Origin of the sequence: Vibrio sp. J502 (assembly GCF_025397955.1) — a bacterium.
In the GTDB taxonomy this organism is placed as follows: Bacteria; Pseudomonadota; Gammaproteobacteria; order Enterobacterales; family Vibrionaceae; genus Vibrio; species Vibrio anguillarum.
In genome coordinates, this window is record NZ_CP104554.1 from 1 (window position 1) to 57,671 (window position 57,671).

The 57,671-nt window shown below is 45.8% G+C and carries 38 protein-coding genes, 4 tRNA genes, 4 rRNA genes and 24 pseudogenes (1 of these 70 running past the window's edge); 29 read left to right on the forward strand and 41 right to left on the reverse strand.

From position 1 onward, the window contains the following. Positions 1-87 precede the first annotated feature (87 nt). Entirely contained in the window at positions 88-792 is a 705-nt protein-coding gene (gene thiQ / locus N5E84_RS00005) for a thiamine ABC transporter ATP-binding protein (protein ID WP_017046452.1), read from the forward strand. A gap of 55 nt (positions 793-847) precedes the next feature. On the opposite strand, the gene yjgA is transcribed toward thiQ, so the two are convergent. Further along, on the reverse strand, positions 848-1,375 hold the full coding sequence (gene yjgA / locus N5E84_RS00010; protein ID WP_010318810.1) for a ribosome biogenesis factor YjgA: 528 nt from the start codon (positions 1,373-1,375) through the stop codon (positions 848-850). Positions 1,376-1,483: 108 nt separating this feature from the next. Between yjgA and pmbA the strand changes: the two are divergent. Further along, positions 1,484-2,833: pseudogene (pmbA, locus tag N5E84_RS00015) on the forward strand (metalloprotease PmbA). Positions 2,834-2,931: 98 nt separating this feature from the next. Here the strand turns inward: pmbA and mgtE are convergent. The 20 genes and pseudogenes from mgtE to N5E84_RS00095 form a co-directional block, all read right to left on the reverse strand. Beyond that, complete coding sequence (gene mgtE, locus N5E84_RS00020; RefSeq protein ID WP_019282524.1) at positions 2,932-4,287, reverse strand: magnesium transporter; 1,356 nt, start codon at positions 4,285-4,287, stop codon at positions 2,932-2,934. 151 nt (positions 4,288-4,438) lie between these two features. Continuing rightward, positions 4,439-4,715, reverse strand: a pseudogene (locus N5E84_RS00025) (HPr family phosphocarrier protein). After that, positions 4,703-5,065: pseudogene (locus N5E84_RS21295) on the reverse strand (hypothetical protein). Before N5E84_RS21295 ends, N5E84_RS00025 begins: the two co-directional pseudogenes overlap by 13 nt. Positions 5,066-5,143: 78 nt before the next feature. Beyond that, positions 5,144-5,326: a hypothetical protein gene (locus N5E84_RS21300; protein WP_410001426.1), complete on the reverse strand. Its 183-nt coding sequence runs from the start codon at positions 5,324-5,326 to the stop codon at positions 5,144-5,146. Between the two features lie 113 nt (positions 5,327-5,439). Next, on the reverse strand, positions 5,440-5,580 hold the full coding sequence (locus N5E84_RS21305; RefSeq protein ID WP_410001427.1) for an RNase adapter RapZ: 141 nt from the start codon (positions 5,578-5,580) through the stop codon (positions 5,440-5,442). Between the two features lie 86 nt (positions 5,581-5,666). Further along, positions 5,667-6,041 (reverse strand): PTS sugar transporter subunit IIA, encoded by a 375-nt coding sequence (locus tag N5E84_RS00035; protein ID WP_261676506.1) that lies wholly within the window; start codon positions 6,039-6,041, stop codon positions 5,667-5,669. A 65-nt stretch (positions 6,042-6,106) separates the two neighbouring features. Further along, positions 6,107-6,330: pseudogene (gene hpf / locus N5E84_RS00040) on the reverse strand (ribosome hibernation-promoting factor, HPF/YfiA family); the annotation flags it as partial. Beyond that, positions 6,294-6,827, reverse strand: a complete 534-nt coding sequence (locus tag N5E84_RS00045) for a hypothetical protein (RefSeq protein ID WP_261676507.1) — start codon at positions 6,825-6,827, stop codon at positions 6,294-6,296. The gene N5E84_RS00045 and the pseudogene hpf, both read right to left, overlap by 37 nt. Next, a complete protein-coding gene (locus N5E84_RS00050) occupies positions 6,794-7,087 on the reverse strand; it encodes a hypothetical protein (RefSeq protein WP_261676508.1) in 294 nt (97 codons plus the stop codon). The genes N5E84_RS00045 and N5E84_RS00050 overlap by 34 nt, the downstream gene beginning before the upstream one ends. A gap of 48 nt (positions 7,088-7,135) precedes the next feature. Beyond that, a complete protein-coding gene (locus N5E84_RS21310) occupies positions 7,136-7,219 on the reverse strand; it encodes a hypothetical protein (protein ID WP_410001442.1) in 84 nt (27 codons plus the stop codon). A 5-nt stretch (positions 7,220-7,224) separates the two neighbouring features. Continuing rightward, positions 7,225-7,470: pseudogene (locus N5E84_RS21315) on the reverse strand (RNA polymerase factor sigma-54); the annotation flags it as partial. 63 nt (positions 7,471-7,533) lie between these two features. Beyond that, complete coding sequence (locus N5E84_RS00060; protein ID WP_261676533.1) at positions 7,534-7,665, reverse strand: hypothetical protein; 132 nt, start codon at positions 7,663-7,665, stop codon at positions 7,534-7,536. Further along, a pseudogene (locus tag N5E84_RS21320) lies at positions 7,663-7,820 on the reverse strand (RNA polymerase factor sigma-54); the annotation flags it as partial. The gene N5E84_RS00060 and the pseudogene N5E84_RS21320, both read right to left, overlap by 3 nt. Positions 7,821-7,871: 51 nt before the next feature. Continuing rightward, positions 7,872-8,114: a hypothetical protein gene (locus N5E84_RS21195; protein WP_315903790.1), complete on the reverse strand. Its 243-nt coding sequence runs from the start codon at positions 8,112-8,114 to the stop codon at positions 7,872-7,874. Further along, a pseudogene (locus N5E84_RS00070) lies at positions 8,068-8,598 on the reverse strand (ABC transporter ATP-binding protein). Before N5E84_RS00070 ends, N5E84_RS21195 begins: the two are co-directional and overlap by 47 nt. A gap of 2 nt (positions 8,599-8,600) precedes the next feature. Next, positions 8,601-9,101: a lipopolysaccharide transport periplasmic protein LptA gene (gene lptA, locus N5E84_RS00075; protein WP_017047032.1), complete on the reverse strand. Its 501-nt coding sequence runs from the start codon at positions 9,099-9,101 to the stop codon at positions 8,601-8,603. Continuing rightward, entirely contained in the window at positions 9,082-9,645 is a 564-nt protein-coding gene (gene lptC, locus N5E84_RS00080; protein WP_019282521.1) for an LPS export ABC transporter periplasmic protein LptC, read from the reverse strand. The genes lptA and lptC overlap by 20 nt, the downstream gene beginning before the upstream one ends. Then, entirely contained in the window at positions 9,642-10,196 is a 555-nt protein-coding gene (kdsC, locus tag N5E84_RS00085; protein ID WP_202599046.1) for a 3-deoxy-manno-octulosonate-8-phosphatase KdsC, read from the reverse strand. Before kdsC ends, lptC begins: the two co-directional genes overlap by 4 nt. Next, the gene (gene kdsD / locus N5E84_RS00090; protein WP_019282520.1) at positions 10,196-11,170 is read right to left on the reverse strand and encodes an arabinose-5-phosphate isomerase KdsD; all 975 of its coding nucleotides are present in this window, start codon (positions 11,168-11,170) and stop codon (positions 10,196-10,198) included. The genes kdsC and kdsD overlap by 1 nt, the downstream gene beginning before the upstream one ends. 19 nt (positions 11,171-11,189) lie before the next feature. Beyond that, the gene (locus N5E84_RS00095) at positions 11,190-12,155 is read right to left on the reverse strand and encodes a calcium/sodium antiporter (protein WP_019282519.1); all 966 of its coding nucleotides are present in this window, start codon (positions 12,153-12,155) and stop codon (positions 11,190-11,192) included. Between the two features lie 271 nt (positions 12,156-12,426). On the opposite strand from N5E84_RS00095, the gene mlaF reads away from it, so the two are divergent. From mlaF to N5E84_RS00135, 8 genes and pseudogenes are all read left to right on the forward strand, one after another. After that, positions 12,427-13,224, forward strand: coding sequence for a phospholipid ABC transporter ATP-binding protein MlaF (gene mlaF / locus N5E84_RS00100; protein WP_026029128.1), 798 nt, complete (start codon positions 12,427-12,429; stop codon positions 13,222-13,224). Next, positions 13,221-14,012 carry a lipid asymmetry maintenance ABC transporter permease subunit MlaE gene (gene mlaE / locus N5E84_RS00105; protein WP_013855979.1) on the forward strand — a complete coding sequence of 264 codons (792 nt, stop codon included), beginning with the start codon at positions 13,221-13,223 and terminating at the stop codon, positions 14,010-14,012. The genes mlaF and mlaE overlap by 4 nt, the downstream gene beginning before the upstream one ends. Positions 14,013-14,014: 2 nt before the next feature. Continuing rightward, positions 14,015-14,506, forward strand: a complete 492-nt coding sequence (mlaD, locus tag N5E84_RS00110) for an outer membrane lipid asymmetry maintenance protein MlaD (protein WP_019282518.1) — start codon at positions 14,015-14,017, stop codon at positions 14,504-14,506. Positions 14,507-14,541: 35 nt separating this feature from the next. After that, positions 14,542-15,179: pseudogene (gene mlaC / locus N5E84_RS00115) on the forward strand (phospholipid-binding protein MlaC). Then, a pseudogene (locus N5E84_RS00120) lies at positions 15,176-15,483 on the forward strand (lipid asymmetry maintenance protein MlaB). The pseudogenes mlaC and N5E84_RS00120 overlap by 4 nt, the downstream one beginning before the upstream one ends. Before the next feature lie 13 nt (positions 15,484-15,496). Further along, a pseudogene (gene ibaG, locus N5E84_RS00125) lies at positions 15,497-15,739 on the forward strand (BolA family iron metabolism protein IbaG). Between the two features lie 20 nt (positions 15,740-15,759). Further along, positions 15,760-17,028: pseudogene (gene murA, locus N5E84_RS00130) on the forward strand (UDP-N-acetylglucosamine 1-carboxyvinyltransferase). An 89-nt stretch (positions 17,029-17,117) separates the two neighbouring features. Further along, positions 17,118-17,862, forward strand: a pseudogene (locus tag N5E84_RS00135) (1-acylglycerol-3-phosphate O-acyltransferase). Here N5E84_RS00135 and N5E84_RS00140 read toward each other — a convergent pair. From N5E84_RS00140 to N5E84_RS00170, 7 genes and pseudogenes are all read right to left on the reverse strand, one after another. Continuing rightward, positions 17,843-18,825: pseudogene (locus N5E84_RS00140) on the reverse strand (sensor histidine kinase). The pseudogenes N5E84_RS00135 and N5E84_RS00140 sit on opposite strands and share 20 nt — an antisense overlap. Next, positions 18,818-19,370 (reverse strand): annotated as a pseudogene (locus tag N5E84_RS00145) (heme NO-binding domain-containing protein). Before N5E84_RS00145 ends, N5E84_RS00140 begins: the two co-directional pseudogenes overlap by 8 nt. A gap of 189 nt (positions 19,371-19,559) precedes the next feature. Then, entirely contained in the window at positions 19,560-19,949 is a 390-nt protein-coding gene (locus N5E84_RS00150) for a RidA family protein (protein ID WP_013855986.1), read from the reverse strand. A gap of 119 nt (positions 19,950-20,068) precedes the next feature. Then, the gene (gene pyrI / locus N5E84_RS00155) at positions 20,069-20,536 is read right to left on the reverse strand and encodes an aspartate carbamoyltransferase regulatory subunit (protein ID WP_010318833.1); all 468 of its coding nucleotides are present in this window, start codon (positions 20,534-20,536) and stop codon (positions 20,069-20,071) included. Positions 20,537-20,552: 16 nt separating this feature from the next. Then, positions 20,553-21,481 (reverse strand): annotated as a pseudogene (pyrB, locus tag N5E84_RS00160) (aspartate carbamoyltransferase). A gap of 460 nt (positions 21,482-21,941) precedes the next feature. Further along, positions 21,942-22,946 (reverse strand): ornithine carbamoyltransferase, encoded by a 1,005-nt coding sequence (gene argF, locus N5E84_RS00165; protein WP_069212113.1) that lies wholly within the window; start codon positions 22,944-22,946, stop codon positions 21,942-21,944. 116 nt (positions 22,947-23,062) lie between these two features. After that, positions 23,063-24,439, reverse strand: a complete 1,377-nt coding sequence (locus tag N5E84_RS00170; protein WP_010318836.1) for a PhoH family protein — start codon at positions 24,437-24,439, stop codon at positions 23,063-23,065. 79 nt (positions 24,440-24,518) lie between these two features. Between N5E84_RS00170 and N5E84_RS00175 the strand changes: the two genes are divergently transcribed. Next, positions 24,519-24,644, forward strand: coding sequence for a hypothetical protein (locus N5E84_RS00175; RefSeq protein WP_261676510.1), 126 nt, complete (start codon positions 24,519-24,521; stop codon positions 24,642-24,644). 230 nt (positions 24,645-24,874) lie between these two features. Continuing rightward, positions 24,875-27,784: an RNA polymerase-associated protein RapA gene (gene rapA / locus N5E84_RS00180; protein ID WP_019282510.1), complete on the forward strand. Its 2,910-nt coding sequence runs from the start codon at positions 24,875-24,877 to the stop codon at positions 27,782-27,784. Between the two features lie 77 nt (positions 27,785-27,861). Here rapA and N5E84_RS00185 read toward each other — a convergent pair whose 3' ends face one another. Further along, complete coding sequence (locus N5E84_RS00185) at positions 27,862-29,133, reverse strand: NRAMP family divalent metal transporter (protein ID WP_019282509.1); 1,272 nt, start codon at positions 29,131-29,133, stop codon at positions 27,862-27,864. Between the two features lie 248 nt (positions 29,134-29,381). Here N5E84_RS00185 and N5E84_RS00190 point away from each other — a divergent pair. Together N5E84_RS00190 and N5E84_RS00195 are read left to right on the forward strand one after the other, a co-directional pair. Next, positions 29,382-30,114: pseudogene (locus N5E84_RS00190) on the forward strand (pseudouridine synthase). A gap of 29 nt (positions 30,115-30,143) precedes the next feature. After that, a pseudogene (locus N5E84_RS00195) lies at positions 30,144-31,104 on the forward strand (D-2-hydroxyacid dehydrogenase). Between the two features lie 66 nt (positions 31,105-31,170). Here the strand turns inward: N5E84_RS00195 and N5E84_RS00200 are convergent. The 3 genes and pseudogenes from N5E84_RS00200 to pepA form a co-directional block, all read right to left on the reverse strand. Beyond that, on the reverse strand, positions 31,171-34,032 hold the full coding sequence (locus N5E84_RS00200; protein ID WP_069212114.1) for a valine--tRNA ligase: 2,862 nt from the start codon (positions 34,030-34,032) through the stop codon (positions 31,171-31,173). A gap of 94 nt (positions 34,033-34,126) precedes the next feature. Then, complete coding sequence (locus N5E84_RS00205) at positions 34,127-34,576, reverse strand: DNA polymerase III subunit chi (protein WP_017043380.1); 450 nt, start codon at positions 34,574-34,576, stop codon at positions 34,127-34,129. Positions 34,577-34,643: 67 nt separating this feature from the next. Continuing rightward, a pseudogene (gene pepA, locus N5E84_RS00210) lies at positions 34,644-36,153 on the reverse strand (leucyl aminopeptidase). Positions 36,154-36,479: 326 nt separating this feature from the next. Between pepA and N5E84_RS21325 the strand changes: the two are divergent. The 3 genes and pseudogenes from N5E84_RS21325 to lptG all read left to right on the forward strand — a co-directional run bounded on the left by N5E84_RS21325 (position 36,480) and on the right by lptG (position 38,516). After that, positions 36,480-37,160: pseudogene (locus N5E84_RS21325) on the forward strand (LptF/LptG family permease). A 73-nt stretch (positions 37,161-37,233) separates the two neighbouring features. Further along, complete coding sequence (locus tag N5E84_RS21330) at positions 37,234-37,452, forward strand: hypothetical protein (protein ID WP_410001428.1); 219 nt, start codon at positions 37,234-37,236, stop codon at positions 37,450-37,452. Beyond that, positions 37,445-38,516 (forward strand): annotated as a pseudogene (lptG, locus tag N5E84_RS00220) (LPS export ABC transporter permease LptG). The gene N5E84_RS21330 and the pseudogene lptG overlap by 8 nt, the downstream one beginning before the upstream one ends. A 62-nt stretch (positions 38,517-38,578) precedes the next feature. Here the strand turns inward: lptG and N5E84_RS00225 are convergent. Further along, positions 38,579-39,099 (reverse strand): annotated as a pseudogene (locus N5E84_RS00225) (RDD family protein). 153 nt (positions 39,100-39,252) lie between these two features. On the opposite strand from N5E84_RS00225, the gene N5E84_RS00230 reads away from it, so the two are divergent. Together N5E84_RS00230 and N5E84_RS00235 are read left to right on the forward strand one after the other, a co-directional pair. Beyond that, a tRNA-Leu gene (locus N5E84_RS00230) sits at positions 39,253-39,337 on the forward strand. Between the two features lie 249 nt (positions 39,338-39,586). Beyond that, positions 39,587-40,429: pseudogene (locus tag N5E84_RS00235) on the forward strand (HD-GYP domain-containing protein); the annotation flags it as partial. A 39-nt stretch (positions 40,430-40,468) separates the two neighbouring features. Here N5E84_RS00235 and N5E84_RS00240 read toward each other — a convergent pair. Beyond that, entirely contained in the window at positions 40,469-41,671 is a 1,203-nt protein-coding gene (locus N5E84_RS00240) for an IS256 family transposase (protein ID WP_095661319.1), read from the reverse strand. A 57-nt stretch (positions 41,672-41,728) separates the two neighbouring features. On the opposite strand from N5E84_RS00240, the pseudogene N5E84_RS00245 reads away from it, so the two are divergent. The 8 genes and pseudogenes from N5E84_RS00245 to rrf (N5E84_RS00280) form a co-directional block, all read left to right on the forward strand. Then, positions 41,729-42,139, forward strand: a pseudogene (locus tag N5E84_RS00245) (HD family phosphohydrolase); the annotation flags it as partial. A 626-nt stretch (positions 42,140-42,765) separates the two neighbouring features. After that, a 16S ribosomal RNA gene (locus N5E84_RS00250) occupies positions 42,766-44,309 on the forward strand. A 65-nt stretch (positions 44,310-44,374) separates the two neighbouring features. After that, positions 44,375-44,451 (forward strand) — tRNA-Ile (locus N5E84_RS00255). 44 nt (positions 44,452-44,495) lie between these two features. Continuing rightward, positions 44,496-44,571: transfer RNA gene (locus N5E84_RS00260), tRNA-Ala, on the forward strand. A 298-nt stretch (positions 44,572-44,869) separates the two neighbouring features. Continuing rightward, positions 44,870-47,760 (forward strand): 23S ribosomal RNA (locus tag N5E84_RS00265). 87 nt (positions 47,761-47,847) lie between these two features. After that, a 5S ribosomal RNA gene (rrf, locus tag N5E84_RS00270) occupies positions 47,848-47,963 on the forward strand. A 67-nt stretch (positions 47,964-48,030) separates the two neighbouring features. Continuing rightward, positions 48,031-48,106, forward strand: a tRNA-Thr gene (locus N5E84_RS00275). Positions 48,107-48,137: 31 nt separating this feature from the next. Then, a 5S ribosomal RNA gene (gene rrf, locus N5E84_RS00280) occupies positions 48,138-48,253 on the forward strand. The 16S, 23S and 5S rRNA genes sit together here with 3 tRNA genes alongside, the layout of an rRNA operon. Before the next feature lie 40 nt (positions 48,254-48,293). Here rrf (N5E84_RS00280) and N5E84_RS00285 read toward each other — a convergent pair. From N5E84_RS00285 to leuA, 5 genes are all read right to left on the reverse strand, one after another. Further along, positions 48,294-49,079 (reverse strand): DUF547 domain-containing protein, encoded by a 786-nt coding sequence (locus N5E84_RS00285; RefSeq protein WP_013856007.1) that lies wholly within the window; start codon positions 49,077-49,079, stop codon positions 48,294-48,296. Positions 49,080-49,191: 112 nt separating this feature from the next. Then, on the reverse strand, positions 49,192-49,794 hold the full coding sequence (gene leuD / locus N5E84_RS00290; protein WP_017042706.1) for a 3-isopropylmalate dehydratase small subunit: 603 nt from the start codon (positions 49,792-49,794) through the stop codon (positions 49,192-49,194). Positions 49,795-49,808: 14 nt separating this feature from the next. Continuing rightward, the gene (leuC, locus tag N5E84_RS00295) at positions 49,809-51,230 is read right to left on the reverse strand and encodes a 3-isopropylmalate dehydratase large subunit (RefSeq protein WP_069212078.1); all 1,422 of its coding nucleotides are present in this window, start codon (positions 51,228-51,230) and stop codon (positions 49,809-49,811) included. Positions 51,231-51,289: 59 nt separating this feature from the next. Further along, positions 51,290-52,381: a 3-isopropylmalate dehydrogenase gene (gene leuB / locus N5E84_RS00300; protein WP_019282467.1), complete on the reverse strand. Its 1,092-nt coding sequence runs from the start codon at positions 52,379-52,381 to the stop codon at positions 51,290-51,292. Positions 52,382-52,454: 73 nt separating this feature from the next. Beyond that, positions 52,455-54,002, reverse strand: coding sequence for a 2-isopropylmalate synthase (gene leuA / locus N5E84_RS00305; protein ID WP_013856011.1), 1,548 nt, complete (start codon positions 54,000-54,002; stop codon positions 52,455-52,457). A 459-nt stretch (positions 54,003-54,461) separates the two neighbouring features. Here leuA and N5E84_RS00310 point away from each other — a divergent pair, with 459 nt between their 5' ends. After that, positions 54,462-54,995, forward strand: coding sequence for a phosphatase PAP2 family protein (locus N5E84_RS00310; protein WP_017042702.1), 534 nt, complete (start codon positions 54,462-54,464; stop codon positions 54,993-54,995). Then, entirely contained in the window at positions 54,992-56,038 is a 1,047-nt protein-coding gene (locus N5E84_RS00315; RefSeq protein ID WP_029388282.1) for an MJ1255/VC2487 family glycosyltransferase, read from the forward strand. The genes N5E84_RS00310 and N5E84_RS00315 overlap by 4 nt, the downstream gene beginning before the upstream one ends. Positions 56,039-56,339: 301 nt before the next feature. Here the strand turns inward: N5E84_RS00315 and N5E84_RS00320 are convergent, their stop codons facing one another. Continuing rightward, the gene (locus N5E84_RS00320) at positions 56,340-57,371 is read right to left on the reverse strand and encodes an IS630-like element ISVa15 family transposase (RefSeq protein ID WP_026027704.1); all 1,032 of its coding nucleotides are present in this window, start codon (positions 57,369-57,371) and stop codon (positions 56,340-56,342) included. Positions 57,372-57,435: 64 nt separating this feature from the next. Further along, a pseudogene (locus N5E84_RS00325) lies at positions 57,436-57,671 on the reverse strand (NRDE family protein) (its annotated part continues 142 nt past the right edge of the window); the annotation flags it as partial.

Below are 57,671 nucleotides of genomic sequence, written 5' to 3' on the forward strand. Positions count from 1 at the left end.
GGTGGTTTCTCTTACGCTGTTGCTACTCAGTGTGGGGTGTTTTGCCCTCATTGAGCGGTTATTTCATTCACATTCAAAGGTAAAGCAATGTTAGAACTCAAGGCCGTGCACTATGAGTATCAACAGGAGTGGTTTGAATTTTCGCTTTCTGTACCGCGAGGGGCGATTCTCTCTTTGATGGGGCCAAGCGGAGCGGGCAAGTCGACTTTACTGAGCTTAGTTGCGGGCTTTATTGCACCGAAAAGCGGCGATATCCAAGTACAAGGGCAATCCTTACTTGGGCAAGAGCCACACTTGCGTCCTTTTTCGATGCTGTTTCAAGAGCACAATCTTTTTGCCCATCTCACTGTGCGTGAAAATATTAGCCTTGGGTTACATCCGGGGCTGAAATTAACCACTTCGCAAAAGGCGTTAGTTGAGTGCGCCGCGCAGCAAGTGGGTTTGGCAGCGCTACTTGATCGCTTGCCTGAGCAGCTCTCAGGGGGGCAGCGTCAACGAGTTGCTCTGGCGCGCTGTTTTGTACAACCACATCCTATCTGGCTGCTGGATGAGCCCTTTTCCGCCTTGGATCCGCTACTCAGAGAAGAGATGCTGCTTTTGGTTAAGCAGTTAGCCGCAGAAAGAGCGATCACTGTTGTGATGGTGACGCACCATATTAGTGATGCCAAAGCGATTGCGAGCCATTTTGCGTTTATGGCTCAAGGACATGTGTTAGTGAGTGATCGCATTGAGGCACTTTCCGCGCAACACGCAGACGCGCAGCTCAGTGATTTTGTGCGTGCAGGGGAATAAAAAAAACCTCACACGTTTAGGTGAGGTTTTTGCGTCTAATCAGCACTATGACAGGTTAAACTGACTTATCGTTATGCTCTCTGAGCACTTGGAAAATCTCTCGTGATGCTCTTGGTGGTTTGCTGTTGGCTTTCTCTTTATTTGCTTGACGCGCTAATTGGCGCAGACGTTGACGATCCATCTCTGGATAGAGTGCCATCGCATCTTCAATCGCGCTGTCACCTTTCTCCACAATACGATCACGCATCTGTTCGAGTTTGTGCAGCATAGCGGTATTTTGTGAGTGCTTGTTACGCAGTTTATCCAATGCCGCTTGAATCGGTTCGGCATCGATGGTACGCATCATTTTACCAATGTATTGCAGTTGGCGGCGTCTGGCTTCCATGCTAAAACGTTGAGCATCTTTGATGGCATCCATCAAGTCTTCAGACATCGGAATTTTTGCTAACTGAGACGGCTTCAGAGCAACCAGCTCTTCACCCAGTTTTTGTAGCTCAGTCATGTCGTTTTTCATTTCGGTTTTGCTAACCCAAATGATCTCCTCTTCTTCTTCCCAAGGAGCTTTTTGATTCTTACGCGCCATTTTCTTCATCTATTGAGTTATGTATGTCAGCTATTTTAGCAAGAATCGTGGGGAGAAAGCGAAATTCTTGTTATCCTAATGACATTGTTTGCTAATAATTGATGAGATATGGACGTAAAACAACAAGTTGCTCAGCAGCGCATCGAACTTGAAGCGGCGGTTGCTAAGGCATTAGAGATGGCTGCGCTCAGTTCTGATGCTGCCGAAGTGGCGATCACCAAAAGTACCGGCCTGAGTGTTTCGACGCGAATGTGTGAAGTTGAAAACGTAGAATTTAAAAGTGATGGGGCGTTGGCATGCACCGTGTAGCGTTGGGCAGCGTTAAAGGCAGGGCGCGACGTCAGATCTCAGTGGAAAAAGCAATTGCGCAGACGGTCAGCTGCAGCGCTTGATATTGGCGCTTTACACTTCTGAAGATCCTTATGCAGGCCTGCATCCGTAAAGGAGTTAATGGTGCGAAATATTCCTGATTTAGATCTCTTCCATCCGATGAACCTAACCCGACATGGCCGCTAAAATTGCCATTGCTGCAGAAGAGAAAGCGTTAGCTTACAGCAACAAGATCAAACAAAGTGATGGCGCAAGTTATGACAGCCATTACGGTGTGAAAGTGTATGGAGTAATAGCCATGGTTTGCTCGCGAGTTATGCCTCTAGCCGTCATAGCATTAGCTGCTGCGTGATCGGTGAGGGTAAAAATGGTGAGATGGAGCGTGATTATAGCTATACCGTTGCACGTCACCGCGACGATTTATGGTCGCCAGAGCTGGTCGGGCAACAAGCTGCAGAAAAAACCATCAGCCGTTTAGATGCAAAAAAATTGAAGACGGGCAAAGTTCCGGTGATGTTTGCCGCGGATGTAGCGACAGGTTTGATTGGTCATTTGGTGATGGCGATCAGTGGTGGCAGCTTGTATCGTAAATCTTCCTTTTTACTTGATAAGTTAGGCGAGAAAATTTTACCCGATTGGTTCAATATTGCCGAAAAACCCCATGTATTGCGTGCGTTGGCATCAAGCCCATTTGATAGCGAAGGGGTGTTTACGCAAGACCGCCAAATCATTACCGATGGCGTGCTCTCGACTTATCTTCTGAGCAGCTATGCCGCTCGTAAAATGAAGATGACTCCAACTGGTCACGCGGGTGGCATCCATAACTGGTATGTTCAATCCACAGGGCAAAATTTTGAGCAGATGCTCAAAGCGTTGGGTACAGGCTTGTTAGTCACTGAAGTGATGGGCCAAGGTGTTAATGCAGTGACAGGTGATTATTCGCGTGGCGCCGCTGGTTTCTGGGTTGAAAACGGTGTGATTCAATACCCTGTATCTGAGATTACTATCGCGGGCAATTTGAAAGATATGTTCCAGCAAATGGTTGCGGTAGGGAGTGATGTCGAAACACGCTCGCAAATCCAAACTGGGTCTATTTTACTTGAATCGATGAAAATTGCGGGCGAATAATCGCTTAATCTGAATATAAAAAAGCTTGGTATAACAACCAAGCTTTTTTTTATGGGTGGTTTGGGTATGTATCACTATAGGGTTACATCAAAATATGGCTACATCAAAATGGTCGCCAAGCCGAGAAAGACAGAAAGCCCAACCACATCGGTGACGGTTGTTAACGCCATTCCGCCAGCAAGAGCCGGGTCGATTTTCATTTTTTTCAGTAAAATTGGGATGGTGACGCCGGCGATCCCTGCAATGAGTAGGTTGGCCATCATTGCTGCGAAAATGATGCCGCCAAGCATCCAATTGCCTTTCCATGCCACCACAATGCCACCAATGATGGTGGCCCACATGATGCCATTTAAAAAACCGATTGCCGCTTCTTTGAATAGCAATTCGCGTTGGTTACTGTCACCGATATGTCCCAATGCTAAACCACGAATGACCAAGGCCACGGTTTGGTTACCTGCGACACCACCCATTGAGGGAACAATGGTCATTAGCACGGCAATGGCAGCCATTTGATCCAGTGTCGCTTCAAACATGTTGGAAACAGAGGCGGCGGCTAGGGCGGCCAAAACATTTGCCCCAAGCCAGATGGTCCGTTTACGAGCGGATTTGACTACCGGAGCAAAGGTATCTTCGTCATCGTTCATACCAGCCATACTCATCATTGAGTGTTCGGCATCTTCACGAATGATGTCAACGACGTCATCAATGGTGATCCGACCGACCAAGTGTTGGTTTTCATCCACCACAGGCGCGGACACCCAGTTGCGACGTTCAAACAGGCTGGCAACATCGGAGTCGCTGGTGGTGACCAAAATCGCCTCATCGGCATCATCCATGACTTCACTTACTGGAATATCCGGTTGCGTGGTCAGCAAGGTGGTGAGTGAGAGATGCCCAATCAGCTTACTTTCATCGTCAATCACGTAAAGTGCATCGGTTGCTTCGGGCAGATCGCCGCGCATGCGTAAATAGCGTAAAACCACGTCAATATCAACATCACCACGAATGGTGATCACGTCGGTATTCATGATCCCGCCGGCTGTTTCCTCTGAATAGGAGAGTGCGGTTTCAACGCGCTGGCGATCAGCGCTGTCCATCTGCGAAAGCACTTCGCGTGACACGTCATCTGGCAAGCTACGCAGTACATAGGCCACGTCATCGGTGTCCATGCCTTCGGTCGCTTCTGCAAGTTTTTCGGGTGCCATTTTGGAAACTAGGGCATCTTTGACGTCTTCGTTGAGCTCATCAAGGATTTCACCGTAGTCTTCTGGGTCGGTGAGTTGCCATAACACCTCCCGGCTTTTACGTGGAGAGGCTTCTAAGAGGTGAGCAATATCTTCTGGCTCCATGTCCTGCAATTGGCGACGGACATGGACAAAACGACCATTTTCTAAAGCTTCGCTGACTTCTTGGAGGGTTAGGTGAGCTTGATCAAATTCAATTTGCTCGGCCATGGTTTCCCCCTACTTAGGATTCTTACAATGTGTTGAATAGTAACTTAATTCTAGGCCTTATTTAATAAGTTCTTATTAAGCACTGAATTTATTTTGACTATCAGGGGCGCGCATGCGCTGTCTGTGGGAGAGTGGAGTGTAAGCCTTGTGCTTACTCGTCTTCATCGAATTTATGTTCAATCAGCGAACTAACCGCTTGCAAAGCAGGCTCTGCTTGTGAGCCTTCAACATTGATGGTGATGTATTGACCTTGTGCGGGATTCGAGCATCATAAACCCATCACACTGTCTGCAGTGGCTTCTTTCCTCTTCACTTGAATGGGTGACCACCGCATCAAAAGATTGCGACAGTTCAACAGCTTAACGGCTGGCACGAGCATGAAGGCCCAAGCGATTTTGGATTAAAACCGTTTTACTTAATAGTGGCATACCATCGCTCCTATTGCTGTTTTTCTAATGAAGTATGGCGTATCTGTACTTGGTGACCCAATTGAGCAAAGTACTCGCCAAGCTGTTGAGTCAGGGTAAACGGAGCGGTGCTTACCACCGGTGCAACCAATCGCAATTGTGAGATAACTGCGGTTGTTTTTTTCGAGCATCGGCAGCCAGTATTCAACAAACTTTTGAATTTGTTGTTTAAGTTCAATACTTCACTATGGCGTTCAAGAACGACTTAATTGGCGCATCCAGCCAGTTAATGGGCGAAGATCGGGTTCCCAATGTGGGTTGGGTAAAAAACGCACATCAAACACGTAGTCCTGCATCGTTGGGTAGTCCATATTTGAAGCCAAAAGACTGAAACACCATCACCAGATCTTTGCGCTCACGTCCTTCAATTCGCATGCGTACGGTTTCGCTCAACTCATGCAACGATTGATTACTGCTATCGAGCACAAATCGGCTTGCTCTTTGAGCGGTGCAAGCAGCGACTTTTCCAATTCAATCGCTTGCGCAAGTGAAGGTTTATCGGCGTTTAATGAGAGAGGATGGATACGACGCGGTTTCGCTGTAGCGCTTGAGTAGTGTCTCTTTACTGGCATCGAGAAAACAGCACACTAACGTCGTTATTCTGTTTTAGCTGCTCTAAAAAATCCGCACCAAACTAGGCTCTTGGGGCAAGTTACGGATATCAATACCACCGCGACATTTTGTTTTACTGCCTTGGACTGATTGAATAAACGCATCCAACAAGTTGACGGAAGGTATCGACACAATAGTAGCCGAGATCCTCCAGTACTCGTATAGCAACGCTTTTCCCTGCGCCTGATTGACCACTCTCAACGATTAAACGCATAGTTTCGGCTCGGTGTTATTGGTTAGTCATGATGTCGTACAGCTCTTGATCGCTTTGTGCACTTCGAAGCTGTTTTAAAACTTTTGTCATTGAGGCGCTCGGCCATACAAGAGAGCGTTTTTTAAATGCTCTTTGCACTGCTCTTCAGGAACGAGCAACGCAAACAGTAGATCGACAGGGTCGATTATCAATAGCATCAAACTCAATCGGTTCTTCACACTGCAGCAAACGGCAATGGCACGATCACTGTTGGTCATTCTTGCATGAGGAATGGCGATGCCATTACCAATACCAGTACTGCCCATTTTTTCTCGGCTGAGCATACATTCAAACAGCTCGGTGGAATTTTGACCTGAATACTCAGCAGCGATTTCGCTAATGATTTCTAGGGCTCTTTTTTTACTGGTGCATTGGACCGCACTTTTCGTGCAGTCCAATGAGAGTACTTCGCTTAATTGCATGATTAATGACTACTTAGCTTTTCTTTATGCTTGTTGAGTTGTCTTACGAGTTTATCCACTAAACTGTCAATGGCAGCATACATATTTTCATTGTCGGCCACGGCGTGGATATCACCTTGATTTATGTGGAGCGTAGCTTCAGCGATCTGTTGTACTTTTTCAACACGTAAACAACCTGTACGTTATTGATATGGTCAAAAAATCGCTCAAGTTTTTGAAACTTCGAGTTTACATAGTCTTGCATTGAATCGGTCAGATCAATGTGATGGGCATTAATATTGATTTGCATAGACTTTCCTTCTCTGTTTTGTGCCTTACAGTAGGCGTTTTGCGCTGACTCGATGGAGCAATGCCCAACGATTCACGGTATTTAGCTATCGTCCGTCTAGCTACCTGAATCCCTTGGTCAGCCAGTAGATCTGCAATTTTACTGTCACTTAATGGTTTGGCTGTATTTTCAGCGGCCACCAGTTTTTTAATCAGTGCTCGTATTGCAGTCGATGAACACTCTCCCCCGCTGTCGGTACTGACATGGCTGGAGAAGAAGTATTTCAATTCGAAAATACCACGCGGAGTATGCATGTACTTCTGCGTTGTCACCCTTGTTGATATGGTGGATTCATGCATTTCTACCGCTAAAGCAACGTCATTGAGTACCATTGGCTTCATCGCCTCTTCACCATACTCAAAGAAATCACGTTGATGTTCAACAATACACTTGGCAACTTTGAGCAGTGTCTCGTTTCTACTTTCTAAACTCTTAATAAGCCATTTTGCTTCTTGCAAATTGCTGCGAATGTAGTTGCTATCGCACTGTTACCTTTGCCTAATGCTGCATATTGTTGATTTATCTTAAGTTTTGGTACGCTATCTGGGTTTATTGTGACCACCCATTTGCCGTGATCTTTGTAAACAGACACGTCAGGCACAACGTATTCGGCGTGCTCGGTTGAAATGTTATTTCCCGGTCTTGGGTCAAGTTGTTGAATGAGCTGCAATACCTCTCGCAGATCTTCTTCTTTTAACTTGGTTTCTTTGATGATCAACTTGTAGTCACGGTTGCCGAGCAGATCAATGTGTGGATCAGCAGCTGTTTAGCTTCTTCTAACCAAGGGGTACTGGCTGGGTAGGTCGCTAATTGTAAAAGCAAGGCAGTCTTGAAGGTTGACTGAAGCCACACCGAGGGGATCAAACTGCTGACACGTTTACGAACGGCTTCAATTTCATCAAGCTCAATATTTTCATCGGCAAAGCTTTCTAAAATATCATCCAAAGAAACGGTGAGATAACCGTAGTCATCGATGGCGTCAATCAAGGCAAGAGCAATGCTGCGGTCGGTGTCGCTAAACGGTGTGAGATCTAATTGCCACAGTAGATAATCTTGCAGGGTTTGCGTTGTTTCACCTTGGTACACGGGGCATGTCATCATCAAGGGCGATCCCTGTGCCTGCCTGTGTTCGCGCTGTAGACATCATCCCATGTGGTGTCGATCTCAAGCTCGCTGCTGATTTCGGATTTTTTCAATTAAGTCAGAGCTGTCTTGTGGCTCAATATCTAACACCTCAGCACTGGTTTCTTTCTCCCTCATTGATGCTATGAACATCGGCGGTGGCATTCTCTTCATAGGCCTCTTCAACATCCAATAATGGATTAGACTCTAGAGCCTCTTGGATCTCTTGCTGGAGTTCCAATGTGGAGAGTTGCAACAAACGATGGCTTGTTGTAACTGCGGTGTCATCGCTAATTGTTGCCGAGCTTCAGTTGTAATGAGGGTTTCATTCAGTGCCAGTTACCTTATTATTTTTAGAATTGATGTCACTCTCTACTTAATCATAGACGGAATTGTTCACCGAGATAAACTTGTTTTACCTCTTCATTATTGAGCACGTCATGTGGTGTACCTTCTGCGATCAAACGACCCTGGCTTACAATATAGGCTTTTTCACAGACGTCCAATGTTTCTCGAACGTTGTGGTCTGTGATTAAAACGCCTAAGCCACGATCTCGCAGGTGTTGGATGATCTTTTTAATGTCGATAACGGAAATGGGGGTCGACCCCTGCAAAGGGTTCATCAAGCAAAATAAATTGTGGGTTTGCGGCAAGAGCGCGGGCAATTTCAACTCGGCGACGTTCACCACCCGATAGCGCCATCCCCGCACTATGGCGGATATGTTGAATGTGAAATTCTTCTAGTAGATCTTCGAGTTTATCTTGGCGCTCTTCACGGGTCATCGATTCACGGGTTTCAAGTACCGCCATGATGTTATCTTCGACCGATAATTTTCGAAAAATAGACGCTTTCTTGAGGTAAGTAGCCGATCCCTAAGCGTGAGCGACTGTGCATAGGTAAAATGCTGATGTCGTGATCATCAATGCTGATCTTACCTCATCACGAGCGACAAGGCCGACGATCATGTAAAACGATGTGGTTTTTCCTGCGCCGTTAGGGCCGAGTAATCCAACAATCTGCCCCGATTCTACTTGCAAGCTGACGTCAGAGACGACTTTGCGCTTTTTATAGCTTTTCGCTAAATGTTCTGCTTTAAGTATGGCCATAATTATTCTTGTGTCGTAGTGGCTTGCGGCTGAAGCACGGTCGATACTCGCTCGTTAGAGTTACCATCAGCCATCAGTTTCTGTGACGAAATTTTGTAACGAATTTTCGTACCACGGATGATGCTATCGTCTTGTGACAACATGGCTTGATCGATCATCGTCAACTGATCTTCGGCCAATTTGTAATAGAGCTCTTTCGCCTCACCATACAAGGTTTTGCCATCGTCGGTTAATTGCGAAAAAGTGGCGAGGTTGCCATATCCTTCAATTTCTTGAATGGAGCCATCTTTCGCATCACGGGTTACAATCACTTTGTCGGCGTTGATATTGATACTGCCTTGTTTGAGATTGACATTACCAAGGAGTGTCATTTGGTTGCTTTTCATGTCGAGCAGTTGGCTGTCTGCATTCAGATAAATCTGCTGAGCACTGTCGGTAGACAACGCGGATACGTGACCAGAAATCGCTAAACAAGCAATAAGACTAAGGTGTGAGAGTTTCATATCTACCTTGTACATGGTTATAAAGAATAGCGGTATTGTCGGCAAAGTTGCCTTTCATCGCTTGTCCTTGTGTTTCGAATTGTGGCCCAACCAAATCGACCTGATTATCGGCCCAAAAATCGCGATTATTGAGTTGAATGCTCATCTTAATGGTTGAAAGCGTATCAAAACTAGAATCTGCTAATAGGTTTTTTGCCAGTACGTCGTCATACAGTGTGAGTACTTGCTCTTCATCGAGTACGCCGCGTTTAGCGGTAATCTCCCACTCTTGCAAAATACCATCACGGAAGACTTTGAGTATCGGGTACTCGAAAATGGTGTCGCCACTTTTTGCGTAATGATCCAGATGCGTCGATTGAATGATGTAGCTGCGGATACCTTGCTCGTTATAGGTGGTGTTGTCGAGATTTTTTCCACTAAACGACGGTAACTCCAAGTTCGGAGCAACTTGTATATCGGTACTTTGTTCTTTATCGAACAAGTAATAGGCTGACCACGATGCGATAAAAATCAGTATCACATAGAGGACACGAGATAAACTCATACACTTAAGCCTTTGTGCACATCTAACTCACCGCGAGCTTGCAAAATCAAATCACACACTTCGCGTACAGCGCCATGCCCACCTTTTATATGGGTCACGTAGTTTGCGCGTTTAACTAATAGCGGGTGACCATCCGCGACACAGACTTTCAGCGCGACTTTTTCCATTACCGGCCAATCAATCAAGTCATCACCGATATACCCTGTGTGTTCTGGGGCAATATTGAGCTGGCGACAAATATCGTTATAGGCTTTGACCTTGTCATCCTGACCTTGATAAACCAGTGTAATGCCTAATACGGCCATACGGTTTTCGACAATTTTTGACTGCCTACCTGTGATGATCGCCACTTCAATGCCAGCATTCATCAATGATTTTATGCCGTAGCCATCTCGAGTGTGGAAGGTTTTTAGCTCTTCGCCTTGATTGCCCATATAAACTAAGCCATCAGAGAAGACGCCATCCACATCGCAGATCAGAAGTTTTATCTGCTTAGCTATATCGAGAATAGGCGGTGAGACCGGGCCGTAGAGTGTATCAATCATGGTCATCACATCACTCCTGCTTTGAGCAAATCGTGCATGTTTAATGCACCGACCAATGTGCCATTTTCGCACAGCATCAAGCCATTGATTCGTTTATCTTGCATTAGGTTTAACCCTTCGACCGCGAGCATGTTAGGGCTTGCTACCGTTGGGTTTTGCGTCATCACCTCGCTGATTGCCGCGCTGTGAATATCGATTCGTTTGTCTAAGATGCGGCGTAAATCGCCATCAGTAAAGATGCCAATAAGCTGCATGTTGCTGTCTACTACCGCGGTCATCCCCAAGCCTTTTTGACTGATCTCAAGTAAGGCATCGCGGATCAATGCATTTGGTTGCACTGTTGGTAGTGCATCGCCAATGTGCATGATATCAGAGAGCTTGAGCAACAATTTTCGACCTAAAGCCCCACCGGGATGAGACAGCGCAAAATCTTCAGCGGTAAAACCGCGTGCTTGCAAGAGTGCGACGGCTAACGCATCGCCCATCACTAGCGTTGCGGTGGTGCTGGAGGTTGGCGCAAGACCAAGCGGGCATGCTTCTTGTGGGACAGTGATTTGCAAATGAAGATCGGCCAACTTTGCCATATTCGATGACGGGTTGCCTGTCATGCTAATGATGCGAATATTGAGCCGTTTTAGCACAGTAAACAGTGATAAAATTTCCGAGGATTCGCCAGAGTTTGAAATAGCAATTACGATGTCGCCACGCTCGATCATACCAAGGTCACCGTGCGCCGCTTCTCCTGGGTGTACGAAAAATGCCGAAGTGCCAGTACTGGCTAAGGTCGCGGCAATTTTCTTACCGATATGGCCTGATTTACCCATACCCATCACCACCACTTTGCCGTGTTCATTGGCAATGATCATTTCACACGCTTGGCAAAATGAATCGTCAAAGTATTGCTCTAGCTGTTGTAAAGCCGCCATTTCGGTGGCGAGAACTTGCTGTGCAACACTGCGATAATCAAACTGATTCGACATTCGATACTCCGAGTTTGGGTTAAGCGGTCATATTCATAAGTAGATAAGCTTGGTATCCGATAAAAGCGAGGAAGAGCACGCCTCCCTCAATGCGGTTAATACTACGCGATTTCCCTAAAGCCATGGCAACCAGTAGCAGAGATACGCCAAGCATCACCCAAAAATCGCGTCCCATCGCATGCTCACTGAGTATCGATGGATTAAGAATGCCGGGTAAGCCCATCACGGCAAGAATATTGAATACGTTCGAGCCAATAATGTTGCCCACAGCCATATCATCTTCGCCTTTCAACACACTTGTGAGTGAGGCGGCCAATTCTGGCAAGCTGGTTCCAACAGCGATGATCGTCAGGCCAATGACCAAGTCGCTCATGCCAAAAAACTTAGCGATTATGACGGCGTTATCGACTAACACGCTGGCAGCAATCGGCAGAATGATAAGCCCAATTACTACCCAAATAGCCGCTTTTGCGTTGCTCACGCCTTGCGGTATTTCAGATTCCTGCTCGGCAAGTAGCGCGTCACCATTTTTTTGTTCGTTACGGCTAATGCGTAGCATCGCGATGATAAACACGGCGAAAAGTGCAAACAGCAACACACCTTCATAGAATCCTAAGTGGTTATCCCACAATAACGCACCCGCAAGTAATGTGACCGCAATCATCAGCGGCAGTTCACGGCGGAGCACCGCAGAACTAACTGACAGCGGTTTGATGAGTGCCGTAATACCCAAGATCAAAGCAATATTAGCGATGTTAGAACCGAGTACGTTACCGACGGCAGTATCGGTTTTTCCATCCAAAGCGGCCGTTGCCGATACCATCATCTCTGGTGCTGACGATCCCATTGCTAAAATAGTCATGCCGATCACTAATGGCGAGATGCCGAAGTTGCGAGCAAGCGCGGCAGAACCAAAGACTAACTTGTCAGCGCTCCAGACTAAAAACACCAAACCTACAATGAGAAACGCTACCGCTTCGATCATGATGATACCTAATTAATGAAATGAGTGAAAAAATGATGCAATTAACCGCTAATTTTGACGTGTTGGTTGCGAAAAGGGAAGCTGAAGATCCAATTAATTACGTTCAATTCATGGTTTAGTTAGCTATCCATCAATAAATGACCGGAAGATTGTTTTGGCGAAAGATGATGCTTTACTTTAGGATGTAATTGAACAGTGCTTTTAATTTTAGAACGTTATGCTTATGATTGCCCATCATTTTGGGGCGGACAACAATAGTGAAACACTCATGATGCCAATCAACGATCTTGTCACAATCAAGAATTTAACCTTCTCCCGTTCAGGACGGAAGATTTTCGATGACGTGAGTCTCAGCGTTCCGCAAGGAAAAATTACCGCCATTATGGGGCCATCGGGTATTGGTAAAACCACTTTGCTACGTCTTATTGGCGGACAACTGTTTCCTGAACAAGGTGAGATTTGGTTCGACAAACAAAACATCCCGATGCTCAGTCGCAAAAAGCTGTATCAAGCTCGTAAAAAAATGAGCATGTTGTTTCAGTCGGGCGCGTTATTTACCGATTTAAATGTGTTCGATAATGTGGCTTTCCCTTTACGTGAACACACTCAATTAGATGAATCGCTGATTAAGACATTAGTTTTACTAAAATTAGAAGCGGTTGGTCTGCGCGGTGCCGCCTTGCTCATGCCGAGCGAATTATCCGGTGGCATGGCAAGAAGGGCTGCATTAGCGCGCGCGATTGCGCTGGATCCGGAACTGATCATGTATGATGAGCCGTTTGTGGGGCAAGACCCGATCACCATGGGCGTGCTGGTGGAATTGATCCGCAATTTGAATCAAGCTTTAGGGGTGACCTCGATAGTGGTCTCTCATGATGTTCCTGAAGTGATGAGCATTGCCGATTGGGTTTATTTGCTGGCTGACGGCAAAGTGATTGCCAAAGGAACGCCAAACGATCTTTACCAAAATAGCGATCCTCGCGTACAACAATTTTTACAAGGCGAGGCTGATGGCCCTGTACCATTTCGCTTTCCAGCGCAAAGCCTAGAAAAGGATCTATTCTCATGATGTCTACATTGACTGACTGGATTGAAGGGCTCGGTCGCCGTACGCTCGAATTTTGCCAAGCCTTTGGCAAAGCGAGCTTGATGCTGTTTGGCGCATTAGTGAGCCGCCCACGGCCTATTCAGAATTTTCCATTGTTAGTGAAGCAGCTCTACAGTGTTGGTGTTCAGTCGCTGGCGATTATTGTCGTTTCTGGCTTGTTCATTGGCATGGTGTTGAGCCTGCAAGGCTATGTGATTTTGGTCGATTACGGCGCGGAAGGTAGCCTTGGGCAGATGGTCGCGCTCTCTTTATTGCGTGAACTTGGCCCCGTGGTGACTGCGCTGCTGTTTGCTGGGCGTGCTGGTTCTGCACTTACCGCTGAGATCGGCCTGATGAAAGCCACCGAGCAGCTTTCCAGTTTAGAGATGATGGCGGTTGATCCGCTCAAACGTATTATCGCTCCTCGCTTTTGGGCTGGGCTAATATCAATGCCGTTGCTAGCGATGATTTTTATGGCGGTCGGCATTTGGGGAGGCCAGCTTGTTGGCGTGGATTGGAAAGGGATTGATCACGGCAGTTTTTGGTCTGCGATGCAGTCATCGGTAGAGCTAGGGCAAGATATTGGCAACAGTATGATCAAGTGCGTGATGTTTGCCATCACAGTGACTTGGATTGCACTGTTTAACGGTTACGATGCTATTCCAACCTCGGAAGGTATTAGCCGTGCCACCACAAGAACCGTAGTGCATTCGTCTTTAGCTGTATTAGGGCTAGACTTTGTACTCACCGCATTGATGTTTGGGAATTAATCATGCAGCAAACACGAAAAATAGAACTTTGGGTCGGTAGCTTTGTCCTTGCTGGAATTTGCGCAATTCTGGTGATGATTTTTCAGGTCGCTGACGTAAAAGGGTTGGGTTCCAACCATACTTACCAATTGAAAGCTGAATTTGACAATATCGGTAGTTTAAAAGTGCGCTCGCCAGTCAAAGTGGGTGGTGTAGTCGTTGGGCGAGTGGCCGAGATTAAACTCGATAGAAAGAGCTTGCTTCCGGTGGTCACTATGGCTATTAACAGTCAATATGATCAATTTCCAGAAACGTCGAGTGTGCAAATTCTAACTTCTGGATTGATCGGCGAGCAGTACATTGGGCTTGTGCCCGGTTTTGTCTTTGAAGATGAACAGATGTTAAAAGAGGGCGACTTAATTGAAGACACAAAATCCGCCCTCGTATTAGAAGATTTGATTGGTCAAGTGCTGTATAGCGTCGGTGGTGGCTCACAAAAAAAAGGTAAGGAGTAACAACAGTGTTTATAACAACAGAGTTTATAAAAACAGTGTTTAAACGGACGTTGATTTTTGTATTTACCCTCTTTGCCTCCATGTTTGTGCAAGCGGCCAATGTGGATAAAACCCAGCCCTATACCATGATGAAGCAGGTGTCTGAAACGGCATTTACTCGTTTGAAAGCCGAACAAGAAGCGATTCACCACCATCCTGAATATTTGAAAGAAATTGTGGAACAGGAGCTGATGCCTTACGTCAATGAGCAGTATGCGGCACTGAAGTTATTGGGCCCAAACTTAAAAGGGGCCAAGCGTGAAGATGTCGCCACTTTCATCACCGCATTTCGTGCCTATCTTGTCAGTGCATATGCGCAAGTATTGACTCAGTACAGTAACCAAATTATTGAGTTCGAGCCTGAACAGGCGGTGTCGGATGATAAACGCATTACCAGCGTGAAGGTGGATATTATTGATACGCCACGACCGAACATCAAACTTGAGTTTAAATTGCGCAAAGAGAAAATGGCGAATGGCAAGCCTTTGATATGATTGCAGAAGGAGTGAGTTTGCTCTCCAGTAAGCAATCTGAATGGAGCGGTAAAATTCGCCAAGATGGCATCTTAGCGGTTGCCAATGAACTGCAACAATTGGCGGATCAGCCGATCCGTTTTGAAGGTAAAGCGCAATGATTCATCCGCAGTGGCATCAAACTGATATGCCGATTGCGGCTTTGTCGGGCGCATTAGACAGAGAGCATTTGCCTGATTTATGGGCGTTTATCCAAAAATGGAACCCGGTGAGTACACAGTTTGAGATTGAACTGAAAAACGTTGAACGCATAGACTCTGCTGGAATGGTGATGTTAATCCACCTAATAGAGCATGCAAAAAACGAAACTGTCATATAATGCTCAGTTTCGTGCCAGAGCAACTGCGCACACTATTCCAATTGAGCAACGTTGATCGTTTAATGGCTCAACATATAAAGAATTAAGCAGGGGAACATTGTGGATAGCGCAAAAGTACAACAGTTATTAGAACAAGCACTAAACCTTGAAGAGATCCACGTCAAAGGTGAAGGTAGCCACTATGAAGTTATCGCTGTGATGCTTGTTTTGCAGGGATGAGTCGCGTTAAAAAACAACAACTAATTTATGCTCCACTGATGGAGTACATTCAAAGAAAACGACATTCATGCTCTTTCTATTAAAGCGTTCACACCAACAGAGTGGGCTCGTGATAAAAGTTGATGTCGCTGTAAGGTTTATTGATGGAAAAGTTTCGAGTTATTGGGTCAACACAACCTCTTCAAGGTGAAGTGACCATTTCCGGTGCCAAAAAACGCTGCACTGCCTATTTTATTTGCGTCTATTTTGGCCCTCTGAGCCAGTAGAAGTGGCCAATGTGCCACACCTTCGTGATATTGATACCACAATGGAACTGCTCAAACGGTTTAGGCGCTAAAGTCGAACGTAATGGCTCAGTTCATGTCGATCCTAGTCAAATTGATGAATATTGCGCGCCGTATGATTTAGTCAAAACCATGCGTGCTTCTATTTGGGCTCTCGGTCCATTAGTGGCTCGTTTTGGTTATGGACAAGTCTCATTGCCTGGAGGCTGTGCCATTGGCGCCCGCCCTGTCGATCTGCATATTCACGGTTTAGAGCAGCTTGGTGCCACCATCACCTTAGAAGATGGCTACGTGAAAGCCAGTGTCGAAGGTCGTCTACAAGGTGCACACATCGTCATGGATAAGTGAGCGTGGGGGCCACGATTACTATTATGTGCGCTGCAACCCTTGCCGAAGGCACAACCGTGCTCGACAACGCTGCGCGTGAGCCTGAAATTGTCGATACGCACTGTTTTTGAATAAGCTGGGTGCAAAAGTGTCCGGTGCAGGCACCGATACCATTACCATTGAAGGTGTTGAACGTTTGGGTGGTGGTAAACACGCTGTTGTGGCTGATCGCATTGAAACGGGCACGTTTTTAGTCGCGGCGGCTGTTTCTCGCGGAAAAATTGTTTGCCACAACACTCACTCGCATTTGTTAGAGGCCGTGCTAGCAAAACTGGAAGAAGCGGGCGCTGAGATTGAAACGGGCGAGGGCTGGATAAGCCTTGATATGACCGGAAAAGAGCTTTAAAGCGGTTTCGATTCGCACTGCGCCTCATCCTGGCTTTCCAACCGATATGCAAGCACAATTTACCCCTACTCAATATGATGGCAAAAGGTGGTGGCAAGATCACTGAAACCATCTTTGAAAACCGTTTTATGCACGTTCCTGAACTGATGCGTATGGGAGCAAAAGCGGAGATTGAAGGGAATACAGTGATTTGTGGTGATGTGGAATCGTTGAGTGGCGCGCAGGTGATGGCGACCGATCTACGTGCCTCAGCCAGCCTAGTGATTGCCGGTTGTATCGCAAAAGGTGAAACCATCGTCGATCGCATCTACCATATCGATCGCGGTTACGAAAGAATTGAAGATAAACTGTCGGCTCTTGGCGCTAATATTGAGCGCATTCAAGTCAGCAGTTAAACTCTCGCTCATGCAATGGAGCCGAAATCTCTGGGTTTCGGCTTTTTTATCTTTGCTCATTTTTTATCTTTGTTCCATGGAGAACTGAAATGATTGCTCTTTTGCGTCTATTGGCAGTCGCACTGTTTGCCATTGTGATGTTTGTTTTTGGATGTGGTTACTGCTTACCTTAGCCCACGCAATCCCAAACATGTATTTACGTTTGGGCGTTTATTTGCCCGTATGTCAAAATTGATGGGCATTAAATTAGAACTGCGTATCCCAGAAGATGCTTATCAACGCGGCCAGCACATCTACATGCGAATCCATCAAATAACTGGGATCTGTGTACTGTTGCTGCAGGCTGTGACGCCGAAAGTCCGTGACAGTAGGAAAAAAAGCTTAGTTTGGACACCTGTATTTGGTCAGTTGTATTGGTTAACAGGAAATATTTTAATTGATAGAGCAATCGCAACAAAGCCAAAGGCACCAATGATCAGTTGTCGATAGCATCAAAACAGTGATGTGTCTGTGTGGATGTTTCCAGAAGGTACTCGCTCGCGTGGCCGTGGCATGCTGCCCTTTAAAATGGGGGCGTTTCATGCGGCAATTGGCGCAGGTGTACGATTATACCCCATCGTTTGTAGCTCAACTAATGATATTAAGCTGAACCGTTGGGACAATGGTCATGTGATTGTTGAGATGCTGCCTCCGATCAGTATTGAAGATATGGAAAGAAAACTTACGGAATTAGCGCACATTATGCCCGTGAGCAGATGGTGGCCAAATTAGCGCAAACTGGATGAAGAGGTCGCGATGCTTGATGGTAAGAAAGTCACATCACGCAGCCAGTAACCGCTTTACCGAATGGTGGGGAAAGAAGTATGAAGGTGGTGCCTTGTCCCCACTTCAGATTCGACCTGCATTTTCCCACCATGCTTTTCAACAATACTGTACTGAAATCGATAAACCCAAACCCGTCCCTACGCCCGACAGGTTTGGTGGTGAAGAAAGGATCAAACACCTTGTTGATGATGTTCTTGATTCATGCCATGCCCATTATCCGCCACAGTGACCCTCACCCAGCGTTTCCCTTTTTCGACCACAGAATCGGTGCTAATCGTTAACTTTCCTTGTGCTTCGCAAGCGTGAGAGGCGTTAATAAATAGGTTCATAAACACTTGTTGTAGCTCTGCTGATATCCCATTGATTTTCGGCAAAGCCTCATCCAATCGCTGCTCGACTTCCATCGTATATTTAAATTGGTTTCCAGACCATGTGTAGTGTCGATTCAATACACGAATTTAACTCACACTCGACAAATCGGCCATCACTGGAGTGAGAAACGCTTTGTAGGCTAGTGACAATGTCTTTTACGCGGAGCAATCCACCCGAAGTCTCTTGAAGCATGTCAGTTAACTCACTTTCGACAAAACCAATATCATGTCGTTGATAAATAATCTTGATAATTGCGGTAGAAATCTGTGTTAGCAATTTCGGCTTTGTGCTGTGCTACCAAAAGCGACAATTCCCTATATAGGCGTGAGAGTAATCACGCAGCGTATTTAAATTACTCAGACAAAAACCGATTGGGTTATTGATCTCGTGAGCAACGCCAGCCGCCAGCAGACCGACAGAGGCCATTTTTTCTGATTGTACAAGCTGTGCTTGCGCGCTATGAAGTTGATCTAGAGTCTCTTGCAGCTCTAAAATTTTATCGTAGAGCTCGCGGCTTTTTTCTTGCAGTAACCGCTCTGCCAGCAAACGAGCCTGACGCTCACGCTCATAAATGCGTTGGTATTGCTCTATTTCACTCATGTTTGCCCTTAAAGGTGACAACAATTTCACAAAATGAAGCACCATGATGCATGCATTGGGGCTGCTCGATTTCGACTTCTTCACCAAATTGTTCTGAAGCGCCGATGATGAGTCCTTCCGCCGCAGCGCATAATTTTCTTTTCGAGGTGTAATACATGGTTAATCGATCGCCCTCGCTTTTATATTGAAATTGCGGCAAATAGGCATCAGGGTAGAGCCGCTTCACTTCTTTATGGATCACTTGATTCGACCGAAATCAAAAACTCTAATAAGTTGTTTTTATTTGGGTAATTTTCAGGAAGGCTGTTGTACAGGCGAGAAAATAGGTATTGTCCATAAAGCCGGACTAAATCATCGGTGGGGATGTTTTTCTTCTCGCTCAAATAAGCCACCATTGCAAGCAGTTCGTCATCGGAGTATTGCTCTCCAGCGGTGTATATACCTTGAGAGCTAGGTTTTAAATCCTCGAGCATTTGATCCCAAAACAGTGCGCCAAATTTTTCGATGACTAAATCAGAAAGAACGGTATAGATAATCCCTTGCATTTCACTACCTCGAACGGTTCAAAGTATGATAAGTGTTGGTGACTAACCCTAAAGTAGCAAGTGTGAGGTGTAAAAATTGATTTTTTGGATTAAACAAAAACCTCGAACGGGGTTCGAGGTTTGAAAAAGCACATTCACGTCAGAGTGGTATGCTGGTGGTGCTTACACTGTGCTGATTATGAGCAATACTTATTTACGTACCGCAATCGCTTCAATTTCAATACCCACATCTTTGGGTAAGCGAGCGACTTCTACGCATGAACGCGCTGGGTAGTTTGCCACGTTATGTTCATCAAAAAACTTACCGTAGACTTCATTCACCGTGCCAAAATCATTCAGATCTTTAACAAATACAGTCATTTTTACGATGTCAGAAACTGTTAAGCCAGAAGATTCGACCACGGCTTTTACGTTGTCGAGAGATTGACGAGCCTGCACTGCGATATCTGCTGACACTTCACCGGTGACTGGGTTGACTGGAATTTGCCCTGAAGTTAGCACCATATTGCCAAGATCGACACCTTGTACATAAGGGCCAATTGCGGCAGGAGCGGATTCGGTATGAAGTACTTTAGTCATGATTGTGTTCCATCTGTTTTTATGGGAAGGGTAGGCGTCAGTTTGCCTTTAAAGAAACGGCAGGTAAAGTGCAAAATGCCCCACTAAAGTGAGGCATCGATAGACTTAAACGGGGTTAATTATGACTCGCGTTCGGTCACAATCTCACGTGAGTAAACTTTCTCACAATACTTACATTTCAAACGAATATCGTTTTTCTTTTCGAAAACCTTAAAGCTGCTTTCGACTGGTTCATTGTGGGAAATACAGTTGCTGTTTGGGCAGGCAAAAACATCATTGATCTGCTCAGGCAGTGTCAACGCTAGCTTTTTCACCACTTGGTAGTTTTCGATTTGGTTGACAGTCGCATGCGGTGCATAAAGTGCTAATTTATTGGCTTGGGCTTCATTAATGAACACATTTTCAATCTTCAGCAGATCTTTTGCGCCCAGCGCGGAAGAGGGTAAATTTAAGCCAATCGTGACACGTTGATGAGAATTGTGCATATCGAATAACTTTAATACTTTAATACCGATTTGCGCAGGAATGTGGTCGATAACCGTGCCGTTTTTAATTGCTTCAACCTGCAATTGAGTCTCTTTAGTCATGGTTGGGGCTCCTTTATTACAGGGTTTCGTTTAACACAAGCGCCAGCAAAGCTTCACGGGCGTAGACCCCGTTTTCTGCTTGTTGGAAGAAGTAAGCGTGCTTCGTTTTGTCCACATCAACGGTGATTTCATCCACGCGCGGAAGCGGATGCAGCACTTTTAAGTTATCACGCGCACCTTCAAGCATGGCGGCTGTTAAAATATACGCCGATTTAATGTGCGCGTACTCTGATTCATCAAAGCGCTCTTTTTGGACGCGCGTCATATACAGAATATCTAACTGTGGAATAACGCTTTCCATATCGGTGTGCAGGCTGTACTCAATGCCTGCATCATCTAACTCTTCGCAAATATAGTCAGGCATAGCCAGCGCATCCGGCGCAACAAAGAAGAAGCGAATGTGGTTAAATTTAGCCAAAGCTTGGGTTAAAGAATGGACGGTACGGCCATATTTCAAGTCGCCAACAAAGGCGATATTAATGTTATCTAAACGGCCTTGTGTTTCGGCAATGGTGAACAAATCAAGCAGTGTTTGGGTTGGGTGCTGGTTAGCACCGTCGCCAGCGTTAATCACAGGAACGCCGTTTGAAAATTCAGAGGCTAAACGTGCTGCGCCTTCTTGGGGGTGGCGCATCACAAACGCATCCACATAAGAGGAGATCACTTGTACAGAATCGGCCAATGTTTCGCCTTTTTTCGCCAGTGACGTATTGCCACCATTATCAAAGCCAATCACGCTGCCGCCGATGCGTTGAATAGCGGTTTCAAAAGACAAACGAGTACGAGTCGACGGCTCAAAAAAGCAGCTTGCTACCACTTTGTGCTTGATCAGCTCTGGTTTTGGTTCCGCTTTGAGTTGGCCTGCGGTTTTCACAATCAATTCAGCTCGTCACGAGAGAGCTCCGGAATCGAAATAATGTGCTTTTGATAAAGCGAATTCACCATGGTCGTCTTCCCTATAATTTTCTAGTAGCCATAAAAAAGCCCCCCAATAGGGAGGCTTTAAAAATCAAGAGAGGGGAAAAATAACGCGCCCAGTAAGTCAGCACGCTGACCTACATTGAATCGAATTGCGTTGTAGATGTGAATAACAACGTCCGTTTTCATAGCTACCCCTCAGACAAATTGCTGGGAATTATACGCTTTCGTTGTGTGAGCGCAAGCGATTACCTCGCAATCCTCTTCATCATTGGCACTGTCGCTGCGTTAGCTGCTTTCACTCACCCGAATCACTTACTCATGTAAGTTCATCGGGCTTCGTTCTCTTGCTGCCTTGCGACAGCACCAATGATTTTGAGGATTAAAAGTCGCTTTGGCACTGTCGCGGCGTTAGCTGTTTTCACTCACCCGAATCACTTACTCATGTAAGTTCATCGGGCTTCGATCCATTGTTGCCTTGTTTTTTTTAAGCGCCGAGAGTCGCGACCATCACAGCTTTGATGGTGTGCATGCGGTTTTCAGCTTCATCAAACACAATCGAATATTCAGACTCAAACACCTCTTCGGTGACTTCCAAACCTTTCATACCATATTTTTCCGCCACCTCTTTACCTACAGTGGTTTCGTCGTTATGAAACGCAGGCAAGCAGTGCATAAATTTTACCTGTGGATTATCAGTTTGCTTAATCACATTCATATTGATTTGGTAAGGTGTCATTAAGGCCACGCGTTCATCCCATGCATCGGCTGATTCGCCCATGGAAACCCAAACGTCGGTATAGAGAAAATCGCATCCTTGCACGCCTTCTTGTACATTTTCAGTGAGCGTGATTTTGGCTCCCGTCTGCTTGGCAATTTCTTGGCAAGTGGTGACGAGTGATGCTTCTGGCCAAAACTGTTTGGGTGCCACAAGGCGAATATCCATGCCCATTTTTGCTGCGCCCACCATCAGGGAATTGCCCATGTTATTGCGCGCATCGCCTAGATAAGCCAGTGACACTTGGTGCAACTGCTTACCACGGCCATGCTCAATCATGGTTAAAAAGTCAGCTAAAATCTGTGTTGGGTGGAACTCGTTGGTGAGCCCGTTCCATACAGGAACGCCAGCATGTGCGCCAAGCTCTTCGACAATTTCTTGTCCAAAACCGCGATATTGGATGCCATCGTACATTCTTCCGAGTACGCGAGCGGTGTCTTTCATCGACTCTTTATGACCAATTTGCGACCCTGATGGCCCGATGTAAGAGACTTGAGCGCCTTGATCAAACGCGGCCACTTCAAATGCACATCGTGTTCGTGTTGAGGCTTTCTCAAAAATCAGCGCAATATTTTTACCCGCTAATCTTTTCTGTTCTGATCCGGCGTATTTCGCTTTTTTGAGATCAGCAGAGAGATTGAGCAGAAATTGGATCTCTTTCGGCGTGAAATCGAGCAGTTTTAGAAAGTTGCGGTTGCGTAAATTGAAAGCCATATCCCAGTCCTAAACGGTGAATGATGAATGGCCTTAGTAAAACATATAAATGCTAAATTTGTGAATAATTATTTTAAAATAAAGGCGAGATATTAATAATATCTCGCCTAATGTGATTATAAATTCTCTTCAGCGAATTCGGCCAAGCGGCTGCGCACGACGCCATTTAAGTGAATGTTGGCGCTGCCTTCAAAGTTTTTAAAGCGCTCAACCATGTAGGTCAAACCTGAGGTCACCGGGGTTAAGTAGTGGGAGTCAATCTGCGCTAAGTTACCAGAGCAGACAATTTTAGTGCCCTCACCACAGCGCGTGATGATGGTTTTGATTTGAGAAGCGGTTAAATTTTGACACTCATCGAGTAACACAAAGGCATTTTGGATTGAGCGCCCACGCATAAAGTTGATCGATTTAAACTGGATATTGGCTTTATCGCAGATGTATTTGAGTGAACCTTCGGTGCAGTGATCGTTTTTGTGCAAGGCTTCCAGTGTATCCGTTACCGCGGCCAGCCACGGCATCATTTTCTCTTCCTCTGTTCCGGGTAAGAAGCCGATCGACTCTCCGATATCTGGCGTGTTACGGGTGACGATGATCTTATCGAACATCTTCTTCTCAATGGTTTGTTCAAGAGCGGCGGCCATCGCGAGCAGCGTTTTCCCGCTACCAGCGGCTCCAGTTAAAATCACCAAATCAATGCTTGGATCAAGCAAAGCATCAAGTGCCATCGCTTGGTAGATATTTTTCGGGGTGATGTCCCACGCTTTGCGGTGCATCATTCTCTCGCGACCAATATCAAGCAGCGTGATTTTGTCTGTGTTGATTTCATGCACGCGCGCCGAAAAATCGCTTTCTTCATCAATGACATATTGATTAATAAAGGTCGGATCAAATGGCGCCTTATCTAGCGTATGAAAGGCTTTTCCGCCGACGGTTCTGCTCTCAACTTCATCGACGTTGCTCCAAAAGTTGCCTTCACGAACTTGGAAGCCTTTGGTCAGGTACTGAACATCATCAATCAATTGGTCAGTGCGGTAATCCTCAACATAGCGCACGCCTGCACCTTTAGCGCGCAATCGCATGTTGATGTCTTTGGTGATGAGAACCACAGCGCGTGGCGCTCGTTTCGCTTGCAGGTAAAGAACAGCATTGAGGATACGGTTATCGCCGGCTTTGTCAGCAAAGGCTTTGACGGTTTCTTGCAACTCAAAGTCGGCGAGAATCGAGATAGTTCCCGTCTTGCTGGCCTCTTTAGAGAATGGAATACCTTCGGTAATTTCGTCTGGGGTGGCATCGTGAAATAAGTGTTCTAAAGCACGAATTGCGACCCGCGCATCTCGTGCAACATCGCGTTTGCTGTCTTTGATCCGGTCAAGTTCTTCAAGAACGGTCATCGGAATGACGACGTCATGCTCTTGGAAGGAGTAAATGGCTAAAGGTTCATGAAGCAGGATGTTGGTATCAAGTACAAACAGTTTCCGATCGGTATCGCCCATAAGCGTCTCCTTGCTGCTACGCAGCGTGCTTAACAAAAGATGCCAGCAAGTAGAGGTTATCGATCAATGGATGCCGGTAGTGACTCGATCGCTCGATGACTTACTGCAAGCCTGTGTTGATACTCATTGTCTGTTTGGTTCTGCATGCTTCGTGCCAGAGTCATCCTTTTGGCTGGCAAAGCAAGCATCGTTACAACAAGTATAGCAACCTTGTTTACTACAAATGCCACCGATTTCTTACAGTTTGATGTCAACCAAAAGTTGAAGAAAAAAATCTTGGTTATCCTTCGCTTTACACGTGACCTGTATCACGCCATCAAGTAAGATTAGCGACCTTTTTCTGCACCACACTCCAACAACAATCATAATTAGGGGTTGCCTTCACGTGGTAGCAGATCGATACAATCCATTCCAAATAAATAAGGTAGTCGATTCATGAGTTTTGCTTTGGGGCAACGCTGGATAAGCGATACAGAAAGTGATCTTGGTTTAGGTACTGTGGTAGCGCTTGATGCGCGTACTGTGACCTTGATGTTTGCTGCATCAGAAGAAAACCGCGTTTATGCACGCAGTGACGCCCCGGTAACACGAGTGACGTTCAACAGCGGCGATGTGGTTGAAAGCCAAGAAGGCTGGTCGCTACGCGTTGAGCAAGTTGTTGAAGAACAAGGACTACTCACTTATCTCGGTACGCGCGAAGACAACGATGAAAGCGGCGTGGCGCTACGTGAAATTTTCTTAAGTCACCAAATCCGTTTCAACAAACCGCAAGATAAATTGTTCGCAGGTCAAATTGATCGCATGGATAATTTTGTGTTGCGTTATCGCGCCCTGACTAACCAATATCAACAACACAAAAGCCCAATGCGTGGTTTATGTGGCATGCGCGCGGGCCTGATTCCTCATCAGCTTTATATCGCACATGAGGTTGGCCGTCGCCATGCGCCCCGCGTGTTATTAGCCGATGAAGTCGGGTTAGGTAAAACCATTGAAGCGGGGATGATCATTCATCAACAAGTGCTTTCTGGCCGCGCGGAACGTATTTTAATTGTGGTGCCGGAAACCTTGCAGCACCAATGGTTGGTGGAGATGATGCGTCGCTTTAATCTTCATTTCTCCATTTTTGATGAGGAGCGCTGTGTTGAAGCGTTCGCTGAAGCACATAACCCTTTTGATACTCAGCAATATGTGCTTTGTTCGCTCGATTTTCTGCGTAAAAGTCGTCAACGTTTTGAACAAGCACTTGAGGCGGAGTGGGATCTATTGGTGGTGGATGAAGCGCACCATCTAGAATGGAGCCAAGATAAACCAAGCCGCGAATACCAAGTGGTCGAAGGGCTAGCGCAAAACACCCCAGCGGTACTGCTGCTAACGGCAACGCCGGAGCAATTGGGCCGTGAAAGCCACTTTGCGCGTTTGCGTTTGCTCGATCCCGATCGTTTTTACGATTATGAGGCGTTCGTTGAAGAAGAAGAGCAATATGCGCCCGTAGCCGATTCAGTCAGTGCCCTGTTTTCGGGTGAGAAGTTGCAAAACGAAGCCAAAAACCAAATCACCGAGCTACTTTCAGAGCAAGACGTTGAGCCGCTGTTTCGCATTATTGAAAGCGATGCCGATGAAGAGAGCAAAGCCTCTGCTCGCCAAGAGCTGATTGATAATCTGATGGATCGCCATGGCACAGGCCGCGTGCTGTTTAGAAACACCCGCGCTGCGATTAAAGGATTCCCTGTGCGTAATGTGCACTTGATGCCGATGGAAATCCCCACGCAATACACGACTTCGATGCGAGTGGCTGGCATGATCGGCGGTAAGCTCAGTGCTCAGGCTCGCGCGATGAAAATGCTCTATCCCGAAGAGATTTTCCAAGAGTTTGAAGGCGATGATGCAAGCTGGTGGCAGTTCGATTCTCGCGTGAATTGGCTGCTTGAAAAAGTGAAAGAGAAACGCAGCGAAAAGATTTTAGTGATCGCTTCTCGCGCTAGCACCGCGTTACAACTGGAGCAAGCGCTGCGTGAGCGTGAAGGCATTCGCGCTACGGTTTTTCATGAAGGTATGTCGATTTTAGAACGTGATAAAGCCGCCGCTTATTTCGCACAAGAAGAGGGTGGCGCGCAAGTGCTTATCTGTAGTGAAATCGGCTCTGAAGGGCGTAACTTCCAATTTGCTAACCAGTTGGTGATGTTTGATCTGCCGTTTAACCCAGATCTTTTAGAGCAACGCATTGGCCGTTTGGATCGTATTGGTCAACACCGTGATATCGATATCCATGTGCCGTACCTTAAAGGCACATCGCAAGCGATTTTGGCGCGTTGGTTTGATGAAGGCTTGAATGCATTTGCTGAAACCTGCCCAACAGGCCGCGCTGTGTATGATAAATATACCGATGATCTGATTGACATGCTGGCTTCGGGAAATATCGATACGCTGGATGAGATCATTGAACAGTCAGCAACGCTCAACAAAACGTTGAAGGCTCAGCTTGAACAAGGGCGTGACCGACTGCTTGAAATGCATTCAAACGGTGGCGAAAAAGCATTGAAAATCGTCGAAAGTATAGCATCAACGGATGGCGATACTAACTTGGTTACTTTCGCTTTGAGCTTATTTGATGCGATCGGTTTAAACCAAGATGATCGGGGTGAAAACGCGCTGGTGGTCACACCATCAGAGCACATGATGGTGCCAAGCTACCCCGGTTTGCCGTATGAAGGAGCGACCATCACTTTTGATCGTGATACGGCATTATCGCGTGAAGATATGAATTTCATCAGTTGGGAACACCCGATGATTCAAGGCGGGATCGACCTACTGATGAGCGAAGGCGTGGGAACATCAGCGGTTTCTCTGCTGAAAAATAAAGCTCTGCCTGTTGGGACTTTGCTGCTTGAGTTGATCTATGTGGTGGATGCACAAGCGCCAAAACGCAGTGGCATCAGCCGCTTCCTTCCTCAAACACCAATCCGTTTGATGATGGATGCGCGTGGTAATGATCTCTCCGCGCAAGTTGAGTTTGAAAGCTTCAACCGCCAATTAAGCCCTGTGAATCGTCATTTGGCCAGCAAGCTTGTTACGTCGGTACAAAATGATGTGCATAGCTTAATTGCTGCCAGTGAAAGCCAAGTTGTGAGCCGTGTTGAAGCGATTCGTGAACAAGCGCAAAAAGAGATGCAGTCGAGCTTAAACGGTGAACTGGAGCGCTTATTGGCGCTTAAAGCAGTCAACCCGAACATTCGTGATGAAGAGATCAGCGCGATTGAAGAGCAGATTAACGAGTTAAGCGGTTACATCGGTAAAGCGCAATTCCAACTGGATTCGTTGCGTTTAATCGTTGTGACGCATAACTGATCCCTTTACTTGGCCCTTGTGGCGTTACATTAAAAATAACAAAGGCCTTTTCGATAAGGCCTTTGTTTTGTCTGCTGTTACATAATCCACTTCCACCAAATAAATAGCGCTAAAAAGCCAAACAGATAAACAAGCCCTACGATAGACAGCGCTTTGAGTTTTTTTCCTACTGCGAGTTCAGCTGGTAAAGGTGTTTTAGTCACCAGTATATAGTTGAGCAGCGCAAAAATTGGCGTGGTCATAAACGCCATGATCATCGCAAAATTCAGCATTGGCATCAGTGCTGAAGCCCAAAAGGCAATGATGGCCAGCGCTAAAGCCGATACCACGATGACCCAAGCTTGGTAGCAACGTGGGCTTTGGCTCTCTTTGTTTTGCAAAAGACGTTGTGATTCTGCAATCACTCGTGAATAGCCATCAATAACGGTGATGGTGCTACCAAAAATACAGAAAAAGGCGATCACTGCAATCAAATAACGTGACCACTCACCTATGGTTGAAGCGTACAATCCGACCAATTGATGCGAAAAGCCGACGCCAGATTTCGAGAGCTCAACGCCTGTTCCGTGTAGTACTAAGGCACCAAGCGCCAAAAATACAATCGCCAAGATTGCAGTACCGATATAGCCCACATTGAAATCAAATAGTGCGGATTGCGGCGTCACTTGCTGCTCTTGGCATTGACGTTTGAGCCACACTGAAGTGATGCTCGAAATCTCAATGGGTGCGGGCATCCAGCCCATAGTTACTACCAAAAAACCGATCGCGGCGAGTGTCCAAGGTGAAGGTGAAATAGTTTCCACTACTATCTGCGCTGGGTTTGCGACGGCAATCACCACGGCGAGTAAGGTGGCGATTGTCAGTACTGCCATAATCATTTTAGAAAGTGAGTCGAGCGCGCGAAAGTGGCCTGCAAAAAGGATCAGCAAACAAGTGGTCAGCACAATCACGGAAAGAACAATATTGCCCAGCTCAAAAGGGACAAAATAGGCCAGTAAGCTGGCGCTAAACAGCAGTAACGCGGCGGTGTTTATAATGGCCGATACCACGCTTAAGAGGGCAAAAACCCATAAGTAAGCACGCCCGAGATGAGCATAGCCTTGTACTAAACTTTTGCCTGTCCCCATGGTGTATTGAATGCCAGCCTTAAAAAAGGGGTATTTTAATAAGTTGACCAGCAAAATGAGGCCTGCGAGTTGCCAGCCATAAATTGCGCCTGCTTGAGTTGACGCGACGAGATGAGAGCCGCCGACGGCTGCTGCTGCCATCATAATGCCCGGCCCGAGTGAACGAAGCAGTTGTGATAGGGTTAAACGTTTGGCCGATTGATAAGGGACGCTGTGTTCCATTCTTGTTCCTTAGACTTGATGTTGTGTTATTTATAATTTTTGCTTTTGAAGCTGACTTTAATGTCAAGCTCATCAATCAATATCACACCCAGTTAATCTGTCAATTTTAAGTTACATTTCAAGTGATATTTCTAAGCAAGGCTAACTTACTGACGATTTCGTGATTTAACGAAACTAAGATGACTCTTCTCTATTGGCTTGGCGGAGAGGTTGTTATAATGCGCCGATTTTTTTAGGAGAAACCTTCGATGGCTATGCTTGAATACACGCCGCCCACAGATCCTTGGATTGATATTGTCTATGAAGATGAGCAGATTCTCGCGGTGAATAAACCTTCAGGTCTGCTGTCGGTTCCAGGACGCTTGCCTGAGCATCACGACAGTATGTGGAGTCGTTTGGCTGAGCAATATCCAGAGATCCAAGTTGTGCATCGTTTGGATATGTCGACTTCTGGCTTGATGGTGCTGGCAAAAAATAAATACGCGGAAGGGCATTGAAAAAGCAGTTTCAATACCGTTTAACGCATAAAATTTATTACGCTCGCGTGTGGGGCGTAATGGGGCTTGACGAGGGGGTGGTTGAGTTACCCTGATTTGCGATTGGCCAAATCGGCCTAAACAGAAAGTCTGCTTTGAAGATGGAAAACCATCAAAAACTTTATATCAAGTAGCGAAAAGAGAAGAAAAAACGACAATTGTACGTCTTCTTCCGTAACTGGCCGTTCGCACCATTACGTGTTCACATGCAAGCTTTGGGTTATCCGATTGTGGGTGATGAGTTTTATGCCCCGCAAGAAGCGCAAGATTTTTCTGATCGCTTAGCATTGCATGCCGCAGAGCTCAGTTTTTATCACCCAAAGAGTCATTGGTTGCGTAACCTTTTTGTTGCTTGTGACTTTTATCCCGAAGCACAAGAGCAAATTTGCAACACTTTGATCCTGAGCGAAAATTACCAGATTACAAAACGTTGCCACGACCTTAGTGTGATGTGGGTGGCGACAAGGAGCTGATATGTCACTACCCACGGTTGTCTTTCTCGATAGGGCCACAATCCTGCTTATATTCGATTGCCAAGCTTACCTTTTGCTCATCATTGGCTTGAGTTTGACTTTACTTCTGCCGAACAAGCGCTCGATCGCCTATCTCAAGCCGATATCGTAATCACCAATAAAGTGGTGCTGGATAGGGTGCTACTCTCACAATGTCCGAAATTGCGCTTGATTGCTGTGTCGGCCACAGGCGTCAATAACGTCGATGTCGATTACTGTCGTGAAGCAGGCATCGCACTGGTGAATGTTCAAGGCTACGCCACCCGTTCTGTTCCGGAACATGTAGTTGGGATGATTTATGCCTTAAGGCGTAACCTGTTTGCTTATCATCAAGATATTGCCAATGGCGAGTGGCAGCGCAATCAACAATTTTGCTTTTTTACTCATCCGATAGGGGATGTTGCAGGTTCAACGCTTGGTGTAGTCGGGAGTGGCGCGCTCGGACAGGCAACCGCAACGTTGGCACGAGCGATAGGCATGCAGGTGATATTTGCTGAACGAAAGGGGCCAAGTTATGCCGGCAAGGTTTTATGCCCTTTGAACAAATGTTAGCGGAGGCGGATGTTGTGAGTTTACATTGCCCATTGAGCGAACAAACCCGAAATCTGATAGGTGAGAACGAATTAAAGATGATGAAGCCTAATACATTGTTGATTAACGCAGGCCGTGGTGGTTTGGTTGATGAGCAAGCACTTGTGACAGCATTGAAATCTGGGCAAATTGCTGGCGCTGGAGTGGATGTATTCAGTCGAGAACCAGCGGATAAAACAAATCCCTTACTAGCCAATATGGATTTGCCAAATTTGTTGCTTACACCACACGTGGCATGGGGTAGTGACTCAGCTATTTCACAATTGGCAACGATTTTGATGGATAACATTGCCGCGTTTGAGCGCGGAGAGCACAAAAATCGCGTCTGCTGATGGCGTGAATAAACAAAAAAGGTCGGTATTTTCACACCGACCTTTTTAATGGTAACGCAATCGCGATTATAGCGCGGCTATGGTCGCTTTCTGTTCTTCCAGTTTAACCAAGGTATCTTGATAGCCATTCAGCTTTTGACGCTCGATAGCGACAACGGCTTCGGGTGCTTTAGCGACGAACCCTTGGTTATTGAGTTTGCCTTCAATGCGTTTGATTTCGCCTTGAGTTTTAGCAATCTCTTTTGCTAAGCGCTCTAGCTCCGCATCTTTATCAATCAAACCAGCCATTGGGATCATCAGTTCAGATTGACCAACCAGCGCCGTTGCACAAGCGGGAGTCTCTTCACCCTCTTCAAGAACGCGTAGAGCCTCCAGTTTAGCCAGTGACAACAGTACCGCTTTGTTCGCTTCTAAACGTGCCACTTCTTGCTTGTTGGCGGCTTTTAGCATCACGTTAAGAGGTTTGCCTGGGTTGATATCGTACTCGGCACGTAGGTTGCGAATGCTAGTAATAAAGGCTTTCACCCATTCGATATCATCCAGCGCCGCTTGGTTGAAGTTCGCTTCATCGTACTGAGGCAGCGCTTGCAGCATGATGGTATCCCCTTCAACGCCGTCCACTAATGGCTTAATGCTTTGCCAAATGGTTTCAGTGATATACGGGATCACTGGGTGCGCGAGGCGTAATGTTTTCTCTAATACCGTAATTAATGTACGGCGTGTTGCACGTTGCTGCGCTTCACTGCCTTTCCATAATACGGGCTTAGTCAGCTCTAAGTACCAGTCGCAGAATTGGTTCCAGATGAATTCGTAAAGGGTATTTGCCGCCATATCTAAACGGAAGTTGTTGATATGGTTGTTGAACTCTTTAGCCGCCAATTCAAATTGAGACTCGATCCATTTATCGGCTAACGAATACTCAAGCTCGCTACCTGCGTTAAAGCCACAATCGAGATCTTCGGTATTCATCAACACGTAACGGCTCGCGTTCCAGAGTTTGTTACAGAAGTTGCGGTAACCTTCTAGGCGTTTCATGTCCCAGTTGATATCACGACCGGTTGAAGCCATCGCTGCTAGCGTGAAACGCAGTGCGTCGGTTCCATAAGATTCGATACCATTTTCAAAGGTTTTACGTGTATTTTTCTCGATCTTGGCTGCAAGCTGTGGCTGCATCATGTTGCCACAACGTTTTTCAACCAGAGATTCAAGATCAATACCATCGACCATGTCGATAGGATCAAGCACGTTGCCTTTAGATTTTGACATTTTGTCGCCGTTTTCATCACGGATAAGGCCTGTGACATAAACAGTTTTAAATGGCACTTGTGGTTTACCATTCTCATCTTTACAGAAGTGCATGGTCATCATGATCATGCGTGCAACCCAGAAGAAGATGATGTCAAAACCAGTAACAAGAACGTCAGACGGGTGGAATGTTTTTAGTGCCTCAGTATTTTCTGGCCAGCCTTGTGTACCAAAAGTCCAAAGAGCAGAGGAGAACCAAGTGTCCAATACATCATCATCTTGGCGCAGTACCACCACTGGTGCTAGGTTGTTTTGTTCGCGCACTTCTTCTTCGTTACGGCCGACATAAACGTTGCCGTCGTTGTCATACCAAGCAGGAATACGATGACCCCACCAAAGTTGGCGTGAGATACACCAATCTTGCACGTCACGCATCCATGAGAAGTACATGTTTTCGTACTGCTTAGGCACAAATTGAATCTCGCCATCTTCAACGGCTTTGGTTGCGACTTCCGCTAGTGGCGCTGTGCGTACGTACCATTGGTCGGTCAGCATCGGTTCGATAACCACACCACCACGGTCACCGTAAGGAATGGTGAGGTCGTGATCTTTGATTTCTTCAAGCAGGCCGAGAGCTTCAAATTCAGCTACGATGGCTTTACGTGCCGCAAAGCGCTCCATGCCTTGGTATTTAGCAGGAAGATCGCTGCTGTAAGCGTCACTTGGTTCACCATTGGTGTTGAACACTTCGGCGGCGTCACGAATGTTGGCATCAAAGGTGAAAATGTTGATCATCGGCAGTTGGTGGCGCTTACCGACTTCATAGTCATTGAAGTCGTGAGCAGGGGTGATCTTCACACAACCTGTGCCTTTTTCCATGTCTGCGTGCTCATCGCCCACGATAGAAATGCGACGATTGACGATTGGCAGCATGATCTCTTTGCCGATCAGAGCTTGGTAGCGTGGATCTTCAGGGTTAACCGCTACGCCTGTGTCACCCAGCATGGTTTCAGGACGAGTGGTCGCAACAACAATGTAGTCTTTACCGTCTGCTGTTTTTACGCCGTCAGCCAGTGGGTAACGGAAGTGCCACATGTGACCTTTGACGTCTTTGTTTTCTACTTCTAGATCAGAAATTGCAGTGTGCAGTTTTGGATCCCAGTTCACAAGACGTTTACCACGGTAGAGTAAATCTTCTTGGTAAAGGCGAACAAACACTTCTTGAACGGCATTTGATAGGCCCGCATCCATAGTGAATCGTTCACGATCCCAGTCTACCGATGCGCCAAGGCGGCGAAGCTGTTTAGTGATGGTGCCACCTGATTCGTCTTTCCATTCCCAAATTTTGTCAATGAAGGCATCACGACCGTAATCGTGTTTGGTTTTGCCTTCTTCTGCGGCAATTTTACGTTCAACCACCATTTGGGTAGCAATACCGGCGTGGTCTGTACCCACTTGCCATAAGGTATTTTTGCCTTTCATGCGTTCGCAGCGGATCAAAGTATCCATAATGGTGTTTTGGAATGCGTGACCCATATGAAGGCTACCAGTGACGTTCGGCGGTGGGATCATGATGCTGTACGCATCTTTTGATGTATCACCGTGAGGCTTAAAGTAGCCGTTCTCTTCCCAAGTCTGATACAGAGCTTGTTCGATTGCTGTTGGGTTATATGTCTTTTCCATAGTGCTCTTAAATGGATACTGTGAATGGTTAATCTTAGTCAAACTTCATAAGTGAAGGATCTTGTTAAAGATCGCCTTAACTATAAGGTTTGACCTATGGATGTTGGATCTCGATTGTTTGTAATTGGTAGCCAGCTTGACGGTAGATTTTATACCTTTCGCGTGCTCGTTGCTTTGCTTTTTCTTCGCAGGGGACGAAGTCTACCACCTCAGCAAAGGCGTTCGCAAAGGTTGTATGATTATCCGCCACATTTATTACCAGTTGACGATTCCAATTGGGTTTGACGTTGGGGTAGCCAATCTCGATATGAGTTGAGTATTTCGGGCCTTCACCCACCAGATTGTGCGCGACAAACTGTTCTGCAGGCACTTGCCATAAATGTTCGGCAAACTGTTCAGCGTGAGTTTTATCATCACAATGCAGATAAATTTTTGCCCCTTGTTTGGCGAAGTGATGAGCCAGAAATAGGACATATTGCTCAAAGCCTGCCAGCGTTGCCTGAGGGCTTTCTTCGTTCACAATGTAAAAGGTGGCTCGCTGCATGTTGTCACCTACTATCTAATCGCTCATCAACAAAAAAGGGCCTTGCGGCCCTTTTCACATTTTGAGGTTATTCCTCAGACTCTTGGCCGCTGCGGTTCAATAAGAACTGGACGAGCAATGAGACGGGACGACCTGTTGATCCTTTTGCTGCACCTGACTTCCACGCGGTGCCAGCAATATCCAAATGCGCCCAGTTATATTTCTTAGCAAATTTAGATAAGAAGCAGCCAGCGGTAATCGTACCACCAGGGCGACCACCGATATTTGCCATATCAGCAAATGGGCTCTTTAGCTGCTCGTGGTACTCGTCGGCCATTGGTAGACGCCATGCGCGATCGCTTGCTTGTTCGGAAGCATTAACCAATTCATGCGCCAATGGGTTGTGGTTTGAAACCACGCCACTGATGTGGTGACCTAATGCAATCACACAAGCGCCAGTTTAGTGTCGCCACATCTACCACGCAATCGGGTTCAAAACGCTCAACGTAAGTGAGTGCATCACATAGCACTAAGCGACCTTCGGCATCGGTATTGAGTACTTCAACCGTTTGGCCAGACATAGTCGTGAGAATGTCACCAGGGCGATAGGCATTGCTGCCTGGCATGTTTTCACAGCCGGCTAAGATACCCACGACATTTAATGGCAATTTCAATTTAGCCAATGCTTTCATTGCGCCAAAGACTGACGCCGCACCGCACATGTCATACTTCATTTCATCCATGCCTTCGCCTGGTTTTAATGAAATACCGCCGGAATCAAACGTTAGGCCTTTACCCACCAACACAATTGGTTTTGCATCTGGATCTGGGTTGCCTTTGTACTCAATGACCGACATCATCGACTCATTTTTGAACCACGACCGACAGCGAGGTAAGAGGTCATGCCCAACTTTTCCATCTCTTCTTCACCAATGATTTTGGTGGTGACGCTCTCGTAGTCGTCCGCTAAGCGGCGCGCTTGAGATGCAAGATAAGCTGGGTTGGCAATGTTGGGTGGCATATTGCCGAGATCTTTCGACGCTTTCACACCGGATGCAATCGCAAGGCCGTGTGTAATCGCGCGCTCACCTAAGTTAAGCTCACGGCGAGTCGGTACGTTAAAGACAAGTTGCGCAGTGGGGCGGCGAGTCTCAGGTTTCACGCTCTTGAATTGATCAAAGGTGTACAGACCATCTTTCCGGTTGCTTCAACCGCTTGGCGTACTTTCCAATAAGTATCGCGACCTTTAACGTGTAGTTCAGTCAGAAAACATACGGCTTCCATTGAACCCGTTTCGTTCAGTGTGCTGATGGTTTTTTGAATGATTTCTTTGTACTGACGTTCGCCTAATTCGCGCTCTTACCACAACCTACCAGTAAAACGCGTTCAGACAGAACACCAGGGACTTGATGCAGCAGTAGCATCTGGCCGGGTTTACCCTCGAGATCCCCACGGCGAAGTAGTGAACTAATATAGCCGTCGCTGATTTTATCAAGCTGCTCTGCTACTGGAAGAAAGGCGCGTGGTTCGAACACTCCAACAACGATACATGCGCTACGTTGTTTCTCTGGACTGCCACTTTTTACACTGAACTCCATGCGTACTCCTACATCCTGAAGACAAATAGAACTAAATGTTAGATAATGTGCTCTTAGTGGTTGAATCCGAGTTTGGGATCTACTTTTAATTGAACGTCTAACAGTTAGTGAAAATTTTAAAAAATAAAGGTTCAACGGGAAATTATAGTGATTCAATCAAAAAAACAAGTTTTGTATAGGTAATTTCAGCGTGATTATTGTAGATATTTGATCCGCGAGACACTCAAGAGCCAATTTTCGATCTTTTTCGTACTGTTTCTCGTGTTTCTTAGCCAACGATTTATTCGCGTTTTGCTGAAGCTTCCGATGGTGACATTCCAGCACGAATGATCTTATCTATTGTGAGTTTAAATATGCCCGCAATGGGGTTATTAATGCTGCCTTTGAGTTTGTATATCGGGCATCTTACTGACTTTTGGGCGTTTGTACGCAGAAAGCGAATTACGGTGATGAATGCCACTGGCATCGCAATAAATTTTTGACTCCGTGCTGCACTCTATTTGGCTTTGATCACTTCAGGTGCTGCAGCATTTAACGCATTCTGGTTGGCGCCTTGGAGCCAAGACAAAGAAGCACAATTAATGGAGCAGCTCGCAGCAGAAAATAGTGTTGATTTGCTACAGAAAGGACAATTTCAACGCACACCAGATGGTTCCTCAGTAGTTTTCATCGAAAATATTGAAAACAAAAAACTGCATAATGTGTTTGTTGCGCAGCTTGCACCAAAGGATTCGATACTCCCGAGTGTGATGTTCTCTAATTCTGGTGATGTTAAAGAGCTCAGTGATGGCCGTCAGATGATCACCATGTATGACGGGATTCGCTATGAAGGCGTGCCAACACGCGTTGATTATATGATCACAAAATTTGACGAATACGAAGGTTTAATTGGGCAGCGTGAAGTTAAACCCAAAGGACGTGATTGGGAGGCGTTACCGACATCCAATCTGCTTTCCAACCCGATCGAAGAGCGAAAGCTGAGTTGCAATGGCGAATTTCTCTGGTGATTTGTATTCCATTACTCACCATGCTGGTGGTCCCTTTGTCGGCGGTTAACCCTCGGCAAGGACGCTTGCGAAAATGGGACCTGCAATCTTAATTTATTTGGCCTATTTTATGGCCATCAGCGCAACCAGGTCCGCCATTGAAGATGGCTCACTTGCTACGGTGATCGGTATGTGGCCAATCAATGCTGCGTTACTTTTGGCGGCGATTTCAGTGAATATCATGGACAGTGTGCCAGTGCGGCGCTTCAAAGATAAACTAAGGACTAAAGAAGGCAGCATAACGCGTGTTTAAGATTTTAGATTTATACGTCGGCCGTACTATTGTTGCGACAACCTCGCTAGTGCTGGCGACCTTTGTTGGTTTGTCCGGCATTATCAAATATGTTGAGCAATTGAGGAAAGTCGGGGAAGGAAGCTACGATTTACTGCAAGCTTTACTGTTTGTGGTGTTGAGCATTCCTCGTGATATCGAGATGTTTTTTCCTATGGCCGCCTTACTCGGTGCGTTGATTGGGTTAGGTATGTTGGCATCAAGTTCTGAGCTCGTTGTCATGCAAGCTGCGGGGTTTTCTAAGCTTAATATCGGTATGTCGGTATTAAAAACCGCAGTGCCATTAATGATCATTGTCACCTTGCTTGGCCAATGGGGAGCACCCCAAGCGCAGAAGATGGCGCGAGATCTGCGAGCTTTTTCTCTCTCTGGCGGTAGTATTGTTTCAGTGCGCAGCGGTGTGTGGGGCGCGCGATGTGAATGATTTTATCTTTATTGGTAAAATTGATGACAACAAACTCTATGGCTTAAATATGTGGCGCTTTGATAACAATAAGAGTTTGCAAAACATCCTTTTTGCCGAAGAGGTGGATTACGATAAAGACAATCAATGGGTAATGAAAAATGTTCAAATCACCGACATGCGCGATGATGTATTGATAACAAAGCAAACATTACCTGAATACCGTTGGACGACCTCATTAGCTCCAGACAAACTGGCGGTTGTCACGGTCAAGCCTGAAGAGTTGTCACTGAGTGGCTTGTATGATTATGTCAGCTATTTAAAAACGTCGGAGCAAGATGCTTCACGGTACGATCTGGCGTTGTGGCGTAAAATTACTCAACCTTTTTCTATTGCTGTGATGATGCTAATGGCACTGTCGTTTATTTTTGGGCCATTGCGCAGCGTTACTATGGGCGCAAGGATTTTGTCAGGCGTGATTGCAGGCTTTACATTTTATATTTCCAGTGAGTTTTTCGGCCCACTGAGTCTTGTTTATGGTATCCCACCAGTGTTTGGTGCCGTCGCACCCAGTTTGGTGTTTCTCAGCGTTGCCGTAATGTTGTTAAGACGAAAACTCTAAAAATGACAGGTAAGAACTATTAACAAAAAGGAAGGGCAAACTTTCCTTTTTGTTATTCCGACTCAATTAACTTTAGGAAGTACCACTACTTTCGTTTTGGCCCAAATATCTTGGAACCCTCTTTTTTGTTGATCAAAGGGTACGGTGAGGTTTGCCAAGCCAAAGCCTGAGGTGAACAAACGTATTAAAGCTTGCGTGGCGCTGATTGAATTTCCATCTTGTTCGTTAATTATCAAAAGTCGCCAAGCACGCATCCCTAATGTCTGGCCTGCTCTTGTCCAGAAAAAGACGAAGAAGTAGACCCAGACAGCGGCAAGGTAAAATGTGTAAACATAGCTCCAAATGGGATGACGAGTGAGAAAGTCGCTGACATCTGCATACGAGCCATAGCTCATCACATTCAACGCAACGAGAGCTTCTAATATAGCAACGACAACACCAGCAGCCATCATCTCAAGAGCAATGATGATTAATGCATCGTAAATGAGCGCACCAAATCGGCGTAGTATCCGGCAGGCGGTAGAGAAATAGAGTTACTCATCATATCTAAACATCTTTTGTATTCGCGAAATTGCAGCAGCATATAGCCTCGAAGAGGATCTGAAAAGAGAAGAGACGCACAGCTTGAAGGTTTGTGGCGAAAATATCGGCAAACGATTTGTATTTCAATATTTTGTTATTGCGCCAATAACTTTCTTACGTATAATGCCAACCATCAAAGGGCAATGCCCAAGATGCCGGTGTGGTGAAATTGGTAGACACGACGGATTCAAAATCCGTTTCCTTCGGGAGTGGCGGTTCAAGTCCGCCCACCGGTACCATAATTTAAACAACAAAGCCTCGACGAAAGTCGGGGCTTTGTTTGTTTTTGTCCTCGAAATAATAGTCCACTATCTTAGATGAATGGGACTCTTTTGATAGCCTTCACATACTTCTATATTGAACAGCGCACATTTCTTGCTTCTAGCCATACACATTTATATCAACACTACTAATATGTAGTTGATGAACTTTTGAGTGACTTCTTTTAAACTCATTAACTACTTAGTACTTAAGGTGTTATATAAATTGTGGCAAGCATAAAAATCACAGTAGATAGATTGCAGCCTGGCCTGCACATTAAGTTGCCCGTAAAGTGGAACGAACACCCCTTTCTTTTTAATAGCTTTAAGATTAAATCCCAAGAACAGATTCAATTGATAAAACACTTGGGGATTCAACATGTTTATATCAATCCTGCGCAAAGCGATACTCAACCCTTACCTGTCAATACGCAGCCGGAAGCCATAGAAAAATCTTCAGAGATGGAGAGTGAGGCTGAAAAATTGTGGGAAGAGAAGCAGAAACGGATTGAAAAGTTGAACGCATATCGTAGGCGAGTTCTAAACTGTGAAAAAGAGTTTGAGCGTTCTCTATCCCGCATGCGTGCGGTAATGAACAAGATACGCAATCGGCCAGAGGATGCGATAGATGAAGCTTCAATTTTGGTTGAAGATATCGTCGATAAGCTACTGAGTGAAGATAGCGTTACGCTGCATTTAATGAATGGCAAAAGTGAGTTTGAAGGCATCTACTTTCATTCACTCAACGTTTCGGTCATTGCAATGATGATAGGAAAAGCGAAAGGGTATGATGCTCAAAAAATCAAAGAACTTGCTTTTGCTGCGCTGTTTCATGATATAGGCAAAATTAAGGTTCCCACCGCGATTGTTAGAAAGAAAACAACACTGACAGAGCCCGAACAAAATTATCTCAAATTACATACTAAGTATGGTTTGGATATTGCGAGTCATATCGATAGCTTTCCAGAAAGTGCAAAGAGAGTAATAGAACAGCATCATGAACTCAATGACGGCAGTGGGTATCCGCTTGGTTTAAAGGAATCGGCTATTGATGAGCTTTCACAGGTCATTACGGGAGGGCGTTCAGAATTCTGTGTCAGCTAATTTTGGCTAAATATCTAAGACGTCATCCAAGCGACCTTCAAAATGAATCGCCAGTTGAGACAATGTCATATTCCAATTCTGTATTGGCATTGTCCATTTCTTAGAAGCATTCAATATCCCAGCATACAGTAGCTTAAGCAAGCTATTTTCATTTGGGAACCCACCCTTAGTTTTGGTCAGTTTACGGAATTGGCGATGTACGGCTTCAATAGCATTTGTCGTGTAAATAGCCTTTCGGACGTATTCTGGATATTTAAAGTAAACCGATAAATTTGCCCATTTGTTCCGCCAGGAACGAATCACTATTGGGTATTGCTGTCCCCATTTGGCTTCCAAACGATCCAACTCCATCTCGGCCGCTTCTTTGCTGACAGCCCGATAGACTGGCTTCAAGTCGGCCATAAACGCCTTCTGATGCTTAGAGGCAACATATTTCATAGAGTTACGGATTTGGTGAATGATGCATTGCTGAACTTCTGTATCAGGATAGATGGTTGCTATCGCTTCTGGGAAGCCTGTTAGCCCATCTACGCAGGCGATCAAGATATCTTCAACGCCGCGGTTATACAGATCTGTTAGCACGGAGAGCCAGTAATTAGCGCCTTCCGACTCTGACAGATAAAGACCGAGTAGCTCCTTTTTCCCCTCAACATCTAAGCCCAATATTGTGTATATCGCTTTGCTAACGTAGCGTCCGTCTTCTTTGATTTTATAGTGGATGGCATCAAGCCAGACAAAGGGATAAAGTGCATCGAGCGGACGTTGCTGCCACTCCTTCAGCTCAGGTATCAAACGGTCGGTAACACCTGTGATGGTGGCCTCAGAGACATCAATGCCATACATATCTTCTACGTGACCACGGATATCACGGTAGCTCATACCGAGCGAGAACATGGATAGGATCTTACGGTCGATCTCATCGGTCAATTTAGTCTGGTTCTTCTTAACTAACTGGGGTTCAAATGTTCCAGAGCGGTCGCGTGGGGTATCCAGTTCAAACGTGCCGACAGAAGACTTAATCGTTTTCTTGCTTGAGCCGTTCTTACGGTTAGGTTGCTCATCACCTTCAAGGTGCTGTTCGAGTTCTGCTTTCAAAGCAGCTTCTGTGATTTGTTTAATGAGCGGAGTTAAGAAGCCATCTTTACCTGTCAGGTCTTGGCCTGACTGAAGGGCTTTAATAGCTTGTTCTAGATCGAAGTCTTTGTTCATGTGTCATTCCTGTTTTGTATATCATACTGAAATGACACAGATTTCTAAACACTACCCATTACGGTCGCGAATGTATTTGATAATTTGTGTCATCCCAATATCGTTGCAGAGCAGAAGATTCCTTATATTGCACTTTCCTATATGTATAAGCATTGTAATCATTTATATAGTAACGAAAACTTAAACGTATTGGTTAAATTTATGGGCGTTTTCCCTCCGGGAACCGTTGTTCAGCTTTCTAACAATATGGTTGGGTTAGTCATCTCCGTAAACGCCAGCCACTTACTATATCCTAATGTATTGATTTACGACCCTTAGGTTCCGCGAACCCAAGCGCCCATTATTGATTTAGCTGATCGAGATTTGAAAATTGTTAATGCTATTCTTCCGCATAAACTTCCGGATAAAATCCGAGACTATCTTAACCCACGCTCTAGAATCTCTTATTTCTTCGATAGTGATGAGTAATATGCTTCTTTGTACTGCCTCAGTGCGAGCTTTCATTGACGAAGAAAAGCACGCAATATGAAGTGTGTCACCTCAATGCTCTGGTGATAACAAGGAGATTTAGAGAGGGAAATAGGTCGCTAATTAATCGATATTTAACGCTTTGGCGTCTTTTTGTTCACTTGAGCTATCAGAAGGTACTTTTTTCTAAAAACCGCTTGCACTCATCTTCGTTCTCCCTATAATGCCGCCTCACTGACACGGCACAGCCAGTAAGGGTTCAAGCCCAACCAGCAGCCAATCAGTAGGTCAAATCAATAAGACGAAATAATTTAATAAAGTGTTTGACACTTTCCATTATCTCGCTAGAATGGCCGCCTCTTCAAAGGAAGCCTCGGCAACCCAGCGAAGAACGCTCTTTAACAATATAAACCTATCAATCTGTGTGGGCACTCATTGATGATAATCAAAAAAGATTTATCAATGAACTGAGTGACCAATCAGAATCAAGTTTACTTGATTTTGGCACAGTCAATTCATTGTTGTTCTGTTGGAACAACAATAGCTTTAAAATTACTTTTTACTTTCGAGTAAAAACAGTTTTGAAGTCAGTATTCATTGAGCCGGTCTTAGGACCAACAAAACTTTAATTGAAGAGTTTGATCATGGCTCAGATTGAACGCTGGCGGCAGGCCTAACACATGCAAGTCGAGCGGCAGCACAGAGGAACTTGTTCCTTGGGTGGCGAGCGGCGGACGGGTGAGTAATGCCTAGGAAATTGCCCTGATGTGGGGGATAACCATTGGAAACGATGGCTAATACCGCATGATGCCTACGGGCCAAAGAGGGGGACCTTCGGGCCTCTCGCGTCAGGATATGCCTAGGTGGGATTAGCTAGTTGGTGAGGTAATGGCTCACCAAGGCGACGATCCCTAGCTGGTCTGAGAGGATGATCAGCCACACTGGAACTGAGACACGGTCCAGACTCCTACGGGAGGCAGCAGTGGGGAATATTGCACAATGGGCGCAAGCCTGATGCAGCCATGCCGCGTGTATGAAGAAGGCCTTCGGGTTGTAAAGTACTTTCAGTCGTGAGGAAGGTGGTGTTGTTAATAGCAGCATCATTTGACGTTAGCGACAGAAGAAGCACCGGCTAACTCCGTGCCAGCAGCCGCGGTAATACGGAGGGTGCGAGCGTTAATCGGAATTACTGGGCGTAAAGCGCATGCAGGTGGTGGATTAAGTCAGATGTGAAAGCCCGGGGCTCAACCTCGGAACCGCATTTGAAACTGGTTCACTAGAGTACTGTAGAGGGGGGTAGAATTTCAGGTGTAGCGGTGAAATGCGTAGAGATCTGAAGGAATACCGGTGGCGAAGGCGGCCCCCTGGACAGATACTGACACTCAGATGCGAAAGCGTGGGGAGCAAACAGGATTAGATACCCTGGTAGTCCACGCCGTAAACGATGTCTACTTGGAGGTTGTGGCCTTGAGCCGTGGCTTTCGGAGCTAACGCGTTAAGTAGACCGCCTGGGGAGTACGGTCGCAAGATTAAAACTCAAATGAATTGACGGGGGCCCGCACAAGCGGTGGAGCATGTGGTTTAATTCGATGCAACGCGAAGAACCTTACCTACTCTTGACATCCAGAGAAGCCAGCGGAGACGCAGGTGTGCCTTCGGGAACTCTGAGACAGGTGCTGCATGGCTGTCGTCAGCTCGTGTTGTGAAATGTTGGGTTAAGTCCCGCAACGAGCGCAACCCTTATCCTTGTTTGCCAGCGAGTAATGTCGGGAACTCCAGGGAGACTGCCGGTGATAAACCGGAGGAAGGTGGGGACGACGTCAAGTCATCATGGCCCTTACGAGTAGGGCTACACACGTGCTACAATGGCGCATACAGAGGGCAGCAAGCTAGCGATAGTGAGCGAATCCCAAAAAGTGCGTCGTAGTCCGGATTGGAGTCTGCAACTCGACTCCATGAAGTCGGAATCGCTAGTAATCGTAGATCAGAATGCTACGGTGAATACGTTCCCGGGCCTTGTACACACCGCCCGTCACACCATGGGAGTGGGCTGCAAAAGAAGTGGGTAGTTTAACCTTTCGGGAGGACGCTCACCACTTTGTGGTTCATGACTGGGGTGAAGTCGTAACAAGGTAGCGCTAGGGGAACCTGGCGCTGGATCACCTCCTTATACGAAGATTACACTGATGAGTGTCCACACAGATTGATGGTTTATACAGTTTAAGAGACGATGCTGGGTCTGTAGCTCAGGTGGTTAGAGCGTTCGCCTGATAAGCGAGAGGTCGGTGGTTCAAGTCCACTCAGACCCACCAATTCTTCATCCCAGAAGATTGGCACACAGTATCACACACCTGATGGGGTTATAGCTCAGCTGGGAGAGCGCCTGCCTTGCACGCAGGAGGTCTGCGGTTCGATCCCGCATAGCTCCACCATCTTTAAGTGCACTAGCAATAGTGTTTTTAAAAATGGTTTTCATTAGAAAATCGTGCTCTTTAACAATTTGGAAAGCTGACTGATAACAACGAACGTGTTTGTTGTTATCAAATAAAAGTTCTCAACATCAATGCGTTTAACGTATTGATACCAAACACATTCAAGTGTTCTTGGGAAAGCTTACTTCGGTAAGTTTTCAAAATTGAGTCCGGCAAAATCAAACGTCTCTCGCTCATTCAAATAATGAGAGACAACCTTGGTGACTTGTCTACAACACGAAACTTCTTCGGGTTGTATGGTTAAGTGACTAAGCGTACACGGTGGATGCCTTGGCAGTCAGAGGCGATGAAGGACGTAGTAACTTGCGATAAGCGTAGATTAGGCAGTAACAGCCACTTGAGTCTACGATTTCCGAATGGGGAAACCCACGTGCATAAGTACGTATCCTTACCTGAATACATAGGGTAAGGAGGCAAACCGGGGGAACTGAAACATCTAAGTACCCCGAGGAGAAGAAATCAACAGAGATTCCGAAAGTAGCGGCGAGCGAAATTGGACTAGCCCTTAAGCTTTTAATGATGCAGGTGAAGCCTCTGGAAAGTGGCGCAATAAAGGGTGATAGCCCCGTAACTGTTCCATCATTATAAGTGAAATCGAGTAAGGCGGGACACGTGTTATCCTGTCTGAACATGGGGGGACCATCCTCCAAGGCTAAATACTACTGACTGACCGATAGTGAACCAGTACCGTGAGGGAAAGGCGAAAAGAACCCCTGTGAGGGGAGTGAAATAGAACCTGAAACCGTGTACGTACAAGCAGTAGGAGCACCTTCGTGGTGTGACTGCGTACCTTTTGTATAATGGGTCAGCGACTTATATTCAGTGGCAAGGTTAACCGAATAGGGGAGCCGTAGGGAAACCGAGTCTTAACTGGGCGCTTCAGTCTCTGGATATAGACCCGAAACCGGGTGATCTAGCCATGGGCAGGTTGAAGGTTGAGTAACATCAACTGGAGGACCGAACCGACTAATGTTGAAAAATTAGCGGATGACTTGTGGCTAGGGGTGAAAGGCCAATCAAACTCGGAGATAGCTGGTTCTCCCCGAAAGCTATTTAGGTAGCGCCTCGGACGAATACTACTGGGGGTAGAGCACTGTTAAGGCTAGGGGGTCATCCCGACTTACCAACCCTTTGCAAACTCCGAATACCAGTAAGTACTATCCGGGAGACACACGGCGGGTGCTAACGTCCGTCGTGGAGAGGGAAACAACCCAGACCGCCAGCTAAGGTCCCAAATTACTACTAAGTGGGAAACGATGTGGGAAGGCTCAGACAGCCAGGATGTTGGCTTAGAAGCAGCCATCATTTAAAGAAAGCGTAATAGCTCACTGGTCGAGTCGGCCTGCGCGGAAGATGTAACGGGGCTAAGTAGTAAACCGAAGCTGCGGCAATACAGTTTACTGTATTGGGTAGGGGAGCGTTCTGTAAGCCGTTGAAGGTGTGTTGTAAAGCATGCTGGAGGTATCAGAAGTGCGAATGCTGACATGAGTAACGATAAGGGGGGTGAAAAACCTCCCCGCCGGAAGACCAAGGGTTCCTGTCCAACGTTAATCGGGGCAGGGTAAGTCGACCCCTAAGGCGAGGCTGAAAAGCGTAGTCGATGGGAAACGGGTTAATATTCCCGTACTGCTTATAATTGCGATGGGGGGACGGAGAAGGCTAGGTGGGCCAGGCGACGGTTGTCCTGGTTCAAGTGCGTAGGCTAAGAGACTAGGTAAATCCGGTTTCTTGTTAGGCTGAGACACGACGTCGAGCTGCTACGGCAGTGAAGTCATTGATGCCCTGCTTCCAGGAAAAGCCTCTAAGCTTCAGATTATAAGCAATCGTACCCCAAACCGACACAGGTGGTCGGGTAGAGAATACCAAGGCGCTTGAGAGAACTCGGGTGAAGGAACTAGGCAAAATGGTACCGTAACTTCGGGAGAAGGTACGCTCTTATTGGTGAAGTCCCTCGCGGATGGAGCTGACGAGAGTCGCAGATACCAGGTGGCTGCAACTGTTTATTAAAAACACAGCACTGTGCAAAATCGCAAGATGACGTATACGGTGTGACGCCTGCCCGGTGCCGGAAGGTTAATTGATGGGGTTAGACTTAGGTCGAAGCTCTTGATCGAAGCCCCGGTAAACGGCGGCCGTAACTATAACGGTCCTAAGGTAGCGAAATTCCTTGTCGGGTAAGTTCCGACCTGCACGAATGGCGTAATGATGGCCACGCTGTCTCCACCCGAGACTCAGTGAAATTGAAATCGCTGTGAAGATGCAGTGTACCCGCGGCTAGACGGAAAGACCCCGTGAACCTTTACTACAGCTTGGCACTGAACATTGAACCTACATGTGTAGGATAGGTGGGAGACTTAGAAGCGCAGTCGCTAGATTGCGTGGAGTCGACCTTGAAATACCACCCTTGTCGTTTTGATGTTCTAACGTAGGCCCCTCATCGGGGTTGCGGACAGTGCCTGGTGGGTAGTTTGACTGGGGCGGTCTCCTCCCAAAGAGTAACGGAGGAGCACGAAGGTGGGCTAATCACGGTTGGACATCGTGAGGTTAGTGCAATGGCATAAGCCCGCTTAACTGCGAGAATGACGGTTCGAGCAGGTACGAAAGTAGGTCATAGTGATCCGGTGGTTCTGAATGGAAGGGCCATCGCTCAACGGATAAAAGGTACTCCGGGGATAACAGGCTGATACCGCCCAAGAGTTCATATCGACGGCGGTGTTTGGCACCTCGATGTCGGCTCATCACATCCTGGGGCTGAAGTCGGTCCCAAGGGTATGGCTGTTCGCCATTTAAAGTGGTACGCGAGCTGGGTTTAGAACGTCGTGAGACAGTTCGGTCCCTATCTGCCGTGGGCGTTGGAAGATTGAAGGGGGCTGCTCCTAGTACGAGAGGACCGGAGTGGACGAACCGCTGGTGTTCGGGTTGTCATGCCAATGGCATTGCCCGGTAGCTAAGTTCGGAATTGATAAGCGCTGAAAGCATCTAAGCGCGAAGCGAGCCCTGAGATGAGTCTTCCCTGGCACTTTAAGTGTCCTAAAGGGTTGTTCGAGACTAGAACGTTGATAGGTTGGGTGTGTAAGCGCTGCGAGGCGTTGAGCTAACCAATACTAATTGCCCGTGAGGCTTAACCATACAACACCGAAGGGGTTTTGTGGGCTCAATGGAAGAACATTGAATGTGTGAATGAGAACGAAACAGCTTTCCGAATTAAGAAATTTGCTTGGCGACCATAGCGTTGTGGACCCACCTGATTCCATGCCGAACTCAGAAGTGAAACACAACAGCGCCGATGGTAGTGTGGGGTCTCCCCATGTGAGAGTAGGACATCGCCAGGCTTTGAATTTATAAGAGCCCGTTTGTAAGAGCGGGCTTTTTAGTCACTTGTGACACAAGATACAGTGTGCTGATATGGCTCAGTCGGTAGAGCGCATCCTTGGTAAGGATGAGGTCCCCAGTTCGATTCTGGGTATCAGCACCAGTTTTATAGCTCTGTAAGCTAAAAGAATTTGCTTGGCGACCATAGCGTTGTGGACCCACCTGAACCCATGCCGAACTCAGAAGTGAAACACAACAGCGCCGATGGTAGTGTGGGGTCTCCCCATGTGAGAGTAGGACATCGCCAGGTTTGAATTACGAAACCTCAGCAGAAATGCTGAGGTTTTTTTCTATCTATTCGTATCATTCAATGTCCAATCATAGTGATAGCTGATACTCTTTTTCTCGCTTTTTAGTGCCTTGTTGTACTGCACTAAGTGCTCAAATAATTGCTGTTTCGTTCCAAAATCTTCAGCAAACCAGTCATAAATAGAAGACAGAACCCATTTATCATTGGTGACCTTTACTCCTTTTTCGCTATTGATAAACTCAGTGGCTGATTTCTCCAGTAATAATTCAGTATTTTCTGCTGTGAAAGCCTGCTTTTGTAAGTTTGGGCAGCCAAGGCTTGCGCAGTTGACCGCATAATGGGTTCGAGGATCTTTCCAAATGGGTCTTAAAATTCGATGTTCAATATCATTGAGAGTCAGCTCTTTTTGATTGATGGTAATGATCTTTTGTTCCCAAGGGCCAAATGAGAAAAATCCTCCCAGTTTAGTGATGGATGGTATTGGATAATGATCGACGATTAAGTTAACTGTTAAGGCATTATATAAGTTGACCCAGTAAGCATATTGTTCCAGCTTTGCATACTCTCTTGGATCAAGGGCTGATAATTGTGAAATATAGAGCTCTAATTGCTCTTTATCTTTTGAGTTGACCCTTTGATAATCGAAGAGGTTGTTGTGATTTTCTTGGATTAGATAAGTATCAAGTGTTGTCTGCCAAATTTGATGTGAAATGGCTTGTGTATTTTCTTCATTACTAGAGTTCCAATAATCCCATAGTTGTGATTTAGGAGCAGAAAATACATTCGTTGACCCGAGTGTCAAACATAGCGTTAATAGATATTTCATCATTTACCTCTCATCTCATAGGTTATATGACCTAGGTAGGGATTGATAAATTTCAGATAAAATAAAAGGTTGGTGCATCTACACCAACCTCTGGAAATTAAATCGATACTCGCTATTTCAAAAAGCTAGGAATTTTTGTTTCATAATCAGCGATTTTATCTTCGTGCTGTAGCGTCAAACCGATATTGTCTAATCCATTAAGTAAGCAATGGCGACGAAATTCATCAATTTCAAATGAGTATGTTTTTCCATTGGCTTTAACTTCCATTCGTTCAAGATCTACAGTTAGTTGAGCACCTTCATTTCCTTCAACAAATTGGAATATTTCATCAACTTCTTGCTCTGTAAGGCGGACTGGAACCATTTGGTTATTGATTGAGTTACCATAAAAAATATCCGCAAAACTGGGTGCAATCATGGCTTTGATGCCGTAATCCGCTAAAGCCCAAGGGGCATGTTCTCGTGAAGAACCACACCCAAAGTTTTCACGAGCAAGTAGAATGCTCGCTCCTTCATAGCGAGGTTTATTCATGACAAAATTTGGATTAGGTTGTTGACCTGCATCATCTAGAAAACGCCAATCATGAAAAAGGTGTTTGCCAAAACCAGTGCGATTTACTTTCTGTAAAAATTGCTTAGGGATAATGGCATCTGTATCGACGTTCGCTGCATCAAGAGGAACGACCAAACCTGTGTGCTGTTTAAAACCTGACATTGGTGATCCCCTGTTTAGTTGAGTGTTGAAGAATGAATATTACGGATATCGACAAAGTGTCCAGCGATGGCGGCGGCGGCGGCCATTGCAGGACTGACTAAATGTGTGCGGCCATCTCGACCTTGGCGGCCTTCAAAATTGCGGTTGGATGTTGATGCACAGCGTTCACCTGCACCGAGCCTGTCATTGTTCATAGCCAAGCACATTGAACAGCCCGGCAAGCGCCATTCAAAACCCGCTTCAATAAATATTTTATCCAAGCCTTCCGCTTCCGCTTGCGCTTTAACTTGCTCTGAACCTGGAACAATCAATGCTTGAACGTGTGGTGCGACTTTTTTACCTTTCGCGACTTGAGCTGCTGCTCGCATATCTTCAATGCGAGAGTTTGTGCAAGAACCGACAAAAACTTTATCCACTTTGTAGTCTGATAAGGATTTACCCGCTTCCAGTCCCATATACGCTAATGCTTTTTCTGCTGATGCTTTTTCGACAGGATCACTAAAGCTATCGGGAGATGGAATGGTTTCATCGACAGCAATTACTTGGCCTGGGTTTGTGCCCCACGTTACTTGTGGTTTGATGTCCGCGGCATTTAGGGTAACGACTGCATCGAATTTGGCATTATCATCGGTTTTTAGCGTTGCCCAGTACTCAATGGCAGCTTCTAAATCGTTTCCTTGAGGAGAAAACTTGCGACCTTTAATGTAGTCGAAAGTAGTCTGATCAGGGGCGATAAGACCGGCTTTTGCTCCAAGCTCAATCGCCATATTGCACACCGTCATACGACCTTCCATTGAAAGATCGGTAATCGCTTCACCACAAAATTCAACGACATAGCCTGTACCACCGGCCGCCGTTGTTTTACCTATAATGGCTAGCACGATATCTTTAGCGGTGATGCCTGGAGCGACTTTGCCTGTCACCTCAATTTTCATCGTTTTCGCGCGAGCTTGTTTCAATGTTTGGGTTGCAAGTACGTGCTCAACTTCTGATGTACCGATGCCAAACGCTAACGAGCCAAATGCGCCATGTGTTGCTGTGTGTGAGTCACCGCAGACAATGGTCATACCGGGAAGAGTAATACCTAATTCTGGCCCCATGACATGAACGATGCCTTGGTATTTATGATTTAAGTCGTAGAGTGTTACGCCAAACTCAGCACAGTTCTTGGACAATGTTTCCATTTGGATTCGAGCCATCTCACCCGAGGCATTAATGTCTTTTGTGGTGGTTGAAACGTTATGGTCCATGGTAGCGAATGTTTTACTCGTCTGACGAACTTTACGTCCCTTTTCGCGTAAACTATCAAATGCTTGCGGTGATGTCACTTCATGAACGAGATGACGATCGATATAAAGGATGGGGGTTTCCCCTTCAGCTGATACCGCAATGTGGGCATCATAAATTTTTTCGTATAAGGTTTTTGCTTGCGACATTGCTTCTTCCTTGAGCTCTTTGAGCTTTATAAAGGACTAGGCGAGCCTAGTCCTACTAATTATGAATTTAAAATATAGCTGGCAATTTTATCGCCCATTTCAGAGGTTGAAAGTGCCGCTTTACCACTGGCAAGATCTGCGGTGAGTTCTCCTGCGGTAAGCGCCTTTGATACGGCATTTTCGATAGCTTGAGCGGCACTTTCTTCGCCCAAGCTATAACGTAGCATTAAAGCGGCGGAAAGAATTTGTGCTACTGGGTTAGCGATGTTCTTTCCTGCGATATCAGGTGCAGAGCCACCTGCTGGCTCATAGAGACCGAAATTGCTTTCATTAAGGCTAGCGGAAGGTAGCATACCCATTGAGCCTGTGATCATGGCGCATTCATCGGAAATGATGTCACCAAAAATATTAGAGCACAGCATGACATCAAATTGAGAGGGATCTTTAATGAGCTGCATAGTGGCATTATCGATATAAATGTGTGAAAGCTCGACGTCCGGATAATCTTTTGCGATCTCTTCCACGACCTCACGCCATAAGATAGAGCTTTGTAATACATTCGCTTTATCGACTGAGCATACTTTTTTACGACGTAATCGTGCGGACTCAAACGCTATTTTTGCAATGCGTTCGATTTCGTAGCGGTGGTAAACTTCGGTATCAAATGCTTTTTCATTTGCCCCTTCTCCTTCGCGTCCTTTGGGTTGGCCAAAATAAATACCACCAGTCAATTCTCGAACAACCACAATATCGAAGCCACGATCGGAGATATCGGATCGTAAAGGAGAAAAGCTTTCTAAGCCTGAGTGAATTTGAGCAGGACGCAAGTTACAAAACAGTTGAAAATGTTTGCGAAGCGGTAGGAGTGCACCGCGCTCTGGTTGGTCGTTGGGTGGTAAATGCTCCCATTTAGGACCGCCTACGGAACCAAACAATACGGCGTCTGCCTCTTCACATCCTTTAATGGTGCTTTCAGGTAGCGGGCAACCGTGGTTATCAATCGCAATCCCGCCGACATCATGTTCTTCTCTGGCAAACCGGATAGCATGTTTTTTTTCAATCGCATCCAATACCTTGTGTGCTTGTTGCATTACTTCTGGGCCGATACCATCACCTGCAAGAACGGCAATTTTGTATGTTTTGTCTGTCATGTTAGTCCTTTACTATTTTTATATTTGCTTGCCCCAGTGAGCTCTAAAGATTGAAAACTCTAATCTAGGTACGTTAAACGGTTGCCACTTTCTTTTGTTTAATTTCTGCAATTTGATCGGCACGATGAATGCTATTGATCACGTGCAATAAGGCTTGCCCTGATGCTTCGACAATATCCGTAGAGACGCCTGTACCGTGATATTTTCGCCCTTTGTAGTTGGCAATAATATCGGCTTGCCCGAGTCCATCTTCACCTTCGCCCTTGGCGGTAAGGTCAAATTTATCCAATACGATCTCATAGCCAGTTAGACGGTAAATACATTGGTAAAGCGCATCGACAGGGCCATTACCAACGGCAGCTTCACATTTTTCTTCATCACCACAAAGCAATTTAATACTGGTGGTTGCCATGACACTACCAGATTGGACACTCAAATAATTTAACTTATAGAAATCATCTTCATCACGCAGATTAGAGAAGTGCATCAACGCTTCTAAATCGTAGTCAAATACCTGTCCTTTTCGGTCGGCTAACTTCAAGAAATCTTCATACAATGCGTTCAAATTGTATTCGTTCTCGTTGTAACCCATGCTGTCCATATGGCTTTTTACTGCGGCGCGGCCACTGCGGCTCGTTAAGTTCAGCGCTTGGTTTTTTAGGCCAATTGACTCTGGAGTCATGATTTCATAAGTATTTTTATTTTTTAGCATACCATCTTGGTGAATACCCGATGAGTGGCTAAATGCGTTGGCACCGACAATCGCTTTGTTACTTTGAATCGGCATATTGCACAGTTGGCTAACCAACTTACTGGTGCGGTGGATCTCATCATGCTTTAAGCCAGTATGTACGCCGAGGAATTCTTGACGAGTTTTGATGATCATCGCGATCTCTTCCAGTGAACAGTTACCAGCGCGCTCACCAATACCGTTGATGGTGCCTTCTATTTGCCTTGCGCCAGCCTGTACAGCGGCAATCGAGTTTGCGACTGACATTCCCAAGTCATCATGGCAATGAACGGAAATAATGGCTTTATCTATGTTAGGGACTCGCTCAAACAGCATCTGAATAATGCCACCAAATTCGCTAGGAACAGTATAACCGACCGTGTCTGGAATATTGATGGTCTTAGCTCCGGCATTAATTGCGGCTTCGACCATTCTACAGAGATTATCAATGGGCGTTCGGCCCGCATCTTCACAGGAAAATTCGACGTCATCAGTGTAGTTACGGGCGTGTTTCACCGCACTGACTGCCATCTCGAGCACATCATCATAACTGCGGCGCAATTTATCTTGCACATGAATGGTTGAGGTTGAAATAAACGTATGGATACGAAAAGCATCGGCGACTTTCAGAGCTTCGGCTGCTGCATCAATATCTTTTGCTACCGCGCGAGAAAGCGCGCAGACGCGGCTGTTTTTAATGTGTTTGGCAATCGTTTTGACCGATTCAAAATCACCTGGGGAGGAAACTGGAAAACCTGCTTCAATAACATCAACACCAAGGCGCTCTAATGCGTAAGCAATCTGCAGTTTTTCTTTAACGGTTAAGCTTGCTGACAAAGCTTGCTCGCCATCACGTAGTGTGGTGTCGAATATAATGACTTGATTATTCATGTTTGCTCCCTTGCACCGATGGTTAATCGTTTACTTCCTAAATGTAGTTATAAAAAAACCCGCATCTCAGTGCGGGCTCTTGTCATCTTGTGTTGTGTTTTTCTTCCACAACCTACCCGCGCGAATGGTTCACGATAAGGAGCAGGCCCAGCAGGATAGAAAAACGGATAGTCATTCGTAACATTCCACAAGATTAAGTTAACAAATTAGTACCGTACTCGACTTAACTCGTCAACCATTAAGTTGTTTTTTTATTCATATCGGATCAGTTTTAGTCAAAAGCGGTAAAAATGAGCAGAATTGGTAGAGAGGATCACTTTTTGTAGCACGGAATGTTTTCACGCAAGAACGTTTGTCATCGGTTAAATTCATTCATTATCCAACAAACAGTCACGTATTTGTCATTTTAAACTTCTACGTTTAGAGCGTAAGAGGTTTATGGAATGACAGGAGTCGCTCATGCGTGCCATCGGACAAATTGTTAAGTTTGACGTAGCGTTTTCGCTATTTTGTTTACAGCATCGTTTTAATCAGCCTGTAGCGCAGATCAGCAAAGCTATTTCCCATACTGGGGATGGGCATTTGTACGCGTTGATTGGTGCTTTAGCTTGGTATTTAGACCCGCTTAATGGCCAGCTATTCTTAATGGCTGGACTGGCCGCTTTCGCGATTGAACTCCCTATTTATTGGGGATTGAAAAATAGCTTTCAGCGTCGTCGCCCTGAAGAGTTTTCTCCTTCATTCATTGCCTTTATTACCCCTTCGGATCGCTACAGTTTGCCCTCTGGTCATACGGCTGCAGGGTTTGTTATGGCGACATTAATTGGCCACTTCTATCCTCATAGCGATGCTTTTGTCTTGGTTTGGGCTGGCTTAATTGGCGTATCTCGCATCCTACTTGGGGTTCACTTCTTGACGGATATCGTGATTGGCGCGCTGCTTGGTGTAAGCAGCGCAAGATTTGCTTTGTGGTTGGTGGAGAGAGGCTTTTGAAAATTCTGTATGGTGTCCAAGGCACCGGAAATGGCCATATTGCTCGTTCACGAGTGATGAGTGAAGCGTTGAGAGAAGCCAAAATTGATGTGCAATTTCTCTTTTCTGGACGTGAAAAAGAGAAATACTTTTCGATGGAAAGTTTCGGTGATTACCAAACTCGGCGCGGTTTTACTTTTGAAACTGAACAGGGACACGTAAATTACGTTAAAACGGCGCTGAATAATAATTTGCTGACTTTCGTGAGTGAGACAAAAAACCTCGATTTGTCTCCGTATGATCTGGTCATTAATGACTTTGAACCAGTATCGGCATGGGCGGCTAAACAGCAAGGTATTCCGTGTATTGGGATAAGTCATCAAAATGCATTTCGTTATAATGTGCCTTTGAAAGGGGCAAGTTGGCTGGATAAACAGATTATTCAACAGTTTGCGCCTGCCAACTACCACGTCGGTTTACATTGGTATCATTTTGATCAACCGATCCTTCCTCCGATTATCTATCGTTCAGAGCAGCATACGTCTAGCGAGCATTTCATTTTGGTCTATCTTCCATTTGAGCATGTTGATGATATTCTTGAGTTGCTTTTTCGTTTTTCAAATCAAGCATTTATTTGTTATCACCCTTCCTTAATGGAAGCGCAATCCGTTGAAAATGTTGAGTTGCGTCCCTTATGTCATACCCATTTTCAATATCACTTGCATTGCTGCGATGGCGTAATTGCTAATGGTGGCTTTGAATTACCATCAGAAGCACTTTCATTGGGTAAAAAGCTGCTACTTAAGCCACTATCGGGTCAATTTGAGCAGCAAAGTAACGTTGCCACTCTTGAGAATCTCGGGCTTGCTGCATCTATGGAGTTTTTGGACCCGTCGGAGTTACGCCGTTGGTTGGATGAAAAACAGGTCGAGCGCGTTGTCTATCCTAATGTAGCGAAAGCCTTGGTTGAATGGGTACAAAATGGCAAATGGGATAATCATAAAGAGCTGAGCCAGTCTTTATGGCGGCAGGTTGATTTCCCTAGTTATGTGTCATTTAACTAATATTGACGAAACGCTTTGAATTTTGACGTAATTAATTTATTTGGTGAATGTATCAAGGTAAAGGCTTGTTATTCATCACTTGATTCAATGTTTTGAATAAAATGCATAAATTTTTCTGTTTTATGGTTTTTTATAAAAATACATCGTACTGATAAATAAGGACAATCTTTTTGTTTGGATAAAAAAAACTGATATTTTATCAATCTTGTTGCCAATCGATAAATGCTTAGCAGATAGTAGCCTCCACCCAGTTGTGTCTGGGTAAATATAATAAATGGCAGGTTATCTATTCTATACCGAATCAACTTGAAGATGCAGGCTTGAGAACCTGAAAATGATCATTAATTCGAGATGTCAAAGAGCCTGCGATCTCTGGAAGAGTCACAGAAAAAAATTGGTCTATTGCCGCCTTGAAGTCCCGTTTTCTTTTGAAGTAAACGTTGTTCCTCGACTTCTCATTCATTACTTTCCATAGCCGCTCTATTGGGTTGAGGTTTGGACTGTAAGGTGGAAGATAATGCAGTTTAATATTCAGGACAAACGCCGCATCTTTGACTAAGTCACTGCGGTGATATCCCGCACCATCTAATATGATATGAAGCTTATGGGCTAACGAATAACTCTCTCTTAACTTACAGAAAAAACGAACAATCGATTCACTGTTAATGCTCTCATAGTCGTGAACAATGGTTGCACCAATATCCGACAGGTTCAGTGCGCCAATAATGTTCAATCGGCTACGATTACCCGTTGTTTCAATCACTTTATCCTGACCAGTACGTATCCAGCCATGCGATATCTTTGTTGATAGTGTTGGGTGAACTGCATCGATAAAGACTATCGATTCATCCTCGCCACAGCTTGCCTTTAGCGCTTCATACGCCTCTATGAATGCTTGCTGTTTTGCTTCATCAAACTTGTGTGGTATGCCTTTCGGTTGCTTGTAGCTAAAACCATTATGGTGAAGCCATTTGTTCATACCAGAAACAGTATAATCAAGCCCAAACGTCTCTTTAACATAGGCGACAATTTGATGAGTATGAGAATAGGTTTTCTCAGTCAAATGCTCGATTAGGTGCATGGTTTGAATAGCAGAAAGCTTGCTTTGGCTTCCTCCATTCTCAGGCTTAAGTTTTTCAGAAAGTACGTAGTCACTGAGGTGACGTGCAACGGTCGATTCATGAATACGAAGAGCTTGTGAAATCATAGTCTGACTCCAGCCTTCAGAAGCCAGCAAAACAGCCTTAATACGGTCGCAAACTCGACTATCACGCTCAATGTCGTGCATCTGTTCGAGTTGCAGTTTCTGTTGAGGAGTCAGTGTGATTTTCATGGTTTGTAGCATGATCCTGATTCTATTGAAAATCAAGCATCTTCAATGATCACGGGTATACATCAGTTAAATTAGGGTCGAAAGCAAGCAAAGTGAATGATGCAAATTGCTGAAGATTAAGCTGTGTAAACGCTTGGATAACCTTCTCGACACTGACTTGACTGGATAAATGCTTAAGCAATTGACCGCGGCTCACTAAGCGTTCGGCATCGGCTCCTTGGGGGATTTTACCTTGGTAATTATTGAGCAAGCACAAAGCCAAACCGCATTCATTAAGGCTGATCCAACTGCCTCCACCGG

What these genes read in the sequence shown, in the direction of transcription:
- thiQ (WP_017046452.1), top strand. Translation starts at nt 88, where the DNA reads ATGTTAGAACTCAAGGCCGTGCACTATGAGTATCAACAGGAGTGGTTT.
- yjgA (WP_010318810.1), bottom strand. Translation starts at nt 1,375, where the DNA reads ATGGCGCGTAAGAATCAAAAAGCTCCTTGGGAAGAAGAAGAGGAGATC.
- mgtE (WP_019282524.1), bottom strand. Translation starts at nt 4,287, where the DNA reads ATGGCCGAGCAAATTGAATTTGATCAAGCTCACCTAACCCTCCAAGAA.
- N5E84_RS21300 (WP_410001426.1), bottom strand. Translation starts at nt 5,326, where the DNA reads ATGCCAGTAAAGAGACACTACTCAAGCGCTACAGCGAAACCGCGTCGT.
- N5E84_RS21305 (WP_410001427.1), bottom strand. Translation starts at nt 5,580, where the DNA reads ATGCGTTTAATCGTTGAGAGTGGTCAATCAGGCGCAGGGAAAAGCGTT.
- N5E84_RS00035 (WP_261676506.1), bottom strand. Translation starts at nt 6,041, where the DNA reads ATGCAATTAAGCGAAGTACTCTCATTGGACTGCACGAAAAGTGCGGTC.
- N5E84_RS00060 (WP_261676533.1), bottom strand. Translation starts at nt 7,665, where the DNA reads ATGAAGAGAATGCCACCGCCGATGTTCATAGCATCAATGAGGGAGAAA.
- N5E84_RS21195 (WP_315903790.1), bottom strand. Translation starts at nt 8,114, where the DNA reads ATGAACCCTTTGCAGGGGTCGACCCCCATTTCCGTTATCGACATTAAA.
- lptA (WP_017047032.1), bottom strand. Translation starts at nt 9,101, where the DNA reads ATGAAACTCTCACACCTTAGTCTTATTGCTTGTTTAGCGATTTCTGGT.
- lptC (WP_019282521.1), bottom strand. Translation starts at nt 9,645, where the DNA reads ATGAGTTTATCTCGTGTCCTCTATGTGATACTGATTTTTATCGCATCG.
- kdsC (WP_202599046.1), bottom strand. Translation starts at nt 10,196, where the DNA reads ATGACCATGATTGATACACTCTACGGCCCGGTCTCACCGCCTATTCTC.
- kdsD (WP_019282520.1), bottom strand. Translation starts at nt 11,170, where the DNA reads ATGTCGAATCAGTTTGATTATCGCAGTGTTGCACAGCAAGTTCTCGCC.
- N5E84_RS00095 (WP_019282519.1), bottom strand. Translation starts at nt 12,155, where the DNA reads ATGATCGAAGCGGTAGCGTTTCTCATTGTAGGTTTGGTGTTTTTAGTC.
- mlaF (WP_026029128.1), top strand. Translation starts at nt 12,427, where the DNA reads ATGCCAATCAACGATCTTGTCACAATCAAGAATTTAACCTTCTCCCGT.
- mlaE (WP_013855979.1), top strand. Translation starts at nt 13,221, where the DNA reads ATGATGTCTACATTGACTGACTGGATTGAAGGGCTCGGTCGCCGTACG.
- mlaD (WP_019282518.1), top strand. Translation starts at nt 14,015, where the DNA reads ATGCAGCAAACACGAAAAATAGAACTTTGGGTCGGTAGCTTTGTCCTT.
- N5E84_RS00150 (WP_013855986.1), bottom strand. Translation starts at nt 19,949, where the DNA reads ATGACTAAAGTACTTCATACCGAATCCGCTCCTGCCGCAATTGGCCCT.
- pyrI (WP_010318833.1), bottom strand. Translation starts at nt 20,536, where the DNA reads ATGACTAAAGAGACTCAATTGCAGGTTGAAGCAATTAAAAACGGCACG.
- argF (WP_069212113.1), bottom strand. Translation starts at nt 22,946, where the DNA reads ATGGCTTTCAATTTACGCAACCGCAACTTTCTAAAACTGCTCGATTTC.
- N5E84_RS00170 (WP_010318836.1), bottom strand. Translation starts at nt 24,439, where the DNA reads ATGGGCGATACCGATCGGAAACTGTTTGTACTTGATACCAACATCCTG.
- rapA (WP_019282510.1), top strand. Translation starts at nt 24,875, where the DNA reads ATGAGTTTTGCTTTGGGGCAACGCTGGATAAGCGATACAGAAAGTGAT.
- N5E84_RS00185 (WP_019282509.1), bottom strand. Translation starts at nt 29,133, where the DNA reads ATGGAACACAGCGTCCCTTATCAATCGGCCAAACGTTTAACCCTATCA.
- N5E84_RS00200 (WP_069212114.1), bottom strand. Translation starts at nt 34,032, where the DNA reads ATGGAAAAGACATATAACCCAACAGCAATCGAACAAGCTCTGTATCAG.
- N5E84_RS00205 (WP_017043380.1), bottom strand. Translation starts at nt 34,576, where the DNA reads ATGCAGCGAGCCACCTTTTACATTGTGAACGAAGAAAGCCCTCAGGCA.
- N5E84_RS21330 (WP_410001428.1), top strand. Translation starts at nt 37,234, where the DNA reads ATGGGACCTGCAATCTTAATTTATTTGGCCTATTTTATGGCCATCAGC.
- N5E84_RS00240 (WP_095661319.1), bottom strand. Translation starts at nt 41,671, where the DNA reads ATGAACAAAGACTTCGATCTAGAACAAGCTATTAAAGCCCTTCAGTCA.
- N5E84_RS00285 (WP_013856007.1), bottom strand. Translation starts at nt 49,079, where the DNA reads ATGAAATATCTATTAACGCTATGTTTGACACTCGGGTCAACGAATGTA.
- leuD (WP_017042706.1), bottom strand. Translation starts at nt 49,794, where the DNA reads ATGTCAGGTTTTAAACAGCACACAGGTTTGGTCGTTCCTCTTGATGCA.
- leuC (WP_069212078.1), bottom strand. Translation starts at nt 51,230, where the DNA reads ATGTCGCAAGCAAAAACCTTATACGAAAAAATTTATGATGCCCACATT.
- leuB (WP_019282467.1), bottom strand. Translation starts at nt 52,381, where the DNA reads ATGACAGACAAAACATACAAAATTGCCGTTCTTGCAGGTGATGGTATC.
- leuA (WP_013856011.1), bottom strand. Translation starts at nt 54,002, where the DNA reads ATGAATAATCAAGTCATTATATTCGACACCACACTACGTGATGGCGAG.
- N5E84_RS00310 (WP_017042702.1), top strand. Translation starts at nt 54,462, where the DNA reads ATGCGTGCCATCGGACAAATTGTTAAGTTTGACGTAGCGTTTTCGCTA.
- N5E84_RS00320 (WP_026027704.1), bottom strand. Translation starts at nt 57,371, where the DNA reads ATGAAAATCACACTGACTCCTCAACAGAAACTGCAACTCGAACAGATG.